The sequence below is a fragment of the Amycolatopsis sp. NPDC006131 genome (assembly GCF_040614175.1).
Classification (GTDB): domain Bacteria; phylum Actinomycetota; class Actinomycetes; order Mycobacteriales; family Pseudonocardiaceae; genus Amycolatopsis_E; species Amycolatopsis_E tucumanensis.
On record NZ_JBEXTX010000032.1, the window covers coordinates 1 to 54,251 of the forward strand.

59 protein-coding genes (1 of these 59 running past the window's edge) are annotated in these 54,251 nt (G+C 72.8%); 32 read left to right on the forward strand and 27 right to left on the reverse strand.

Annotated features, from left to right (window positions below):
- The first annotated feature begins 375 nt into the window (after positions 1–375).
- Genes ABZ215_RS18395 through ABZ215_RS18410 form a run of 4 tightly spaced genes read left to right on the forward strand, consistent with a single transcriptional unit; the run spans position 376 to position 4,017 of the window.
- Complete coding sequence (locus ABZ215_RS18395; protein ID WP_354950386.1) at positions 376–2,181, forward strand: FAD/NAD(P)-binding protein; 1,806 nt, start codon at positions 376–378, stop codon at positions 2,179–2,181.
- Positions 2,178–3,281, forward strand: coding sequence for a glutamate--cysteine ligase (locus tag ABZ215_RS18400; RefSeq protein WP_354950387.1), 1,104 nt, complete (start codon positions 2,178–2,180; stop codon positions 3,279–3,281). Before ABZ215_RS18395 ends, ABZ215_RS18400 begins: the two co-directional genes overlap by 4 nt.
- An 11-nt stretch (positions 3,282–3,292) precedes the next feature.
- Positions 3,293–3,757 (forward strand): hypothetical protein, encoded by a 465-nt coding sequence (locus tag ABZ215_RS18405; protein WP_354950388.1) that lies wholly within the window; start codon positions 3,293–3,295, stop codon positions 3,755–3,757.
- A gap of 56 nt (positions 3,758–3,813) precedes the next feature.
- Positions 3,814–4,017, forward strand: coding sequence for a LuxR C-terminal-related transcriptional regulator (locus tag ABZ215_RS18410; RefSeq protein ID WP_020416646.1), 204 nt, complete (start codon positions 3,814–3,816; stop codon positions 4,015–4,017).
- 321 nt (positions 4,018–4,338) lie between these two features.
- Here ABZ215_RS18410 and ABZ215_RS18415 read toward each other — a convergent pair whose 3' ends face one another.
- The 8 genes from ABZ215_RS18415 to ABZ215_RS18450 all read right to left on the reverse strand — a co-directional run bounded on the left by ABZ215_RS18415 (position 4,339) and on the right by ABZ215_RS18450 (position 14,225).
- Positions 4,339–5,241 carry a sugar phosphate isomerase/epimerase gene (locus ABZ215_RS18415; protein ID WP_020416647.1) on the reverse strand — a complete coding sequence of 301 codons (903 nt, stop codon included), beginning with the start codon at positions 5,239–5,241 and terminating at the stop codon, positions 4,339–4,341.
- Between the two features lie 20 nt (positions 5,242–5,261).
- The gene (locus ABZ215_RS18420) at positions 5,262–6,182 is read right to left on the reverse strand and encodes a multicopper oxidase domain-containing protein (RefSeq protein ID WP_020416648.1); all 921 of its coding nucleotides are present in this window, start codon (positions 6,180–6,182) and stop codon (positions 5,262–5,264) included.
- Positions 6,183–6,207: 25 nt separating this feature from the next.
- On the reverse strand, positions 6,208–7,803 hold the full coding sequence (locus ABZ215_RS18425; protein ID WP_354950389.1) for a chitobiase/beta-hexosaminidase C-terminal domain-containing protein: 1,596 nt from the start codon (positions 7,801–7,803) through the stop codon (positions 6,208–6,210).
- 64 nt (positions 7,804–7,867) lie between these two features.
- Complete coding sequence (locus ABZ215_RS18430; RefSeq protein ID WP_354950390.1) at positions 7,868–11,428, reverse strand: ThuA domain-containing protein; 3,561 nt, start codon at positions 11,426–11,428, stop codon at positions 7,868–7,870.
- A 42-nt stretch (positions 11,429–11,470) separates the two neighbouring features.
- Complete coding sequence (locus ABZ215_RS18435; protein ID WP_017981277.1) at positions 11,471–11,689, reverse strand: helix-turn-helix transcriptional regulator; 219 nt, start codon at positions 11,687–11,689, stop codon at positions 11,471–11,473.
- A 711-nt stretch (positions 11,690–12,400) separates the two neighbouring features.
- Positions 12,401–13,093 (reverse strand): hypothetical protein, encoded by a 693-nt coding sequence (locus ABZ215_RS18440; protein WP_354950391.1) that lies wholly within the window; start codon positions 13,091–13,093, stop codon positions 12,401–12,403.
- On the reverse strand, positions 13,090–13,890 hold the full coding sequence (locus tag ABZ215_RS18445; RefSeq protein ID WP_354950392.1) for an ATP-binding cassette domain-containing protein: 801 nt from the start codon (positions 13,888–13,890) through the stop codon (positions 13,090–13,092). Before ABZ215_RS18445 ends, ABZ215_RS18440 begins: the two co-directional genes overlap by 4 nt.
- Positions 13,887–14,225 (reverse strand): PadR family transcriptional regulator, encoded by a 339-nt coding sequence (locus tag ABZ215_RS18450; protein ID WP_027931529.1) that lies wholly within the window; start codon positions 14,223–14,225, stop codon positions 13,887–13,889. Before ABZ215_RS18450 ends, ABZ215_RS18445 begins: the two co-directional genes overlap by 4 nt.
- A 75-nt stretch (positions 14,226–14,300) precedes the next feature.
- Here ABZ215_RS18450 and ABZ215_RS18455 point away from each other — a divergent pair, with 75 nt between their 5' ends.
- Positions 14,301–15,803, forward strand: a complete 1,503-nt coding sequence (locus tag ABZ215_RS18455) for a PAS domain-containing protein (protein WP_354950393.1) — start codon at positions 14,301–14,303, stop codon at positions 15,801–15,803.
- A gap of 5 nt (positions 15,804–15,808) precedes the next feature.
- The gene (locus ABZ215_RS18460) at positions 15,809–16,429 is read left to right on the forward strand and encodes a hypothetical protein (protein WP_354950394.1); all 621 of its coding nucleotides are present in this window, start codon (positions 15,809–15,811) and stop codon (positions 16,427–16,429) included.
- Here the strand turns inward: ABZ215_RS18460 and ABZ215_RS18465 are convergent.
- Genes ABZ215_RS18465 through ABZ215_RS18480 form a run of 4 tightly spaced genes read right to left on the reverse strand, consistent with a single transcriptional unit; the run spans position 16,416 to position 20,077 of the window.
- Entirely contained in the window at positions 16,416–17,015 is a 600-nt protein-coding gene (locus ABZ215_RS18465) for an MSMEG_1061 family FMN-dependent PPOX-type flavoprotein (protein ID WP_354950395.1), read from the reverse strand. The genes ABZ215_RS18460 and ABZ215_RS18465 overlap by 14 nt on opposite strands.
- A complete protein-coding gene (locus ABZ215_RS18470; protein ID WP_020416657.1) occupies positions 17,012–18,034 on the reverse strand; it encodes an iron chelate uptake ABC transporter family permease subunit in 1,023 nt (340 codons plus the stop codon). The genes ABZ215_RS18465 and ABZ215_RS18470 overlap by 4 nt, the downstream gene beginning before the upstream one ends.
- Complete coding sequence (locus tag ABZ215_RS18475; protein WP_354950396.1) at positions 18,031–19,062, reverse strand: iron chelate uptake ABC transporter family permease subunit; 1,032 nt, start codon at positions 19,060–19,062, stop codon at positions 18,031–18,033. The genes ABZ215_RS18470 and ABZ215_RS18475 overlap by 4 nt, the downstream gene beginning before the upstream one ends.
- 4 nt (positions 19,063–19,066) lie before the next feature.
- Positions 19,067–20,077 carry an iron-siderophore ABC transporter substrate-binding protein gene (locus ABZ215_RS18480; RefSeq protein WP_354708607.1) on the reverse strand — a complete coding sequence of 337 codons (1,011 nt, stop codon included), beginning with the start codon at positions 20,075–20,077 and terminating at the stop codon, positions 19,067–19,069.
- Positions 20,078–20,269: 192 nt separating this feature from the next.
- On the opposite strand from ABZ215_RS18480, the gene ABZ215_RS18485 reads away from it, so the two are divergent.
- Positions 20,270–20,677, forward strand: coding sequence for an ATP-binding protein (locus tag ABZ215_RS18485; protein WP_020416660.1), 408 nt, complete (start codon positions 20,270–20,272; stop codon positions 20,675–20,677).
- Here the strand turns inward: ABZ215_RS18485 and ABZ215_RS18490 are convergent.
- Positions 20,602–21,597 carry a LysR family transcriptional regulator gene (locus tag ABZ215_RS18490; protein ID WP_354708604.1) on the reverse strand — a complete coding sequence of 332 codons (996 nt, stop codon included), beginning with the start codon at positions 21,595–21,597 and terminating at the stop codon, positions 20,602–20,604. The genes ABZ215_RS18485 and ABZ215_RS18490 overlap by 76 nt on opposite strands.
- A gap of 80 nt (positions 21,598–21,677) precedes the next feature.
- Here ABZ215_RS18490 and ABZ215_RS18495 point away from each other — a divergent pair, with 80 nt between their 5' ends.
- The 4 genes from ABZ215_RS18495 to ABZ215_RS18510 are packed head-to-tail and all read left to right on the forward strand — an operon-like array spanning position 21,678 to position 24,267.
- Positions 21,678–22,883 carry an MFS transporter gene (locus ABZ215_RS18495; protein ID WP_354950397.1) on the forward strand — a complete coding sequence of 402 codons (1,206 nt, stop codon included), beginning with the start codon at positions 21,678–21,680 and terminating at the stop codon, positions 22,881–22,883.
- 10 nt (positions 22,884–22,893) lie between these two features.
- Complete coding sequence (locus ABZ215_RS18500) at positions 22,894–23,496, forward strand: hypothetical protein (protein ID WP_354950398.1); 603 nt, start codon at positions 22,894–22,896, stop codon at positions 23,494–23,496.
- A 21-nt stretch (positions 23,497–23,517) separates the two neighbouring features.
- Entirely contained in the window at positions 23,518–23,841 is a 324-nt protein-coding gene (locus tag ABZ215_RS18505; protein ID WP_354950399.1) for a roadblock/LC7 domain-containing protein, read from the forward strand.
- 33 nt (positions 23,842–23,874) lie between these two features.
- A complete protein-coding gene (locus tag ABZ215_RS18510; protein ID WP_354950400.1) occupies positions 23,875–24,267 on the forward strand; it encodes a hypothetical protein in 393 nt (130 codons plus the stop codon).
- On the opposite strand, the gene ABZ215_RS18515 is transcribed toward ABZ215_RS18510, so the two are convergent.
- A complete protein-coding gene (locus ABZ215_RS18515; protein WP_354950401.1) occupies positions 24,264–25,466 on the reverse strand; it encodes an FAD-binding protein in 1,203 nt (400 codons plus the stop codon). The genes ABZ215_RS18510 and ABZ215_RS18515 overlap by 4 nt on opposite strands.
- Positions 25,466–27,511 carry a DUF6351 family protein gene (locus ABZ215_RS18520; RefSeq protein ID WP_354950402.1) on the reverse strand — a complete coding sequence of 682 codons (2,046 nt, stop codon included), beginning with the start codon at positions 27,509–27,511 and terminating at the stop codon, positions 25,466–25,468. Before ABZ215_RS18520 ends, ABZ215_RS18515 begins: the two co-directional genes overlap by 1 nt.
- 220 nt (positions 27,512–27,731) lie before the next feature.
- On the opposite strand from ABZ215_RS18520, the gene ABZ215_RS18525 reads away from it, so the two are divergent.
- The 7 genes from ABZ215_RS18525 to ABZ215_RS18555 all read left to right on the forward strand — a co-directional run bounded on the left by ABZ215_RS18525 (position 27,732) and on the right by ABZ215_RS18555 (position 33,855).
- Positions 27,732–28,511, forward strand: coding sequence for an ABC transporter ATP-binding protein (locus ABZ215_RS18525; protein ID WP_354950403.1), 780 nt, complete (start codon positions 27,732–27,734; stop codon positions 28,509–28,511).
- The gene (locus tag ABZ215_RS18530; protein ID WP_354950404.1) at positions 28,504–29,211 is read left to right on the forward strand and encodes an ABC transporter ATP-binding protein; all 708 of its coding nucleotides are present in this window, start codon (positions 28,504–28,506) and stop codon (positions 29,209–29,211) included. Before ABZ215_RS18525 ends, ABZ215_RS18530 begins: the two co-directional genes overlap by 8 nt.
- Positions 29,211–30,089: a branched-chain amino acid ABC transporter permease gene (locus ABZ215_RS18535; RefSeq protein ID WP_020416670.1), complete on the forward strand. Its 879-nt coding sequence runs from the start codon at positions 29,211–29,213 to the stop codon at positions 30,087–30,089. Before ABZ215_RS18530 ends, ABZ215_RS18535 begins: the two co-directional genes overlap by 1 nt.
- 2 nt (positions 30,090–30,091) lie before the next feature.
- Positions 30,092–31,144, forward strand: a complete 1,053-nt coding sequence (locus ABZ215_RS18540; RefSeq protein WP_164470590.1) for a branched-chain amino acid ABC transporter permease — start codon at positions 30,092–30,094, stop codon at positions 31,142–31,144.
- Between the two features lie 118 nt (positions 31,145–31,262).
- Entirely contained in the window at positions 31,263–32,459 is a 1,197-nt protein-coding gene (locus ABZ215_RS18545; protein ID WP_354950405.1) for an ABC transporter substrate-binding protein, read from the forward strand.
- Between the two features lie 76 nt (positions 32,460–32,535).
- Complete coding sequence (locus ABZ215_RS18550) at positions 32,536–33,129, forward strand: TetR/AcrR family transcriptional regulator (protein ID WP_017981298.1); 594 nt, start codon at positions 32,536–32,538, stop codon at positions 33,127–33,129.
- Between the two features lie 321 nt (positions 33,130–33,450).
- Positions 33,451–33,855, forward strand: a complete 405-nt coding sequence (locus ABZ215_RS18555) for a hypothetical protein (RefSeq protein WP_148085687.1) — start codon at positions 33,451–33,453, stop codon at positions 33,853–33,855.
- 73 nt (positions 33,856–33,928) lie between these two features.
- On the opposite strand, the gene ABZ215_RS18560 is transcribed toward ABZ215_RS18555, so the two are convergent.
- Positions 33,929–34,489, reverse strand: coding sequence for a hypothetical protein (locus ABZ215_RS18560; protein WP_354950406.1), 561 nt, complete (start codon positions 34,487–34,489; stop codon positions 33,929–33,931).
- Positions 34,490–34,574: 85 nt separating this feature from the next.
- Here ABZ215_RS18560 and ABZ215_RS18565 point away from each other — a divergent pair, with 85 nt between their 5' ends.
- Positions 34,575–34,997, forward strand: coding sequence for a PPOX class F420-dependent oxidoreductase (locus ABZ215_RS18565; protein ID WP_354950407.1), 423 nt, complete (start codon positions 34,575–34,577; stop codon positions 34,995–34,997).
- A gap of 227 nt (positions 34,998–35,224) precedes the next feature.
- Here the strand turns inward: ABZ215_RS18565 and ABZ215_RS18570 are convergent, their stop codons facing one another.
- Complete coding sequence (locus tag ABZ215_RS18570) at positions 35,225–36,145, reverse strand: MBL fold metallo-hydrolase (protein ID WP_354950408.1); 921 nt, start codon at positions 36,143–36,145, stop codon at positions 35,225–35,227.
- Positions 36,146–36,237: 92 nt separating this feature from the next.
- The gene (locus ABZ215_RS18575) at positions 36,238–36,423 is read right to left on the reverse strand and encodes an antitoxin (protein WP_237338297.1); all 186 of its coding nucleotides are present in this window, start codon (positions 36,421–36,423) and stop codon (positions 36,238–36,240) included.
- 177 nt (positions 36,424–36,600) lie between these two features.
- On the opposite strand from ABZ215_RS18575, the gene ABZ215_RS18580 reads away from it, so the two are divergent.
- Both ABZ215_RS18580 and ABZ215_RS18585 read left to right on the forward strand, forming a co-directional pair.
- A complete protein-coding gene (locus ABZ215_RS18580; protein WP_354950409.1) occupies positions 36,601–37,416 on the forward strand; it encodes a glycoside hydrolase family 16 protein in 816 nt (271 codons plus the stop codon).
- Positions 37,417–37,513: 97 nt separating this feature from the next.
- Positions 37,514–38,134, forward strand: coding sequence for an SDR family NAD(P)-dependent oxidoreductase (locus ABZ215_RS18585; RefSeq protein ID WP_354950410.1), 621 nt, complete (start codon positions 37,514–37,516; stop codon positions 38,132–38,134).
- Positions 38,135–38,143: 9 nt separating this feature from the next.
- On the opposite strand, the gene ABZ215_RS18590 is transcribed toward ABZ215_RS18585, so the two are convergent.
- Entirely contained in the window at positions 38,144–38,755 is a 612-nt protein-coding gene (locus ABZ215_RS18590; protein ID WP_354950411.1) for a pentapeptide repeat-containing protein, read from the reverse strand.
- Between the two features lie 64 nt (positions 38,756–38,819).
- Between ABZ215_RS18590 and ABZ215_RS18595 the strand changes: the two genes are divergently transcribed.
- Entirely contained in the window at positions 38,820–39,911 is a 1,092-nt protein-coding gene (locus ABZ215_RS18595; RefSeq protein WP_354950412.1) for a Tat pathway signal protein, read from the forward strand.
- A gap of 1 nt (position 39,912) precedes the next feature.
- Here the strand turns inward: ABZ215_RS18595 and ABZ215_RS18600 are convergent, their stop codons facing one another.
- Positions 39,913–40,461, reverse strand: coding sequence for a PH domain-containing protein (locus tag ABZ215_RS18600; protein WP_354950413.1), 549 nt, complete (start codon positions 40,459–40,461; stop codon positions 39,913–39,915).
- 43 nt (positions 40,462–40,504) lie between these two features.
- On the opposite strand from ABZ215_RS18600, the gene ABZ215_RS18605 reads away from it, so the two are divergent.
- Positions 40,505–41,140, forward strand: coding sequence for a GNAT family N-acetyltransferase (locus ABZ215_RS18605; protein WP_354950414.1), 636 nt, complete (start codon positions 40,505–40,507; stop codon positions 41,138–41,140).
- Positions 41,141–41,146: 6 nt separating this feature from the next.
- Here ABZ215_RS18605 and ABZ215_RS18610 read toward each other — a convergent pair whose 3' ends face one another.
- The gene (locus ABZ215_RS18610) at positions 41,147–41,725 is read right to left on the reverse strand and encodes a TetR/AcrR family transcriptional regulator (protein WP_020416683.1); all 579 of its coding nucleotides are present in this window, start codon (positions 41,723–41,725) and stop codon (positions 41,147–41,149) included.
- Between the two features lie 91 nt (positions 41,726–41,816).
- On the opposite strand from ABZ215_RS18610, the gene ABZ215_RS18615 reads away from it, so the two are divergent.
- Genes ABZ215_RS18615 through ABZ215_RS18640 form a run of 6 tightly spaced genes read left to right on the forward strand, consistent with a single transcriptional unit; the run spans position 41,817 to position 45,287 of the window.
- The gene (locus tag ABZ215_RS18615) at positions 41,817–42,263 is read left to right on the forward strand and encodes a DUF1772 domain-containing protein (RefSeq protein WP_020416684.1); all 447 of its coding nucleotides are present in this window, start codon (positions 41,817–41,819) and stop codon (positions 42,261–42,263) included.
- A 25-nt stretch (positions 42,264–42,288) separates the two neighbouring features.
- Positions 42,289–42,669 (forward strand): DoxX-like family protein, encoded by a 381-nt coding sequence (locus ABZ215_RS18620; RefSeq protein ID WP_237338290.1) that lies wholly within the window; start codon positions 42,289–42,291, stop codon positions 42,667–42,669.
- Complete coding sequence (locus ABZ215_RS18625) at positions 42,666–43,472, forward strand: hypothetical protein (RefSeq protein ID WP_354950415.1); 807 nt, start codon at positions 42,666–42,668, stop codon at positions 43,470–43,472. Before ABZ215_RS18620 ends, ABZ215_RS18625 begins: the two co-directional genes overlap by 4 nt.
- Positions 43,469–44,200 carry a DUF2071 domain-containing protein gene (locus ABZ215_RS18630; RefSeq protein WP_354708575.1) on the forward strand — a complete coding sequence of 244 codons (732 nt, stop codon included), beginning with the start codon at positions 43,469–43,471 and terminating at the stop codon, positions 44,198–44,200. Before ABZ215_RS18625 ends, ABZ215_RS18630 begins: the two co-directional genes overlap by 4 nt.
- Positions 44,200–44,886, forward strand: coding sequence for a methyltransferase domain-containing protein (locus ABZ215_RS18635; protein WP_354708574.1), 687 nt, complete (start codon positions 44,200–44,202; stop codon positions 44,884–44,886). Before ABZ215_RS18630 ends, ABZ215_RS18635 begins: the two co-directional genes overlap by 1 nt.
- The gene (locus ABZ215_RS18640; RefSeq protein WP_237338287.1) at positions 44,886–45,287 is read left to right on the forward strand and encodes a hypothetical protein; all 402 of its coding nucleotides are present in this window, start codon (positions 44,886–44,888) and stop codon (positions 45,285–45,287) included. Before ABZ215_RS18635 ends, ABZ215_RS18640 begins: the two co-directional genes overlap by 1 nt.
- On the opposite strand, the gene ABZ215_RS18645 is transcribed toward ABZ215_RS18640, so the two are convergent.
- A complete protein-coding gene (locus tag ABZ215_RS18645; RefSeq protein WP_354950416.1) occupies positions 45,250–45,936 on the reverse strand; it encodes a response regulator transcription factor in 687 nt (228 codons plus the stop codon). The genes ABZ215_RS18640 and ABZ215_RS18645 overlap by 38 nt on opposite strands.
- Positions 45,929–47,002 carry a sensor histidine kinase gene (locus ABZ215_RS18650; protein ID WP_354950417.1) on the reverse strand — a complete coding sequence of 358 codons (1,074 nt, stop codon included), beginning with the start codon at positions 47,000–47,002 and terminating at the stop codon, positions 45,929–45,931. The genes ABZ215_RS18645 and ABZ215_RS18650 overlap by 8 nt, the downstream gene beginning before the upstream one ends.
- Positions 47,003–47,134: 132 nt before the next feature.
- Between ABZ215_RS18650 and ABZ215_RS18655 the strand changes: the two genes are divergently transcribed.
- Both ABZ215_RS18655 and ABZ215_RS18660 read left to right on the forward strand, forming a co-directional pair.
- Complete coding sequence (locus tag ABZ215_RS18655) at positions 47,135–47,812, forward strand: hypothetical protein (protein WP_354950418.1); 678 nt, start codon at positions 47,135–47,137, stop codon at positions 47,810–47,812.
- A gap of 38 nt (positions 47,813–47,850) precedes the next feature.
- Positions 47,851–48,513: an HAD family hydrolase gene (locus ABZ215_RS18660; protein ID WP_354950419.1), complete on the forward strand. Its 663-nt coding sequence runs from the start codon at positions 47,851–47,853 to the stop codon at positions 48,511–48,513.
- A gap of 107 nt (positions 48,514–48,620) precedes the next feature.
- Here ABZ215_RS18660 and ABZ215_RS18665 read toward each other — a convergent pair whose 3' ends face one another.
- Both ABZ215_RS18665 and ABZ215_RS18670 read right to left on the reverse strand, forming a co-directional pair.
- The gene (locus ABZ215_RS18665; RefSeq protein ID WP_354950420.1) at positions 48,621–49,202 is read right to left on the reverse strand and encodes a hypothetical protein; all 582 of its coding nucleotides are present in this window, start codon (positions 49,200–49,202) and stop codon (positions 48,621–48,623) included.
- Entirely contained in the window at positions 49,199–49,759 is a 561-nt protein-coding gene (locus ABZ215_RS18670; protein ID WP_354950421.1) for a GNAT family N-acetyltransferase, read from the reverse strand. Before ABZ215_RS18670 ends, ABZ215_RS18665 begins: the two co-directional genes overlap by 4 nt.
- Positions 49,760–50,022: 263 nt before the next feature.
- On the opposite strand from ABZ215_RS18670, the gene hisS reads away from it, so the two are divergent.
- On the forward strand, positions 50,023–51,309 hold the full coding sequence (gene hisS, locus ABZ215_RS18675) for a histidine--tRNA ligase (RefSeq protein WP_020416696.1): 1,287 nt from the start codon (positions 50,023–50,025) through the stop codon (positions 51,307–51,309).
- Positions 51,310–52,427: 1,118 nt separating this feature from the next.
- Here the strand turns inward: hisS and ABZ215_RS18680 are convergent.
- A complete protein-coding gene (locus ABZ215_RS18680) occupies positions 52,428–53,564 on the reverse strand; it encodes an epoxide hydrolase family protein (protein WP_354950422.1) in 1,137 nt (378 codons plus the stop codon).
- Between the two features lie 30 nt (positions 53,565–53,594).
- Positions 53,595–54,251 carry the end of a xanthine dehydrogenase family protein molybdopterin-binding subunit gene (locus ABZ215_RS18685; RefSeq protein WP_354950423.1) on the reverse strand. Its footprint extends 1,416 nt past the window's final position, so the window shows 657 of its 2,073 coding nt (coding positions 1,417–2,073); its start codon lies off the right edge, out of view — the gene reads right to left on this strand; its stop codon occupies positions 53,595–53,597.

Below are 54,251 nucleotides of genomic sequence, written 5' to 3' on the forward strand. Positions count from 1 at the left end.
GCGAGCCGAAGGCCACGCAGGCGTAGCGGCTCGTCTGCTGGGTGGCGCGAGGGCTGGGGGCGCCCTGCTGTCACCGGGTCGGGGAGCCGGAGGCCACGCGGGCGTAGCGGGTGGTTGAGGGCCTGGGCGGCGTTCTGTGGTCGCCGGGCCTGGGAGCTGGAGGCTACGCGGGCGTAGCGGCTCGTCTGCTGGGTGGCGCGAGGGCTGGGGGCGCCCTGCTGTCACCGGGTCTGGGATTCGAAGGCTACGCAGGCGTAGCGGCTCGCCCGCCGGGTGAGCTCTGGGCCGACAGCGAGGCCCTCACCCCTCCACCGAGGAGGGGAGGCTCACCCACCGCTCGGGTTTCGCTCCTGATCGTTTTGGTACCCGAGCCGTATGAGATCACGACGGCCCCTGTCCCTGGCGGTCATCGGCGTCGGGCCTCGGGGGTTGTCCGTGCTGGAACGGCTCGTCGTGCGGCTCGCGGCTGCTCCGCGGCCCGTGACGATCTGGGCGGTCGAGCCAGTCGAGCCAGGGCCGGGACGCGTCTGGCGCACCCGGCAGTCCGGGTGGTACGCCACCAACGCCACGGCCGGTGAACTGACCGCGCACTCCCCGGACAGCCCGTTCCCCGGACGGGACTTCGCGGCGTGGTCGGCAGTCGCGCCGCACGAGTATCCCTCCCGCCGTCACTACGGCGCCTACCTGCGCGACACGTTCCACCGCCTGTGTGCCGAAGCGCCGGACGGGGTGAAGATCCGGCCGGTGGCCGCCCACGTGACCGCGCTGACCCGCGCGGCGGGTGGGCTGCGGCTGAGGCTGCCGGACGGGACGATCCTCGCCGACAAAGTCGTTCTGACCACCGGCCACAGCGACCTGGAACCGTCCGAGGAGGACCGGCGGCTCCGGGCGAGCGGCCGGGTCCTCGGGCCGGGCATTGCCGCCGACCTGCCGCTCGACGACATCCTCGCCGGGGAGACCGTCGCGGTTCGCGGGCTCGGCCTCACGTTCTACGACGTCGTCCGGTCGCTGACCCTCGGCCGCGGCGGCCGGTTCACCCGCGCGGAGGGAAAGCTGCGGTACGTGCCGAGCGGCGACGAACCGCTGATCGTCGCCGGGTCGCGCAGCGGTCTGCCCTTCCTGGCGCGCGCCCAGGTGCACCGCCCCGACCTCGCCCCGGACCCGGTGCTGCTCACCACCGCCCGCCTGGACCGGTTGCGCACGGCCGCGCTGGACGCGCGCGGCAGCACCAAACTGGACTTCGCCGCCGAGGTCGAACCGCTGATCTGGGCGGAGGTCGAGCACGCCTACTACCGCCGGATCGTCGGCCTCCGCGACGGCGAGGACGAGGCCGCGCGCTTCACCGCCGCGTTCCCGGACGTCGTGGACAAGCGCGACCGCGTGGACGAGCGCCGCACGGGCAAGGTGCTCGCCGCGTTCGGCCTCACCGACGTGCCGCCCCTGCGACCGGAGGAGCTGGCGCGCCCGTTCGACGGACTGTCCTTTGCGGACCCGGCGGAGTTCCGGGCGCGGCTGCGGGAAGTCCTGGTGCGGGACGTCGCGGAGAGCAGGCGCGGCCCGGAAGGCAGCCCGGTCAAGGCGGCGCTGGAGATGCTGCGCACCCTGCGGCCCGCGCTGCCCGGGATCGTCGACTTCGGCGGGCTGCTGCCCTCGTCGCACCGCGACTTCCTGTCCCGGTTCGTGCCGGCGAACTTCCTGCTGTCCGCCGGGCCGCCGCCGGACCACGTCGAGCAGCTGGTCGCGCTCCTCGACGCCGGTGTGCTGGACGTCGTCGGCCCGGACGCGCGGATCGACGCCGGCTTCACGATCTCCTCGCCGCGGGTGGCCGGATCGCGGCGCAACGCGGGCACCCTGATCGACGCTCGGGCCCCCGGCCCGGACCTGGCGCGGGACCGCAACCCGCTGCTCCGGCAGATGCTCGCCGACGGGCTGATCAGCGAGTTCGTCAACACCGACCCGGCGACGGGGGAGTCCTTCGCCACCGGCGGGCTCGCGGTCACGCCCGCGCCGTTCCGGGTGGTCGACGCGCGCGGCGAGCCGGCCCCGGACATCCACGCGCTGGGCGTGATCACGCAGAACACCCGGTGGTTCACCCAGGTCGGCACCGGACGGCCCGGCCAGGACAGCCCGTTCTGCCGCGACGCCGACGCGATCGCGGCCGCGATGCTGGGGGCGGCATGACCGTCACCGTGGGCGTCGAGGAGGAGTTCCTGCTGATCGACCGTCGCAACCGGCTCGCGGCCGCGGCGCCTGCCGTGCTCGCCGGGTCCGACGACGTGGCCGGGGAGCTGCAGCCGGAAATGGTGAGCTGCCAGGTCGAGTCGGTCACGCCGGTGTGCGAGCAGTCCGACGAGCTGCTCGAGTGCCTGCGGGACCAGCGGGCGCGGCTGCGCGACGGCGCGGCGAGCGCCGGTCTGCGGCTGCTGGCCGCCGGGTCCCCGCCGATGAGCGCCGATCCGGTGCGGCTGAGCCCCGGCCGTCGGTACCGGCGGATCGCCGACCACTTCCGCGGGCTGATGAGCACGGCACACGTGTGCGGGTGCCACATCCACCTCGGCGTCCCGGACTCCGACACCGGCGTGCGGGTGATCAACCACGTGCGGCCGTGGCTGCCGGTGCTGCTGGCGGTCAGCGCCAACTCGCCGTTCGCCGAGGGCGCCGACACCGGGTACGCGAGCTGGCGGTACCTGGCGATGTCCCGCTGGCCCAGCGGCGGCCCGCCGCCCTACGCCGAAACGGCGGGGCAGTACGAGGAGCTCGTCGACGAGATGGCACGGTCGGGCGCGATCATGGACCCGGGGAACCTCTACTGGGACATGCGCCTGTCGCCGCGCCACCCGACGGTGGAGATCCGGGTGTGCGACGTGGCGGCGACGGAACGGGAGGCGGCGCTGCTCGCGGTGCTCGCGCAGGGCCTCGCCGCCACGGCCTTCGCCCGGATCGGGGACGGGGTGGACGCGCCGCGGGTGCCGCAGGAGGTGCTGCGGGCCGACCTGTGGCGCGCGGCGCGGGACGGCCTGGACGGGACCTGCGTCGACCCGGTGGACCGGGTGCTGCGGCCGGTTCCGGTGGTGCTCGCCCGGTTGCTGGACGAGGTCCGGCCGCACCTGGACGGTGGCGCGAAGGAGTTCGCCGAGCAGGCGGTGCCGTCGCTGGTGGCGGCCGGCGGCGGGGCGTCGCGGCAGCGGGCGGCCTTCGAGCGCGGTGGGGTCGGCGCGGTGGTCGAGCTGCTCACCGGTTCCGGGAATTACCCGGAGGTGCCGCGGGGCGGCCCTCGTTAGCCTCGGTGATCGTGTTGTTGCGTACTTTCCAGCCGCTGTCCAGGGTGACCGGCGACCTCGTCGGCGACTGGGACCGCGTGCCGCCCGGGCTCGTGACGCCGTACCGGGCGATGGTGGCGGCGATGGAGCGAGCCGGGGTCGGCACCGGTGGGCGGCCGCCGGTGTGGGCGTGGCACGGGGAGCTGCGGCTGATCGACGCGATGTTGCTGTTCGACGCCGAGCACGAGCTGAGCCGCGGGTTCGCGACGGTCGAGTTCGACGCGCCGGCTGAGCTGGTCGTGGAGTCGGACTACGGGCGGTGGAACGACTTCCTCGCCGCGTCGCTGGAGGGGCGGGAGTGCGCGTGGGAGCTGGGGCCGGTTGTGGGCGAGCCGGTTCAGGTGTGCCTGCCGTACGTGCGGGCTTCGTGGGTGCGGGAGGTGCGGCCCCTGCCGACCGGCGGGTGGGACCGGCTCGACCCGGCCGCCGCGGTGTGACGTCTTGTCTTGTTCTGTCATTGACCCGGCGCGGTCCGGGCGATGACGATCGCGGGGTGGCAGAGGTGACCGACCTGCCCCGCGGTGACCTGGTGCTGCTGGGGCTGCTGGCGGAGGGGCTGTCGCCGGAGGAGGTGGGCGGCCGGGTGGGCCTGTCCGGCCGGACCGTGCGACGCCGCATCAGGGCCGTCTGCGACCGCCTCGGCGTGGCGACGCCCATCGAAGCGGTGGTGTGGGCGGTGCGGCGGGAGATGATCTGAGGCGGCGAGCTTGGTGCGGGATGCGGTGGGGGGCCCGTGCTGGGCTGGCGTGGCCGGATGCGCCGGTGTGGGTGGTGCGGCGGGAGATGATCTGACCGCCGGACGGGGGAGTGGGCCGTGCGGCGGGCGCGGGGGATGCCGTGGGGATCGAACCTCGTGGTGGGGGCCGCGCGGCGCGCGGCTGCCGGCCTTCGTGCCGGCGGCGGCGTGGTCCGGCTCCGGCGGGCCTGCCAAACCCCGCCGGAGCCGGAACCCCCACCGCTGCCGCGGCTATCGCTGCCGCTGCCGCGGCTGCCGCTGCCGCGGCTACCGCTGCCGCGGTTACCGCAGGCGCAGCGCGGCCAGGTAGTCGTGCATGCGGTCGGCCCGCGAATCGGTCAGCGGGTTGCTCTGGTCGTCGTTCTCGATGATGAACTCGCGCATGCCCAGGCGGGTCGCCCCGCTGAGGATCGTGCGGTAGTCGACCACCCCGGTGCCCAGGTCCGCCAGATTGCCGTTGGCGTCCAGGTCCTTCACGTGCGCCAGCAGCATCCGGCCCCGGTTGGCCCGGATCAGCTCGACGTTCTCCTGCGCGCTCAGCCCCGCCGCGGACGACCACCCCATGTCCAGCTCCAGGTACAGCAACTCGGGATCGGAACTGTCCAGCAGGATCTGGTAGAAGGTCCGCCCGTCCGGACCATGACCGGTGAACTCGCTGGTGTGGTTGTGGTACCCCAGCTTCATCCCCGCCCGGCGGATGCGCTCCCCGGCGCGGTTGAACGCGGGCCCGGCCTCGGCGAAACCCTCCGCCGTGTCTGGCACCCCGCCGGGGCACACGATGTAGCGCTGCCCCAGGATCCGCGCCATCTCGATCAGCTCACCGACCCGCGCCTCGTCGAGGAACTCCGCGTACCCGTGGTGGCTGGACACCGCCCGCAGGCCGTACTTGTCCAGCAGCGGCCGGATCTCCCGCGCGTGCGCCGGATCCGTGCCACCGGGGAATCCGGCGAACTCCAGGTTCCGGTACCCGGCCCGCGCGAGCGCCCGCAGCACCGCCTCCGGCTGTGACATGAACGCGTCCCGCACCGAGTACATCTGCAGCCCGATCCGGCTGTTCGGGATCCGCCGCCCCGGCGACGCGGCCGCTACCGGAGCAGCCCCCACCACCGCCACCCCGGCCGCGGTCGCCGCCACGCCCGCCAGGAACTTGCGCCGGTCGAAGACGACCGGAACTCCACCACACATGACGCTCTCCTTCCCAGAAATCAGTGTTCGTGGACACCGGCCGGCATCGTGCCGTCGGCGTTGCGGACCAGGAACATCCCCGCCATCCCCATGTCCGAGTGGTTCTGGACGTGGCAGTGGTACATCCACATCCCCGGCCCGACCCCCTCACCGGCGATCACCTGGAACCCGAACGACACCCCGGGGTTGAGGTCCTTGATGTCGATCAGGGGGCTGGGGTCGTACTCGCTGGTGCGCATGCCGGTCCGGTTGTCCAGCCAGCGGTGCCCGTGCAGGTGGAAGGTGTGGAAGTTGCTGCCGTGCCCGATCGCGATCCACTCCACCCGCTCGCCGAGGTTCGCCTCGAACGTCGGCGCGTCGTGGTGCGCCCGGTTGTTGATCATCATGTCGTTGAACACCACGGTGAACTGCCGCTTCGGCAGCAGATCGCCCTGCCGCCGCACCACCAGCGCCCCGTACAGGCCCTTGAGCACACCCTCGGTGCCGTGCTCGGTGCCCATCGCGTGGTCGTGGTAATGCCAGTAACCCGCCGTGCCCTCCGCCCACGACCCGTCCGCCCGCCGGTAACCCACGTGACTGCGCCAGGTGTAGCGCCGGGTCTGGCCGGGCATCACCGCGGACCCGTTCATCAGGGTGCCGTCGGAGTTCACGTCGTAGTCGACGCCGTGCGGGTGCAGCGACAGCACGCGGTCGGTCGTGTTGACCAGGTCGATCTCGAGGGTGTCGCCCTCCCACATCTCCAGCACCGGCCCGGGCACCGTCGCCCCGCCGGGCGCGAGCCCGTAGCCGTACAGCTCGTCGGAGATCTTCTCGGCGTACATCGTGATCCGCCGGGTCGTGCCCTGCGCCCGCACCGGGGCGGCCGCCGCGACGCCGGGCACCGACGCGGCCAGCCCGGCCGCCGCGGTGCCGAGCACGGCGCGCCGCGTCATCTTGGCCATGGAAAGGTCCTTTCGTGGAGGGGAGTCACACCATGCGTTCGAACGCCGGGTTCGGCTGCCGCTCCTGCTTCGAGGGGCCGCTCGACGACACGACGGTGAACGTGACGCTGCCGATCTCGCTGGTGTTGCCCGCCTCGTCGGTGGCGCGGTAGCGGACCGTGTGGGTGCCGACGCGGTCGACGACGAACGGCTTGTTGTAGCGGGTGAACACGTTGCCGTCCAAGGAGTACTGGATGCGCGCGACGCCGGAGGCCTCGTCGGTCGCGGCCAGGGTGACCGTCACCGGGCCGACGTAGTCCCACGACCAGTTCTGCGGCCCGGCCAGTTGCACGGTGACCACCGGCGGGGTCAGGTCGCCCGCTTCGGCGATGGTGAACGACAGCATCTGCACGGCGCTGGTGTTGCCGGCCCGGTCGGTCGCGCGGTAGTGCAGCATGTGCGTGCCGACCGCGGTGATGGTCACCGGCTGGCCGTAGCGGACGAAACCGGCGCCGTCCAGGTCGTACTCGATGGAGGCGATCCCGGACTCGGTGTCGGTGGCCGCCAGGACGAGGGTGGCCTTGCCGGCGTAGGAGCCCTCGGTGTTCAGCTCACCGTCCAGGTCGGCGGTCACGAACGGCGCCGTGACGTCGCCGAGCGGATCCACCTTGACCGTCAGGGTCTTCGGCTCGCTGGTGTTGCCGGCCTTGTCGGTGGCGCGGTAGGTCAGGGTGTGCGTGCCGGTGCCCAGCACCAGCGGCTGGCTGTAGGTCGCGTACGCGCCGCCGTCCATTGTGTACTCGATCTTCGCCACGCCGGACTCGCCGTCGGTCGCGGTGACCGTCACGGTGGCGCTGCCCGCGTAGTTCCCGGCGTCGTTGCGCTCGCCCGCGACGCTGGCGTTCACCACCGGCGCGGTGGTGTCCTCGTTCGGCTGCACGACGTTGATCACCAGCGTCTTGGGGTCGCTGGCGTTGCCCGCCTTGTCGGTGGCGCGGTAGTGCACGGTGTGCGCGCCCGGCGCGGTGATGGTGACCGGGCCGGTGTAGGGGCGGTAGGTGTCGTCGTCGAGCGTGTACTCGACGGTGCCGACGCCGGAGCTGTCGTCGGTCGCGGTGAGGGTGAGGGTGGCGGTGCCGACGTAGTTGCCGTCGGGGTCGGTGGTGCCGTCGACGGTCGCGGTCACCTCCGGTGGCGTGGTGTCCTGCTCGCCGCTCTCGGTGACGATCAGCTCGCCGCTCATCGTGTGCCCGGGCATCGCGCAGTAGTAGCGGTACTTGCCCGGCGTGAGGGTCACCTGCGCCTGGTGCAGCCCGTGCTCGGCGTCCAGGGGGCTGGCGGTGATGTTGAGGTCGACGTCGTGGTTGTAGCCCGGCGTCGAGGTGTCGAAGGTCAGCGTGTGGGTCATGCCGGTGGTGTTGCCGGTCTCGGTGCTGTTCTCGAACACGATGGTCGCCGCGCCCGCGACCGCCGTGGCAGGCGCGGACGCGTACTCGGTCAGGCTGTCGTCGGCGGTCCAGGTCAGCACCTGTTCCGCCGCCGCGGTGATCGGCACGGGCTCGGCGATCGCGGCGGTGGTCGTGCCGGTGAGCAGGCACAGTCCCGCCGTCGCGGCCACCAGCGCGCCACGCAGAATTCTCATGGGATTCCTCGCAGGGTGGAGCCCGGTGGCGCCGCCGCGGCGGCGCCACCGGGGATCGGGATTGCTAGAGCTGCCGCACCCGGATGTTGCGGAACTCGATCACGTCGCGGTCGCTGTGGTTCTGCAGCCCGATGAACCCGCTGAAGAACTGCCGCAGATCGGTCGGCGGGTCACCGGCGCGCGAGGACTGCTTGCCGGGCGTGTTGTCGAACTCGTTGATCACCACGCCGTTGCGGATGATCGTGTAGTGCTGGCCGGTCACCCGCACCTCGTAGTCGTTCCACACGCCCTTCGGCGTCGGCATCGCCCGGTCCAGCCCCACCTGGGAGAAGTTGTAGACCGAACCGGTCTTCTGCGCATCCCCCGCGGTGTTGTCGTTGATCTGGATCTCCTGTCCACAGTAGATCGCGACCCACGCCTGCGACGTCCGCGCCGAGCCGACCGTGCCGCAGCTGCCCGGCGGGCGTTGCTCCAGCGGGGTCCGCACGTCGGGGAACCGGGTGAACACGCCGCTGTTGGCCCGGTCACCGGCCGGCGCCACGTCGCGGAACTGCAGCCGCACCGAGAAGTCGCCGAACGCCTTGCCGGAGTACCACAGCATGCCCATGCCACCGGCGCTGTGCAGGGTGCCGTCGGGTTGCAGGTCGAACCGGCCGTCCGGCGCCTGGGTCCAGCCGTTCATCGAGGTGCCGTCGAAGAGCCACTCGTAGGCGGTGGACCGGCCCACCTGGGACGCCGAGGCGGCCCGGATCAGCTGGTTGGCCTCCTTGTCGGACAACAGCCCGAAGCCACGCAGCTTCGTGACCACGTCGGTGGCGTACGTGGTGAACGCGTCGTGGCTCGCCCACGGCCGCTCGTCGTCGACCAGGTCGTTGATCGTGCAGCCGAGGCCGATGTTGCGGTTGGGCACCGCGGTTTCGCCGTCCAGGAACCACACCTTCTGCCGGGCGTCCGGCGCCGGGCAGCTGACGGTCACCGGCAGGTTCGCGGTGGCCTTCGTACCGTCGGCGTAGGTGACCTCCAGTGTCGCGTAGTAGGTGCCGCCGCGCAGGTAGGTGTGCTGGGGGTTGGCCTCGGTGGAGGTGGTGCCGTCCCCGAAGTCCCAGCGCCACGCGACCCCGCCGGCCTTGGCGCTGTTGAACGCCATGGTCATCGGGCCGGCCTGGGTGGTGGTCCCGACGGTCGCCGACTCCGGAGCCGGGGTCGCCGCGCCGCCGTGGTAGGTGATGCGCAGCAGCTTCTGGTTCGGGTCGAGGCTGAAGAAGCCACCGGCGTAGTCCAGCAGGTACAGCGCGCCGTCCGGGCCGAACTTGGCGTCCATCCAGCTCTGCAGGCCGCCCTCGCCTCCGCCGCCCTTGATGATCTGCCGCAGGTCCTCGGCGAACGCGGGCGCGCCCTGGGTGGGCACGCGCGCCGGGTCCAGTGTCACCGCGATGCGGTTGTTGCCGTTGGACTCGTCACCGATGAACCACTTGTCCTCCCAGTACGCCGGCCAGGCGACGCCGCTGGCGGTGTTCACCTCGGCGCGGTGGTAGGTCGGGCCGGACATCACGGCCTGCCCGCCGCCCTTGAGGTAGGGCTCGGTGTAGGTCGCCTCGGACTCCACATAGGACGGGATGCCGCTGCCGTCCGCGCGCGCCGGGTAGACCGGCCCGCCGCCCTGCGGCGAGTACCAGATCGCGTTGTCCCGCGCGGGCGGGATGTCCACCAGGCCGGTGTTGCGCGGCGAGGTGTTCTTCAGGTTGTCGCAGTCGTACCAGCCGGTGAGCACGCTGGCGTCGGTGTTGCTGCGGTCGCGGTAGGGCTGCCGGTTGCCCATGCAGTACGGCCAGCCCTGGTTGCCCGCCGAGGTGATGACGGTGGCCGTCTCGTACTTGGCCGGGCCCAGTTCGGGGTTCGGGGCGCCGGCGTCCGGGCCGACCCAGCCCGCGGTGAGCCAGTCGTGCTGCCGGTCGATCGCCAGGCGGGCGATGTTGCGCACGCCCATCACGTAGATCTCCGGCCGGGTCTTGCCGCCGCCCTCCTCGGCGCCGGTGAACAGGTTGCCCTGCGGGATCGTGTAGGTGCCGTCCGGCTCCGGGTGGATGCGCAGGATCTTGCCGTTGAGGTCGTTGGTGTTGCCCGAGGTGCGGCGCGCGTCCTGGAACGAGACGCCCTGGTACTCGGCGGTCCAGTTGTTGCCGGAGTAGCCGTCGGAGCCGCCGGAGGAGTTGTTGTCGCCGACGCCGATGTAGAGGTTGCCCGCGTCGTCGAAGGCCATGCCGCCGCCGGCGTGGCAGCAGCTGTGGATCTGGGCAGGCCAGTGCAGCAGGTCCTTGCGGGTGGCCTGGTCGATGGTCTGCCGCGCGGCGTCGTAGGTGAAGCGGGACACCGTGCGCTGGCCGATCCGCTTCTCCCGGTCGATGGACTCGTGCGGCATCCAGTAGACGTAGAACCAGCCGTTGCGCGCGAAGTCCGGGTCGAGCGTCATGCCGACCAGGCCTTCCTCGTTCTTGACCAGTTCGTCACCGCTGCCGCGGTTGCCCATCACGGGCAGCGTGGTGAGCAGCTTGACCTGCTTGGTCTTCGGGTCCCACTGGTGGATGGTGCCGCAGCCGAGGCCGACGTTCGGGTCGTTCCAGTCCACGATCGGACCGGACGGGCAGGCGGCCTTGCCGATGTAGAACACCTTGCCGTCGGGGGCGATGGTCAGGCCGTGCGGTTCGCCGATCTGGTCGAGCTGGCCGGGCTGGTTCGGCTTGGTGAGCCGCTCCACGGTGTAGTTCGAGGCGATCGTGGCCTTGCAGTCGCCGCGCACCATGCCGGTGGTCCAGCGGATCGCGCCGAGCAGGTGGCCGCGGAAGAGCTGGTCGGTGGTCCAGCTCTCGACGGTGCGGCCCATGCCGGTGTAGAAGGAGCGGCCGCCGTCGTAGTCGCGGCACCAGGACACCGGGTGGAACGCGCCGTTGCTGCCCTGGCCCGGCTGGTACTTCCACTCCTCGACCTGCGCGATCGTGTGCACCTGGCCGACCGGGTTCGGGCTCCAGTTCAGCCACTGGTCGGAGCGGGTCCAGTTCAGCGGGAGGCCGGCGTTGGCGGGGTGCTGCCGGTCGGTCACGTCGACCACGGCCTGCTGCACCGAATCGGGGCTGGTGGCGGGCCGGGTGCCGATCAGGCCGGTGAACCAGTCCGATGTGGACTGCGCGCGGGCGGCGTCGTGGACGCCGACGAACCCGTTGCCCGCCGCGACGAACGCCTTGAGCGCGTCCTCCTGCGCGGCGCTGAGCGTCACGGAGTTGGCGGACAGGAACACGATCCCGCGGTAACGGGCCAGGTTGGCCGGGGTGAAGACGGCGGGGTCGGCGGCCACGTCGGCCTGGAACCCGCCGGTGCGGCCGAGTTCCTGGACGGCCGCGGCGGCCGTGTTCACGGGGTCGGCCTGGCGGTCGGACGGGCCGTGGAAGACCAGGACCCGGATGGGGTCGGGGGCCTGTTGCTGTTGCTGTTGCTGTGGCGCGGGTGCCGGCGCCGCGAGTGCGGGCAGCACTGGCACGGCGGTGAGCAGGACCAGCCCGCACAACTGGGCCAGCACCCGGCGGAACCGGCGTCTGGACCGGTTCGGTTCGTGGACACGTCGGTAGCGCATACCATCCCTCGCTCGGACTGCGCGGGTTTTCCCCGCTCGGGTTCAGATGAGCTTGTGCCGCGCGGCCCAGACCACGGCCTGGATCGGGGCGTGCACGTCCAGCCGGTCGCAGATCCGCCTGATCCGGCGCTGCACCGTGCGTTTGGACAGGTTGAGCCGCCGCGCGACCGCGTCGATCGGCAGGCCGTCGGCGAGCAGGGCGAGGACGGCCAGCTCCTCGCCGGTGAGGACTCTGAGGGGTTGGTCGAGCGTCGCGGTCACTTCACGTCCGCCCGGAGACCGGCCGGCAGCGTGATTCGGGGTCGGATCGACATTGATCTCTGCCCTCCCAGCAGCGGGCTACTGATGCTCTGGGAAACTAACCACTTCTGCGCACGGTAGGAAGATGTCTGTCGCGAACTGGCCACTGGAAGGTCGCGAACAGGAAGAAGTGACTCCGTTCGGACCACAACTTTCGTGGGGCTGAGCGGCGAGGTGGTTCAGTCCTCTCCGCGGACGCCAGTGGCGGAGGGGGAGCGGGCCGGGTGGGGACCAGGGTTCACGGGCGTCGGGCGGGGTGGGCGGGTGGTGGGCAGATTACGGGGCGAACGTCGGCGGTTCCGGCGTCGGGCGGGGTGGGCGGGCGGTGGGCGGATCACGGGGCGAACGTCGGCGGTCCGGGCGTCGCGCGGGGTGGGCGGGGCGCCGAGGGGTTGACCGGCGAGGTGGTCGGGCCACTTCGTGGGCGGGGCCGGGATGAAGGTGAGGAGTGGGCCGGGTGGCCCGGGCGTCGGGCGGGATGAGTGGGCGCGGGCAGGTTGCGCGGCGAACCGTCGGTGGCCCGGGCGGTCCGGGCCCCGGCACCTCCGCTCGCTCGTCGCGGAACCGCACGAGCGCCGTCACCGGCAGGAGCCGGATGGCCTCATCCGCGCTCACCCGGGCGGCCCGGCGTCACGCGGGATGGGCCGGCCACGGTACGCCGGGCCCAGGCCATCAGCGGGGTGCGACGAACTTCAGGTGCGACCGCTGCCGCAGGCGGAGGGATGACGCCACCGCCACCCCGGCCAGCAGCACCACCGCGCACACCACCCCGTGCAGCACCCCGCGCACCAGGTACCCGCTGTCCACGCCGTCGATCGCGTACGTGCCGATCTCCCTGCTGAACCAGAACGGCAGCACCCGAGCCAGTGCGCTGCCCGGGTCGGTCATCATCTGCAGCCCGACCACCACCAGCAGCACCAGCGTCCCCTCGAGTTCGCGGGGCAGGATGGCGCTCAGGGCGAGCCCGAAGGGCGCCGAGACGGCCACCATGATCGCCATCATCAGCGCCACCGGCCCGTGCCGCACGCCGTCCTGGTCCACCAGGATCAACAGGAAGTACGGCACGGCCAGCGCGACCCCGACCGCCCACAGCGCGGCCAGCCGCCCGACGTACAGGTGGTGGCTGCGGTACCCGGACAACCGCAGGCGCGGCTCGATCTCCCGCGCCGCGCTCCCCGCGAACAACGCCGCCGTGCTCAGCGCCCACCCCAGGCCGAGGCACACGAACCGCACGGACTGGCCCAAGTGGTCGCCCCGCCTGCTGAGGTAGAACGCCAGCGGCAGCACCGCCAGGATGACGAGCACCGACCGGCGCCGCAGCATCTCGCGCAGCGCCATCTCCGCCACGGTGGCGAACCTGGTCATCGGTTCCTCCCGGTCAGGTCGAGCACCAGGTCGACCCGGTCGGCCTGGTTGAGCAGGTGCGTGACCACGACGACGGCCTTCCCGGCGTCGCGCCACCGCCACGCCTGCTCCCAGAAGTCGAGGTAGGTCCCGCGGTCGAACCCCTGGTACGGCTCGTCCAGCAGCAGCACGTCCGGATCGCCCAGACCGGCCAGCACCAGGTTCAGCTTCTGCCGCGTCCCGCCGGACAGGTGCCGTGCCTGCGCCGGCTCGGCCTGCCAGTCGAGCACCGCCGCGCGCGAGCGCCCGGACGAGCGCGCCTCCTCCCGCGTCAGGCCGCGGCCCGCGCCGATCAGCACGAAGTGCTCGTCCGGCGTCAGGAAGTCCGCCGTGCCACCGGCCTGCGGGCAGTAGCCCAGCGAGCCGTGCACCCGCACCTCGCCGCCGTCCGCGCCCGCCATGCCCGCGCAGATCCGCAGGAACGTGCTCTTGCCGCAGCCGTTGGCGCCCACCACCGCCGCGATCTGCCCGGACCGCACCGTCAGGTCCACATCGGACAGCACGACCCGCTTGCCGTACTTCTTCGTGATCCCCACGGCTTCCAGCAGCACCCGCCCGCCCCGGCGCGGCGCACGGCCGACGCTGTCCACGACCGCCGCCGCGTAGACCGCGGGCGGGCCGAACACCCGCAGCGGGTGCTCGCCGCTGTCGCGCAGGTGCGTGGCCGCCTCGGCGACCACGTTGCGGCCCACGTCCGGGCTGACACCGTGCCGGTGCAGCTCCCCGGCCAGCGCCGTCAGCCAGTTGTCGACGTTCATCGCGTCGCTCCTTCCCCCAGCACCGCGGCGACGCCGGCGGTGAACTCGCGCCAGTCGGCCCTGGTCAGGCGCAGCTTCTCGGCGCCGGCGGCGGTGATCCGGTAGTACTTGCGCGCGGGACCGGCCGAGCCCTCCCGCCAGCTCGCGGTGAGCAGCCCGGTCCGCTGCAACCGCAGGAGCACCGGGTACAGCGTGCCGCCCTGGATCGGGCCGAGCCCGGCCGCGTCCAGCGCCTGCGCCAGCTCGTACCCGTAGGACTCGCGCCGCTCGACCAGCGCCAGCACGCACGGGTCCAGCACGCCGCGCAACCACTGGGCCCGCCGCTCCTGATCCACGCCGACAAAGTAGCAGAGCCACCTAGGTTGCGCCGCTACCTACCCGCCCGGCGTCGCGTGAGCTGGAATGTGGAGATGTCGGACCGTGTCGATTTCGAGGCGGTGTTCCGCGCGGGAGCGACGCCGAGTGCGTTGCTGTCCAGGGACTTCGTGATCGTCGCGGTCAACGACGCGTACGAGAAGGTGTCCGGGCGCCCGCGCGCCGAGCTCGTGGGCCACGACGTGTTCGAGGCCTTCCCGGACGACCCGGAGGCCGCCCGCGCGCTGCGCGCCTCGCTGGACCGCGTGCTGGCCACCGCCGAGCGGAACGTGATGGCGCTGCTCAAGTTCGACGTGGCCGTGGCCGGCCGTCCGGACGAGGTCGAGCACCGGTTCTGGAGCCCGGTCAACGTGCCGGTCCTGGACGACGACGGCAGCGTCCGGATGATCCTGCACCGCGTCGAGGAGGTCACCGAGGTCCTCCGCGAACTGGGACTGCCGCGGCAGGACGCGGCCGAGATGCAGGCGGGGCAGGCGGAGGTCTACGCCCGCAGCAAGGAACTGGAGCGCACCAACCAGCGCCTGGCCGCCGCCACGGACATCACCACCGCGATGCTCGCCGACGCGCCACCCGAGGTGGTGCTGCGGCTGATCGCGTTGCGGGCCAAGGAGATCGCCGACGCCGCGAGCGGGTGCGTCCTCCTGCGGGAAGGCGACCGGTTCGCCGTCGCCGCGGAGGCCGGGGACGCCGCCGTGGACCCGGCCGCGCTGGCCGAGGAGGTCCGCCGCACCGGGAGGCCCGGCGTGCGGGTGACCGGCGACGGCGTCGCGGTGGCGGTGCCGCTGCGCCACGAGGAGGAGGTCCGTGGCGTCCTGGTCGTCACGAACCCGCCGGGCCGGAGCGGACTGGGCAGCCCGGCCATCGTGCCGCTGGAGCCGTTCGCCACGCAGGCCGAGCTGGCGCTGGAACTGGGCGACCGGCGGCGGGACACCGCTCGCCTGCTGCTGCTGGAGGACCGCGACCGGATCGCCCGCGACCTGCAGGGGTCGGTGGTGAGCCGGTTGTTCCAGCTCGGGCTCGAGCTGAGCTCCGCGGCCGAGCTGATCATCCGGGACGAACCGGCGCGGCGCGTGCGCGGTGTGGTCGTCGCCCTGGACGGCGTGGTGCAGGAGCTGCAGAGCGCGGTGTTCCGCACCGCGGGAGTGCGCCCGGACGGGCGGACCTTCCGCGAGCGGATCCAGGACCTCATCGACCACGCCGCCGAGGCGCAGGGGTTCGCCACCACCTCGCGGCTGGACCCCCGCCTCAACGGCGTGCTCGGCGAACGGGCCGAGCAGCACCTGATCGCGGTCCTGTCCGAAGTGCTGGTCGGCGAGGTGCGGGACCGGACTGCGCAGGTGACGGTGTCGGTGGGCGTCCAGCCGCCCCACGTGGTCGGCGAGCTGACGGTCCGCGGGCTCGTCCTGCCCGCCGGCATCGCCGAACTGGGCCTGACCGCGCTGGCCCGGCGCGCGGACCAGCTCGGCGGGTCGCTGACCCTCGACACCGGAGACGGGGAACGGCGCTACACCTGGCGGATGCCGCTCGGGGGATCATGAGTGAGATGAACGCCGACCACCTCGACGACGCCGTCCAGCTCGCGCTCGGCACGCTGCGCACCGCGATCGACGCCGACTGGGACGTTCCCGCGGGCGATCTCGACTGGAGCTGCTGGGAAACCGCCGAGCACCTCTCCGACGACTTCTTCGGCTACGCGGTCCGGCTCGGGCCGCGCACCCCGCCCCGCCACGGGGAGGTGCCCTACCTGTGGCAGCGGCTGCGGCCGGGCGGCCCGTCGAACGCCGTGCACGCGGACCGCTCCGCGGGCCCGGCCGGGCTGCTGCGCGTCGTGGAGGCGAGCGCGGCGCTGCTGACCGCGATGGTGCGCACCACCCCGGCGCACGTGCGGGCCTGGCACGTCTGGGGCGAGGCTGACCCGGCCGGGTTCGCGGCGATGGGGATCGTGGAGACCCTGGTGCACACCCACGACCTGGCGACCGGGCTCGGCCTGGCCTGGGAGCCGCCGGGGGAGCTGTGCGAGCCCGTGCTGCGACGGCTCTTCCCGCACGTCGCCCCGGACGAGCCGTGGCCGACGCTGCTGTGGGCGACCGGCCGGGGCGAGCTGCCGGGACGAGCTCGACTCAGCGAATGGCGCTGGTACGCCGCGCCGCTCACCAACCCTTGAGCTTCGCCGTCTCCAGCTGGTTCTTCAGCAGCTGACCGCCGGTGGGCAGGTCCGCCTGGTCCGGCCAGGTCGCCGGGTCCCACACGCCGGAGCGGCGGAAGGCGTTGGCGCAGTGCAAAAACAGCTCCTCGACCTCGACCACCACGGCCAGCGCCGGCTTCACCCCGCCCTCGGCCAGCTCGCCGAAGAACGGGGCCGAGCGCACGATCGTCGCGCGACCGTTGACCCGCAGCACGTCCTCCTTGCCGGGCACCACGAACAGCATCCCCACGCGCGGGTGCCGCAGCAGGTTCCGCATCGTGTCCAGCCGCCGGTTGCCGGGCCGGTCGGCGAAGGCCAGCGCGCGGTTGTCGTCGAAGACCAGGACGCTGCCGGCCGGGTCGCCGCGCGGGGACAGGTCGAGGCTGCCGTCCGGCGCGGTCGTCGCGACGAAGTACAGCGTGGCGGCGTCGATGAACTTCCGGCTCAGCCCGTCGATCCCGGCCAGCCCCTTCGCGGCGATCACCGGCGCGGGCGGGCTGACCACCTCGCGCAGTTCCGCCTCGCTGGTGACGACTTCGGCGTCCTCGGGGCGCCAGACGGTCATGAACGTGCTCCTCGGCTCGCGGTGGCCAGCAGGTACAGCAGGTAGGGCGCGCCGACGGCGCCGGTGACGACCCCCACCGGCAGCTGGTGGGCGCCGCTGAGCAGGTGCTGCGCGGCGAAGTCCGCGAGGAGCGTGACCAGCGCGCCGACGAGCGCGGACGGGACCAGCCCGGGACGGCCGGTGCGCAGGACGCGCGTCGCGATCGGCCCCGACAGGAACGCCACGAACGCGATCGGCCCGCCGACCGACGTCGCCACCCCGCACAGCGCGGCCGCCAGCGCCAGCAACGCGAGCCGCACCCGTTCCACCCGCAGGCCCAGCCCCTTGGCGGCGTCGTCGCCGAGCTCCAGCACCGTCAGCGTGCGGCCGAGCAGCAACGCGGCCGGCACGAGCACGACCAGGAACACCGCGGCCATCCGCACCTCGCCCCAGGCGACGCGGTTGAAGCTGCCGGTGATCCACACCAGGGCCTGCGCGGCGATCCGCACGTCCGCGCGGGTCAGCAGGTAGGACATGGCGCTCGCGGCCAGCGCGGCGACCCCGATGCCGACCAGCACGAGCCGGTGCCCGGTGACCCCGCGCCGCCAGGCCAGCGCGTAGATCAGGACCGACGTGGCGAGACCGCCGGTGAGCGCGGCGGCCGGCACGACCAGCCCGGACACGCCGAGGGTGATCAGGCACAGCACCGCGGCCAGCGACGAGCCCGCGGTCACGCCGATGACGTCCGGGCTGGCGAGCGGGTTGCGCAGCAGCCGCTGGAACAGGGCGCCGGACAGGCCGAACGCGAACCCGACCAGCAGGCCGGCGAGCGCGCGCGGCAGGCGCAGCCGCAGCACGATGTAGTCGTCCCGCACGGTGCCGCCGCCGAAGAGCGTGCGCACCACGTCGGGCAGGGCGATCGGGAAGTCCCCGATGGACAGTGCGAGCAGGAAGACCGCGAGCACCGCGACGGCCAGCACGGCGGTGACGGCCGCGGTGCGCCGCGCCGTGCGGCGGTGGACCTCGACGACGCTGGTCATCCACGCACCCGCTTCCGCCGCACCAGCGCGATGAACACCGGCGCGCCGATCGCCGCCGTCACGATGCCGACCTGCAGTTCGCCGGGCTGCGCGAGCACCCGCCCGACGACGTCGGCGGTCAGCAGGACCAGCGGCGCCAGCACCATCGAGTACGGCAGCAACCACCGGTGGTCCGGGCCGGTGATCAGCCGCGCGGCGTGCGGCACCATCAGGCCGACGAAGGCGATCGGGCCTGCCATCGCGGTCGCGGTGCCGCACAGGATCACCACGGCCAGCGCGCACAACGCCCGGCCGGCGTTGACGTGCACCCCGAGCCCGCGGGCCACGTCGTCACCCATCGCCAGCCCGTTGAGGGCGCGCGCGGAGGCCAGCGCCAGCACGAAACCCACGACCAGGAACGGCAGGGCCTGCGTCACGACCGACGAATCGCGGCCGGCCAGCGCGCCCACCTGCCAGAACCGGAACTGCTCGTAGGTGGCGTTGTCGGTGACCAGGATGCCGGTGGTCAGCGACCGGAACGCGGCCTCGCACGCGGCGCCGGTGAGCGCGATCTTCAACGGGGTGGCGCGGTCCCGGCCGAGCGAGCCGATCCCGTAGACCAGGACCGCCGCGAGGCCCGCGCCGAGGAACGCGAACCAGACGTAACCGGTCATCGACTGGATCCCGGCCAGGCTGATGGCGGCCACGATGCACAGCGACGCGCCCGCGTTGACGCCGAGGATCCCGGGATCGGCCAGGGGATTGCGGGTGACGCCCTGGATGATCGCCCCGGCCAGGCCGAGCGCGGCGCCCGCGAGCACCCCGATCAGGGTGCGCGGGATCCGGACCTCCCACACGATCACGTGATCCGGGTTCGCGGGGTCGTGCTGCAGCAGGGCGTCGACGACAGCCGACGGCGGGAGCCCCTTGGCCCCCACCGCCATGCTGGCCACCACGGCCAGCCCCAGCACCACCAGCCCGAGGATCAGGCCGAGGCCGAGCGGGGCCCGGCGGCGCTGGGGGAGCGCGGTCGTGGTTTCGCGGAGCACCGGGTCAGCGTGCCAGCGCTTCGGTGATCATCGGCACCACCTTGTCGATCGCGTAGCTCAGGCCCAGCGGGGTCGCGCTGGCGAAGGCCTGCGAGATCGTCTTGTCCGACAGCACGACCACGTGCCCGGCCTTGACCGAGGGCACCGCCTGGAACAGCGGGTCGCTGTCGATCTGGCTCGCGTCGATGCCGATCGGCGAGATCACGGTCAGGTCGGCGTTGAACAGGTCCATCCGCTCCGGCGAGACGGTGATGTAGAAGTCCTTCCCGGCCAGGGCCTGCACCGCGGGTGACTGGGCGAAGCCGAGCCGCTCCATGAACTCGATGCGCGCGCCGCCGTTGACGTAGGCGCCGTAGGAGGTGGCCATCTTCGCGCCGACCGCGACGGTCTTGCCCTTGAACTCCGGGTGCGCGTCCGCGGCCTGCTGGAACTTGGCGTCCAGGTCGTTGCGCACCTGCGCGGCCTCGGCGGTCCGGCCGAGCGCCTTGCCGATCATGTCGAGCTGCTGCTGCCAGGTGGTCGCGTAGGCCTCGCCGCCTGCCGGGATGCTCAGCACGGGGACGCCGAGGGCGGCCAGCTGGTCGTAGCGGGCCTTGTCGCCGCTCGCGCGGGTGTCCAGGATCAGGTCCGGGTTGAGCGCGGCGACCTGCTCGGCGCTGACCTCCAGCGTGCCGAGCATCGTCGGCGCGGTCGTGTAGTGCTTGTCCTGCGGCATCCACGGCGCGACGCCGTCGCCCCCGATCGGCAGCCAGTCCGCGGCGCCGACCGGCTGCACGCCGAGGGTCAGCGCGACCTCCGCGTCACCCCACCCGAGCGCGACGACCCGCTTGGGCTGCTGCTCGATCGTCACGTCGCCGAACGCGGTCGGGATGGTGACCGGGAACTGACCGCTCGCCGGGGTCGCCGGCTCGGTCGCGCTCTGCTCCGCGGACGAGCCGCAGCCCGCGAGCACGAGGACCGCGCCCAGGAGGAGAGCCAGGAGGGAACCGCGCGCACGCGGCCGGGGGAAACGCATGGGAAGCCTCTCGGATTAGGTAAGCCGATCCTAAATTAGGTAGGCCTGGGTTCGCAGTCCAGATGGCCGTGATCACAACGGGGGCCAGGGCTGGTGTTTCCGGCCCGGAGGGTGTGCCATGGACACGCCGCGGTTCGGCGAGCGGGACAATCGCTCGTGACGCTTTGAGCAGACAGGGCGTGGGTGAGCGGGATGGATGACGCGTCGGTGATGGGCGCATTGGTGCTCGACCTGCCGCACACGGTGCCGCCGCTGGTGCGGGTGCGCCAGTGGGTGGCGGCCGAGCTTTCCGACTTGGGCGACGACCGGGTGGTCGCGGTGCAGCTGATCGCGACCGAATTGATCACCAACGTGTACGACCACGGCGGCGGGACCGGCCGGATCCGGCTGTCCCGGGACGCGAACCGCATCCTGGTGGAAGTCGACGACGGTTCCCCGTCGCCGCCCGTGCTGGGGGACGGGGACCCGAGGGCCGTGCGCGGGCGAGGCCTCGTGCTGGTCGACAAGCTGGCCCTGTCGTGGGGCTACCGGCCGCGGGCGGACGGCGGCAAGACGGTCTGGGCGCTCGTCGACTGCGAGACCCTGAGCTGGACTTCCTGACGGATCCAGGACGGGCGCCACACCGGTTCGGGCAGTGGCGCCAGGTTCGCGAAGTGGGCGAGGACCGGCCGCAGACCCGGGTGCGGGTGCGCCGGGACCAGCAGGGAGAGCGGGTAGGCGAGCACCGGGTTCACGACCGGGATGCGGCGCAGGCCGAACCGGGTGGGCCAGGTGTAGCGGTCGCGCGCGCCGACCAGGGTGGCCACCTCGGCGGATTCGGCGAGCGCTTCGAGCAGCACCTCGTCACCGAAGTGCGGGCCCGCCGCGTCGATGCACAGGCCGAACGCCGTGACCAGCTGGTCGTAGAACTCCGCCCATTCGCTGCGCGGCGCGATGCCGGGCACCCGGATCCGGAGCCCGCGCAGCTCCTCCGGCGTCACCGACGGGGCGTCGGCCAGCGGGTGCCGGGGGCCGGCGAGGAGTTCCAGCGCGGAGTCGAAGACGTGGATCATGCGCACGTCGGCGGGCAGCGCGGCCGGATCGGGGAGGGTGCGGAACGAGGCGTCCACCTCGCCGGACCGCACGGCGGCCGCCGCCACGCGGGGGTCGTCGACGCGCAGCGTCACCACGTCCAGTTCGGTGCCGGGGTGTGATCGCCAGTAGTCGTGCAGGACGACGGCCTGTGCGCTGCGCAGGCCGAGGACGTCGATCCGCAGGGCACGGGAGCCCGGCCGGACGGCGGCGATGCCACGGTCCACGCCCGCGACGACCCCTCGCGCGTGCGGGAGGAACGCCTGGCCGTCCGCGGTCAGCTCGACTCCGCGGGCGGTGCGGGTGAACAGGCGGACGCCCAGCTCGCGCTCCAGGGCGGCGATCCGCTTCGAGACCGCCTGCTGGGTCACGCCCAGCTCGTCGGCCGCGTGCTGCAACTGCCCGAGCTCCGCCGCCCGGACGAACGATCGCACTGCCTCGGTGTCCACCGGGCCAGCCTAAGCAGGGTCAACTCCCGGTTGTGGCTCGCCGGGCGGCGGTTGTTTGATCCGCCTCCGCACTGCCCGCTGTGATCTGCGGCGTGGAAGCCGATCTTCGCCGGCTGTGGTCGGCCTACGCGGTGAGCACGTACGGCACGTGGCTCGCCTTCGGGGCGTTCCCGTTGATCGCGGTGCGGGTGCTGCACGCGCCGGCGTTCGCGGTGTCGTTGCTGGAGGCGGCCGGGCTCGCCGCGGCGGCGGTCTGCGCGCTGCCGCTCGGGTGGTGGGTCGAGCACCGGCCCAAGCGGCCGGTGATGATCGCGATGGACCTGGCCCGGTTCGCCGCGATGGCCAGCGTGCCCGCGGCGTACGCCTTCGATGTGCTGTCCTACGGCCAGTTGCTGGTCGTGTCGGTCGTCGCCGGGACCGCGAACATCGGGTTCACCGCCGCGTCCGGCGCGTACCTGAAGCACCTCGTGCCCCGGGCGCGGCTGCTCGCGGCGAACGGGCGGTTCGAGGGCACGAGCTGGGTGGCGACCGCTGCGGGCCCGCCCGTCGGAGGCGCGCTCGTGGCCCTGCTCGGCCCGGTGGTGACGGTGCTGGCCGACGCGCTGAGCTACCTGCTGTCGGCACTCGCGGTGCTGCGCATCCGCGGCGGTGATGTCGCGGCGCCCCGGGTCGCGCGGTTCCGTCTGGCCGACCTGCTCGCCGGCGCGCGCGTGATCGCACGGGATCCCGTGCTGCGGCGGCTGTTCCTCAATTCGATTCTGGTGAGCGGCCTGATCATGGCCACCACGCCGCTCCTGGCGGTCCTCCTGCTCGGCGAGTACCGGTTTTCCGCGTGGGAGTACGGGCTGGCGTTCGGCGTCCCGGCGCTCGGCGGGTTCGCGGGCGCCCGGCTGTCGGCCCGGTTGGCGCGGCGCTACGGGCGGCACCGGGTGCTGACCGCCTCCGGCTGGCTGCGGTCGATCTTCCCGCTGGGGCTGGCGTTCGTGGGCCCTGGCGTGCCCGGGCTCGTCACGGTGATCGTCGTGGAGGGCTTGCTGATCACCTGCATGGGCGTCTTCAACCCGATCCACGCGACGGAACGGCTGCACCGCACGCCGGCGGACCACGCGGCGCGGGTGCTCAGCACGTGGAGCGTGAGCAGCAAGCTGCTGCAGGCCGGGATGATGGCGGGGTGGGGCGTGCTGGGGACGCTGACGAGCCCGCTGTTCGCGATCACGGTGTCCGGCGTGCTGCTGCTCGGCACGCCACTGCTGTTGCCGCGGCGGGGTTTGGAGTCCGACGAGTAGTGTCGGGATCATGGGGGTAGGGCATTACCTGCGCAACGAGCGCCGTTTGTTCGCGTCCATCGGACTCGCCTTGCGGCGGCGGAAAGCGCTTGCGCCGGGAGCCGTCGCGGCCGGTTATTCGCGGGCGCAGCGGCCGTTGCTCGTCGTGTTCGTCGTGCTGACCGTGGTCGAGGGGCTGCTGTTCGCGCTGGTCGGGTTCGGGATCGTGGTGCACCTCGTCCTGGCGGCGATCGAGCTGTACTCGCTGTTGCTGGTGGTCGGCCTGCTCTGCTCGATCACCGTGTACCCGCACTCGGTGTCGGCGGACGAGGTCCGCGTGCGGTACGGCGCGTTCCTCGACGTGCGGGTCCCGGTGAGCGCGATCGCGGCGGTGCGCGCCCGGACCGAGGACCACTCGGGCAGGCCGGGGTTCGACCTGGATGGCGAGACGTTCACGGTGGCGCTGTCCTGGCAGACGAACGTCGTGCTGGAGCTGAGCCGGCCGGTGCCCTTCACCCGCCCGCTGGGCCGGCCCGGCGAGGCGCGGGTGATCAAGTTCTACGCGGATGATCCGCAGGCCGCGGCTGCCGCGATACACCACGCCATGGTGCGTCCGCGGGAAAGCCCTGCGTGAGGGGGCCAGCACGATCGGCACGTGATCATCGAAGGTCTCGTCCGCGAACTCCCACAGGTGCGGCACGCGGTGCTGCTCTCCGCCGACGGTCTGGTGCTGGACCACTCGGCCGGCCTGGACCCCACCGACGCCGAGTACCTGGCCTCGATGGCCGCGGTGCTGCAGAGCCTGGCGCTGCGGGTGAGCAACGTCCTGGACGGCGGTGCGTCCCGGCAGGTCGTCGTGAGGTGCGACCGGATCGCCCTGGTGGTCCTCCCGTGGAACGCCCACGAGCGGCTCGCGGTGGCCACCGCGGAGGCGGATCTCGATGAGATCATCGCGAAACTCGACCGCGCCGCGGCTTGACCTTCCAGGCGCTCGAAGGTGCATCGTTGAGACATGTCGAGAGAAGAACTCGCCCTGGCGATGACCAAGGAACCCGCCGAGGCGAAGCGCATCCTGTCGCGGCTCTGGGAGGAGGGCTCGGCGGTCGACCGCTGCGCCGCGGCCCACTTCCTCGCCGACCGGCAGGACGAGCCGCGCGACGAGTTGCTCTGGGACCTCCGCGCGCTCGACGTCGCGCAGGCCGCGGATCCCGCCGAGGTGCACGGGTTCTTCCCCTCCCTGCACCTCAACCTCGCGGACGTCTACCGTCGCCTCGGCGACTTCGCCAAGGCCCGCGAGCACCTCGCCGCGGCGGAGGCCGTCATCGACACCCTCCAGGACGACGGCTACGGGCGCATGATCCGCGGCGGCCTCGCGCGGGTGGCGGAAAAACTCGCCGAGAGCTAGAAGATCCCCGGCCCCGGGGTCAGCACGCCGGCCGGGTCGTAACGCGACTTCCACCCGCGCAGCGCGGGCCACCGCGAACCGAAGTGGTGGCGCCAATCCGCCTGCGTGAAGGGGATCGCGCCGACCGGGTAGGTGAACCCACCCAGGTCGCGTGCCTCCTCGTAGAGGCGGCGGTTCTCGGCGACCTGCCCGGCGACCAAATCGGCGTCATCCGGCGGAAAACGCAGGATCGCCACGAGAAAAGCGACCCGCTCGGCAGGCAGGCGGACCAGCGGCGCGTGCACCTCACCGGTGAACACCGGGTAGAACAACACGCAACCGGCCGGCCCGAGGTCCGCGGGCGTCAGCCGCTCCACCAGCGTGGTCAGGAAACCCACGGCGGTGGACGCGGGCAGGAAGCAGTTCCACCACGGGTGCGGGTGAAACCACGCGCCGGTCCCGGTCAGCAGCGCCTCGGCGGCGTCCAGCCGGTGCTGGAACTCCACATAGGACAAATCCCCGCCGGAGTACGCGGCCGTTTCCAGGAACACCCGCCTGCCCGCCTCGCCGAAGCGGACCTGGCCCTGCACGAAGTCGAACCGCCCCTCCTCGACGAACCGAAGCTGGTCCGCCGCCGCGGCCGCCACCGTGTCGTAGTCCACCTCGTGCCGGCTGATCCGCGGCGGCGCGGCGACCAGCCGCAACGTCGCGCGCGTGATGATTCCGCACTGGCCCAGCCCGCCCAGCACCGCGGCGAACAACTCGTCCCCGGGGCCACACGTCCGCACCACCCCGTCACCGGTGACGACCTCCAGCGCGATCACCGTGTCGGTCTGCAGCCCGTGCCGGAAACTCGTCCCGCCGATCCCGCCCACCGACAACGTGCCGCCCACGGACAACCTCAGGTAGTCGGTCAGCACCGGCGGCGTGCGGCCGCGCTCCCACGCCGCCGCGAGCACCGCGTCCCAGCCGGCGCCCGCGTCCACCACGATCCGGTCCTCGGCGACCTCGTGCACCGCGGCCAGCGACGACATGTCGACCACGACACCCTCGGTCAGCGCCTGCCCGTACCCGGAATGGCCCCGTCCCCGCGCCGCGACTGGCACCCCGTCCGCCGCCGCGGTGCGAACGATCTCGCCGACCTCCCCGGCCGAGCGTGGCCGCAGCACCGCGGACGGCCGCCGCCGGACCAGGCGCCCGAAGTCGGCGGACGCGGTCATCAGTACCGCTGCCAGACCCCGGCGGGCTTCCGCGCGCCCACCCCGGGCTTGCTCCAGTCGCACACCCCGTCCGGGAACGCCGCCCGCAACCGCTGCTGCTCCTCCCGGGTGAACGTGACCGGCAGGTAGTCGCGGAAGTCCACCGGCTTCAACCGGCACTTCAGCGCGTCCATCGCGAGCCCGGACCCGGCCACGAGACGCGTGTTCGCCGCGACCGGGAACAGCTCACCGCACCGCCCGCTCGACGGGTAGGTCAGCCGCTCCCGCACGCGCTCGGTCGCCGACACGTAGCACCCGTCCCCCAGGTCGGCGGGCCGGTTCGCGACCACCTTCTGCTGCGCGCCGCGCCCCGACCGGTCGTTCCCGATCGCCGTCAGCCAGCGGTCCATCGCGTCCAGCTCGTAAGCCGCCGCGACCGCGGCGTCCGCCGGCCGGCTCGCGATGATCACCTGGTTGTCCGCCGCCCCGCTGCGCCGCAACCGCTCCCGCATCACGAACGACCACTCCGTGGTGTGGATGTCGGCGCCGAACCCGGCCAGGTCGAGGTCCGTGCGCTGGTCGATGATCGGCGTCGTGCGCAACCCGAGCGACGCCGAGTTGAACAACCCGGACCGGTAGGCCGCCGACAACGCCTTCGGGTCGGCCGCGCTCCGCGCCGGAACCGGGGCGCCCGTGTAGTCGAGCCCGCCGATGGCGGCGTTCAGGTCCACGAACTGCGCCGCCGAGATCTGCCCGGACCGCAGGGCCGACAGGCCGTACTGCACCCCGGTGTTGTCCAGCGTGCTGCGCACGAACCCGGTCCGCGGATCCCGCCTGAGCTGGTTCACCAGCTGCTCGTTGGAGTTGCAGATGACACCGTCCGGATTGGACACCGGATCCCACCGCTCGGACACCGGCAGCAGCGGGGTGCAGCTGCCGGTCGCCGTCGCGCGGTTGGCGAACGTCTGCTCCCATGACACGCACGTGCTGTACGTGTGGAACCCGGCCACCGCGAGCCGCTGCTCCGGCGTGAACGAGCTGCCCGCTCCGGCGAAGTACCGGTTGAGCAGGCGGCAGTCCGTGACCGGCCCGGCGGTGCTCAGCGGGTCCGGGTAGGAGATGCCGGGGATGATGCCGTCCAGGATGCCCGGGTAGTTCTCGGCGATGTCGTACTGCTGGATCGCGCCGCCGGACCCGCCCCAGCCGATCGTGTGCCGCACCGGCCCGTAGGTCTCGGTGAAGTGCTCCTTGACCATCATCGCCGCCTCCGCGGAGATGATCGGGCTGCAGTTGTTGTCCAGCACGTTCAGGCTCGACGAAGCGACCGCGTACCCCTGGGACAGGAACAGGTCGTTCAGCACACCGCCGGTCGACGCGCCCTGGTGGAACCCGGAGTTGCAGCCACCGCCGAAGGTGTAGACGAGCCGCTCGTTCCAGCCGCGCTCCACAGTGAACGGTGACGGCGCGGTCCCGTCGGTGAGCGCGGCGATCTCGTAGACCGCGCGGTCGATCGTGCCGCGTTCCACCCGCACGATGTAGGGCATCCCGTTGACCGACGCGAGATCGGCGGGCCGGGACGCCGGATCGGCCAGCGGCCGGAACTGCCCGCCGGTCGTGCGGTACTGGTAACTCACCTGGGTGGGCGCGCTGCACAGCGGCGGCGTCGCGGCCGGCAGCCCGTAGGCCTGCGTCTCGCAGTAGAACGGCTCCTGCTGCCGTCCGGAGAACACCGGCCCGGTGATCGGGTGGTTGGTCACCCGCAGGCTCGCGCGTCCCCGGCCCGGCGCGCTCGCGACGATCTCGTTCGTCCCGTCCCGCAGGCCGCCGACCAGGCCGAGCAGGGTGTCGCCGGTCTGCTTGAACTCGCCGGTGACGTCGCGGCCGTTGGCCGTCACCCGCACGTCCCGCGCGGCCGGTACCCGCACCAGCACCTGCCCGCCGCTGACCAGGTCGGGGTGCGGGTTGGAGACGGATTCGACGGTCAGCCGCGGCGGCGCCGCGACCGCCGCCGGAACGGTGAGCAGCGACGCCGCACACGCGGCGGTCAGCACCAGTGCACGCAGCAAGGGAGCACCCCCGGGCTCGTGCGCCACCTCGTCGTGGCGCCCGCGTCGGGTATAGCACGCGGTCCGGTCACCGCAAAAGTCCAGAACTGGGTTCTGTTCGATCACGCTTGACCAGATTGTCCGAAGGGGCTGTGCAAGACGCCCCAGGCTGTGTACGGTCCCTCCAAACCGAACCTGATTCTGTTTTTGCACACCTGCGAAGAGGCGGTGGTCGCGAGAAATGGCGCAGCAAGCCCCGTTGCTACGAGTGGACGAGCTGAACGTGTCCTTCGGCGGATTGCGGGTCCTCCAGGCGGTCTCGCTCGAAGTGGCCGAAGGGGAGGTGCTCGGCGTCATCGGTCCCAACGGCGCGGGCAAGACGACCCTGTTCAACACGATCTGCGGGTTCGTCCGCCCGGACTCCGGCGCGCTGTCGTTCGACGGCCGCCGTCTCCTGCCCCGCCCGCACCGGCTCACCCGGCTGGGGATCGCCCGCACCCTGCAGGGCCTCGGGTTGTTCCCCAACCTCAGCGCGCTGGACAACGTCGCCGCCGGCGCGACCCACCGCTCGCGCACCGGCCCGGTCGGCGCGCTGCTGGCCTCGCCGTGGTCCGAGCGGCACGAGCTGCGGCTGCGGGACCAGGCGATGGGCATGCTCGAGCAGTTCGGCATCGCCGACGCCGCGCAGCGGCCGTGCGCGAGCCTGCCCTACGGCATCCGCAAACGGGTCGCGCTGGCCCGCGCGCTGATCAGCGAACCGCGCCTGCTGCTGCTCGACGAGCCCGCGGCGGGCCTGTCCGCCACCGAGATCACCGAGCTCGCCGACATCGTGCGCGGGCTGCGGCAGCGCACCACCGTCATGCTCGTCGAGCACCACATGGAGTTCGTGATGAACCTCTGCGACCGGCTCGTCGTGCTGGACTTCGGCGAGGTGATCGCCACCGGCACGCCCGCCCAGGTGCGGGAGGACCCGGCCGTCCAGCGCGCCTACCTCGGCGAGGCGGTGGCGGCCGATGCTTGAGGTCAGCGGCCTCGTCGCCGAGTACGGGCCGGTGCGCGCGCTGCACGACATCGACCTGACGGTCGAGCGCGGCTCGATCACCGCGGTGCTCGGTGCCAACGGCGCGGGCAAGACGACGCTGCTGCGCTCGCTGTCCGGGCTGCTGCGGCCGAGGTCCGGTTCGGTGCGCCTCGGCGGCCGGGACATCACCCGGCACGGCCCGGAGGACCTGGTCCGGCTGGGCGTGGCGCACGTGCCCGAGGGGCGCGGGGTGATCGTCGAGCTGACGGTCGAGGAGAACCTGCGCCTCGGCGGGCTGTGGCGGCGGGACCGGGCGTGGCTGCGCACCGGCGTGGCGCGCATGTTCGAGCTGTTCCCGCCGCTCGAACAGCGGCGGCACCAGCGCGCGGAGACTCTGTCCGGCGGTGAGCGGCAGATGCTCGCGATCGGGCGCGCCCTGATGAGCCGGCCCGACCTGCTGCTGCTGGACGAGCCGTCGCTGGGCCTCGCGCCGCGCACCGCCGCGCAGATCGTCGCGACGCTGCGCCGCCTGCGCGCCGAAACCGGCCTGACCCTGCTGCTGGTCGAGCAGAACGCGGGCACGGCGCTGTCGGTGGCCGACCGCGCCGTCGTGCTCAACGTCGGCCGCAAGGTCGCCGACGACGAAGCCGCCCGGCTGGCCGCCGACGACCGGGTCCGCCGGGCCTACCTGGAGATGTGATGGGACGGTTCCTCGACTTGACGCTCGCCGGGCTGACCAGCGGCGCGGTGTACGCCGCGGTCGCGCTGGCCCTGGTGCTGATCTGGCGCTCCACGCGAATCGTGAACTTCGCGCAGGGCGGGATGATGATGATCACCACGTTCCTCGGCTACACCGTGGTCAGCCACGGCGGGTCCTACTGGCTGGCGCTGGCCGTCGCGATCGCCGCCGGACTGGTGCTCGGCGCGGTCGTGGAGCGGGTGCTGATCCGGCCGGTCGCGAAGCGGCCGCCGCTGGACGCGGTGGTGGTCACGTTCGGCCTGCTGGTCGGGCTGCAGGGCGTCGCCGGGATGGTGTTCGGCGGCACCCCGCAGTCCTACCCGCCCGCGTTCTCCATCGCCGGGTTCCAGGCCGGCGGGCGACAGATCCTGTTCTCGCCCAACGACTTGTGGATCGTCGGCGTGGTGCTCGCCGTGATGGTGGTGCTGGCGGTGGTGTTCCGCCGGACCTCGGCAGGCCTGCGGATGCGCGCGACGGCGTTCGCGCCGGAGGTGGCCCGCCTGCTGGGGGTGCGGGTCGGCCGGATGCTGACCGTCGGCTGGGCGCTGGCCGCGGTGGTCGGCGCGGTCGCCGGGGTGCTGATCGCGCCGAGCACGTTCGTCAGCCCGACGGCGTTCGACGCGGTTCTGGTGTTCGGGTTCACCGCCGCCGTGATCGGCGGACTGGACAGCCCGCCGGGCGCGGTCGTCGGCGGGGTCGCGCTGGGCCTGGTGCTCAGCTTCGTCTCGGGCTACCTGGGCCCGGACATCGTGACGCTGGGCGCGCTGGTCGTGCTCATCGTGGTGCTGATGGTGCGGCCGCACGGGTTGTTCGGCGCGGGAGCGAGGCGGCGGGTATGACGATGACGGAAACGCAGGCGCCCCAGCGGGAGGCGTCCACGGCGCCGCTGTGGCGACGGTCCACTTTGCTGCGTCACGCGTGCTGGGCGGTGCTGGGGCTGCTCGGGTTCTGGCTGCTGTCGATCGCGCTGGACCCGTTCGCGAACCTGCAGCTGGCCCAGATCGCCTACACGGCCATCGCGGTCGCCGGGCTCACGGTGCTGTCCGGCCTCAGTGGACAGATCTCGCTCGGGCACGGCGCGTTCGTCGCGGTCGGCGCCTACACGGCCGCGCTGCTGCTGGAGAACGCCGAGTGGAGCCTCGCGCCGGTGCTGATCGTCGCGACCGCGGGCACCGCGCTGGTCGGCACGCTGGTCGGCGTGGCCGCGGCTCGGCTGCGCGGGCCGTACCTGGCGGGTGCGACGCTCGCGCTGGCCGTCGGGCTGCCCTCGCTGGCCGACTACCACGGCCTGCGCGACCTGCTGGGCGGCGCGAACGGCCTGATCGTCAGCCCGCCGGTGCCGCCGCTGTCGCTCGGGGAGACCTTCCCGCTGGAGCGGTGGCAGTCCTGGATCTGCGGCATCTGCCTGGTGGTCGTGTTGTTCCTGCTGGCCAACCTCAGCCGCAGCCGCCTCGGCCGCGACATGCGGCTGGTGCGCGAGGACGAGGACGCCGCGGCCCTGTCCGGCGTGCACGTCGCCCGCACCCAGATCCTCGCGTTCTGCGTCAGCGCCGGGTGCGCCGGGCTGGCCGGCGGCCTGTTCGCGATCGTCAACAACCTGGCCGCGCCGGGGGCGTTCACGCTTGCCCTGTCGTTGTCCCTGCTCACCGCCGCGGTGCTGGGCGGGCTCGGCAGCCTCGCCGGTGCGGTGTACGGCGCGGTGATCGTGACGCTGCTGCCGAACTGGTCGACCGACCTCGCGCAGCAGGCCGACCTGCCGCGCGCGGTCTACGCCAACATCCCGCTGGTCCTCTATGGACTGGTGCTGATCCTGGTCATCCTGGCCTTCCCCGGCGGCATCCAGTCCGGGGTGCGCCGGATCGGCCGCCTGCTCCGCCGTAACCGGAAGAACTGAAGGAGACGAGATGGTCCTGTCCAGACGCCCGCGCGCGGCGGTCGCGATCGCCGCGGCGCTCGCGCTCACCTTGACCGCGTGCGGCGGTGGAGGTTCGGGTAGCGGTAGTACGCCCGGCGTGACCGACACCGAAGTGCTGATCGGCAGCACCCTGCCGCTGACCGGCAACGCGGCGCCCGGCTACAGCGAGCAGGGGCCCGCGGCGAAGGCGATGTTCGACTACATCAACGCCAGCGGCGGCATCCACGGCCGCAAGATCAACCTGAAGTACGTCGACGACGCCTACAACCCGGCGAACACGGTCACCCTGACCAAGCAGCTGGTGCTGGAGGACAAGGTGTTCGCGATGGTCGGCGCGCTCGGCACGCCGACGCACACCAAGGTCGTGGACTTCCTGAACAGCTCGCGCGTGCCGGACCTGTTCGTCGCGTCCGGCTGCACCTGCTGGGACCAGCCGGACAAGAACCCCTACACCTACGGCTGGCAGCCCGACTACACCGTCGAGGGCAAGATCCTCGGCGACTACGTCGCGAAGAACTTCGCCGGCAAGAAGGTCGCCTACTTCTACCAGGACGACGACTTCGGCGCCGACGGCATGAAGGGGCTGGACAAGTTCATCGACCAGAGCCTGGTCGTGTCGCGGCAGCCCTACCAGCCGGGCAACACCGACGTCGCGGCCCAGGTGTCGGCGATCGCGCGCAGCGGTGCGGAGGTGGTGGTGCTGGAGACGATCCCGGCCTACACCGCGTTGTTCAAGCTGACCGCGCTGAAGCTGGGCTACAACCCGCAGCTGGTCGCTTCGAGCGTGGGCGCGGACCCGGTGACGGTGGCCGGGCTGCTGGAGAACTTCGCCAAGCAGAGCGGCGCGTCGGTCAAGGGCAGCGACCTGGTCGAGGGGCTGGTCAGCAGCGCCTACCTGCCGGCCAGCAGCAACGCGCAGAACTCGTGGATCCAGCTGTTCAAGAAGGTGCACGACACCTACATCCCGAACCTGCCGTTCGACGGCAACGTCATCTACGCGATGTCGTACGCGTACACGTTCGCGCAGGTGCTGCAGGCCGCGGGCAAGGACCTGACGCGGCAGGGGCTGATCGACGCGCTGAACAAGGGCGGGTTCACCGGGCCCGGGCTGGTGCCGTTCCGGTACGGGCCGGACTCGCACGCCGGCTACACCGGCGGGCAGATCTCGACCATCCGCGGCGGGCAGCAGGTGCTGTCCGGCACGCCGCTGACCACCGACGACGGTGACGGACCGGTGGTGCCGTACACGCAGCCGCAACCGGCGGCGCCGGCCAACGGCGTGCCGGCGGCGTGAGGTGGGCGCCGCGTCCCGGCGGGGCTCACGTCACGCCGGGACCGGCGCGAGCCGTGCGGTCCGGCACAATCGGGGTATGACCGAGGCCACCACCGGGAGCACGCGGGCGCAGATCACGCGCGCCGCCCTGCTCGACGCAGCCCGCGAGGTGTTCGTCGCCTCCGGTTACGAGGACGCCAAGCTCGTCGACATCGCCGACCGGGCGGGCGCCAGCATCGGCAGCCTCTACCACCACTTCACCGCGAAGTCGGACCTGTGGATCACGCTGTACGACGAGTACACGCGGCGGCAGCAGCACCGGTCGGCGCGCGCGTTCCGGACCGCGCTGGCCGCGGGGGAGGAGGACGCGCTGCGGCTGTTCATCGCCGGCACCCGCGCGTACCTCGAGGGGTGCTGGGAGGAGCGGCAGCTGGCGCGGATCTTCCTGTCCGGCAGCGGGCCCGCCGGGTTCGGGCTGCTGACGCGGCAGCGGTTCCGCGAGTGGCTGCACGCGAACTCGACGCTGGTGAACGGCCACACGCGGCCGCTGTCCGACATGCTGGTGCTGTGCCTGACGGCGATGGCCACGGAGGCGGGGCGCGAGGTGGCGGCCGCGTCGTCGAAGGCGAAGGCGCGCCGGATGATCGACGAGGTCCTCGAACTGATGGGACGCCTGTACCCGGCCTCGTAGCGATGGTGCCGAGGCAGCAGGCTGTCGCCGAGTGTGCGCAGGTTGCCCCGGGCTGACCTGCAGCCTGCCCTGGCCGGTGATGGTGCCGAGGGCAGCAGGCCGAACACAGAGCACTTGCTCGCAGCGCAGATAGCCCAGGCTCGCCACACCTGCCGCAGATAGCCCAGGCTTGCCCACACCTGCCCCAGCCCCGATGCCCCAGTCCCGATCCCTTTGCGGCTCGCCCCTGAATTCCCTCAGCAATTGTTGAACGATCCTCTTGTCGTCTCGATCAACGTCGCGCTAGGCTGCGCCATTGCTTCCGGCAGGAGAGGAAATCCGATGAAGTCCCACAGGGGAATTCGCGCCGCGGTGGCTCTGTCGTCCGGTGTACTTGCGGTACTGGCCTTCCAGGGCACGGCTTCGGCGGCCCCGGTGCCGCCCGGTGACGGCTGGGACCACGTCTGGTCCGGCGCGTCCGGCGATTTCAAGGTGTACGTGGAGGAACACGGCGACCTGATCTCCGCCTGCGACACGAAGGCGGACGGCAAAACCCCGACGGTGTGGGTCGGCCCCGGCACCGGGGAGACGACGCGGTACTCGTTCCGGGTGACCGGCGGGAGCGGCAGCTGCGTCTCGAAGAGCGCTTCGCTCGGCGGTGTCTACAACCTGCCCGAGGGGCAGAAGTTCACCGTCACGGCGTGCAGCTACGGCTGCGGCGCCTGGCCGTTCGTGAACGACCACTGACGCCCCGGCAGCGCGCGTCGGCCCTCACTCGGGTGCTCATGACGCTGATCGCAGACGAGACCTGCCAAGGGCGTCAGCGGAGCAGGTCCGGCCGGACTCTGGCGATCTCCTGGGTCAGCTGCCGGACCGTGGCGAAGTTCGGCAGTCTCAGTTGCACGTCCGGACCGGCGTCCGGCAGCGGTTTCACCAGCGCGCTGTGGCGGGTCGCGAAGCGGCCGTCCGCGGGGGTGAACACGAGGGCCGGCAGCACGGGCTTCGAGTTCGGGTTGCCCTTGACCGGCGGGCGCGGTTCCCGTCCGCGCACGGCGCGCAACTCCTCCCACGCGATCAGGTCGGATTTGCGACCGGCTCCCCACCACAGTCCACGTTGATCGACGACGAAGCGGTGCATGCGGGGGACGGAGCCGATCATGATCATCAGGCCGCCCAGCGCGAGCGCGCCGAAGAGGAACGACGCGGCGGTCGGAGTGAGGTTCTTCGACTTCGACGAACCTGAGGCATGCCCGATGTCCGGGAAGAGGGCGACCAACCCGAAGACGACGAACATGGCCAGCCCCCCGATGAACACCCATCGGCCGGACCGGTACTCGACGACGGGCGTCTCGGGATCGGGGGACCACGTCTGTTCGGGCACGGACGGCAGCGTAGCCGAAGGCGGCTCCGGCAGGAGCGGTTGTGCGATTGACCCTCACATCAGTGTGAGGGTGCATGATCGGAGCATGACCTTCGATCCGCACGACCTGCTCGCCGACGCCAGGATCGCCGTACTGGCCACGATCAAGTCCAACGGCCTGCCGCAGCTGTCGCCCGTCACGCCGTACTACGACCGCGACGCCGGGGTGATCTACGTGTCCATGACGGAGGGCCGGGCCAAGACCCGCAACCTCCGCCGCGATCCGCGCGCCGCGCTGGAGGTCACCAGCTCCGACGGCTGGGCGTGGGCGACCGCGGAGGGCCCGGTCACCCTCACCGGTCCCGGCACCGACCCGCATGGCCCCGAGGTCGAGGCGCTGGTCGACTACTACCGCAAGGCCGCGGGCGAGCACCCGGACTGGGCCGAGTACCGCGAGGTCATGGTGTCCGACCGCCGGGTGCTCATGACGCTGAAGGTCGAGCGCGTCTACGGCGAGAAGATCCGCTGACCGCACCCGCCCGAACGCGGAACTCGCGCCCGCGAGGGCGCGACTCGCGGCCGTGAGGCTCGCGCCGCGAGCGTCGGACTCGCACCCGCGGGACTCGCGGGCGTGTGCGCGGAACTCGCGCCCACGAGCGCAGGCCTCGCGCCCACGAGCGCAGGCCTTGCGCCCACGAGTGCGGAACTCGCGCCCGCGACTGCGGAACTCGCGCCCGCGGGCGTGAGGCCCGCGGGTCAGATGTCGAGGCGGATCAGGCCCGTCTCGGTCATCCGCTCCCCGTGGGCGGCGGCGCTGGTGAGCAGGTCCTTGACCCCGGCCGGGAAGTCCAGCTCGGTCCCGTGCGCCTGCGCGTACGCGATCCGCGCGTTGACGCCGTGCCGCTCGCCGGCGCCCCACTCCGGCCAGCGCGCTCTGGCGGCCTCCTCGATCGCCGCGTAGTCCGCCGACGCGGCGACGGCCTCCCGCAGCCACTCGAAGTACTCGCGCACGTCCGCCACCGGGTTCTCGGCCGCCGCGGTCACCGGGCCGTGCCCGGGCACGTACGTGGCCGCGCCGAAGGTTTCCAGCCAGGTCAGCGCTTCCAGCCACCCGGCGATGGACCCGGAGATCGCCAGCGGCGTGACCCCGAGGAACAGCAGGTCGCCGGTGAACAGCGTGCCCGACTCCTCGTGCCACACCACCAGATCGCCGTGCGTGTGCGCGGGCCCGGGCACCGGTACGACCGCCACCGACGTGCCGCCGAGGTCGAGGGTCCGCGGCTCGGTGACGGGGGAGATGTCCGCGGGCGGGTCGATGGCGCCCCAGTCGCAGCTGAAGAGCATGTCGTAGGTGTGCGGGCCGGACAGCACCTCGCCCGCGGCGGGCGGGGTGGCCAGCACCGTCGCGCCTGTCGCGGCCAGGCGGCCGGCTCCGTGGGCGTGGTCGCCGTGCGCGTGGGTCAGCGCGACCGTGCGGGGCGTGCCGGGCGCGAGGTAGGCGTCGATCGCGGTCTCCAGCCGCCGGTTCAGCGGCTCCGTCGCGAACGTGTCGACCTGCAAGGCCGCGTCACGGCCCACGACGAGCCCCGCGTTGCTGACGAACCAGCCGCCGGGCGGCTGGTGGAAGGCGATGACGCCGGGGCGCAGGGCCACCGGGTTCAGGTCGGGTCTGGACACGCGGCCCAGCATCCTCCTCGGCGTGCGATGAGGGGAAGAGCCCTTCGGGACGAAGACCTCGCCCCGAAGGACTCATTCCACTGTGGACTTCCTCACTGCGGCGGCGGCTGCTCCTGCTGCCCGCGTGCGAAGTCCTTGGCCTTCTGCGACGCCTGGTCGATCTTGTCGGCGTGCTCGCCGAAGCGGCCCTTGGCGGCCTCGGCGGCCTTGTCGATCCCTTGGTCCGTCTTGTCCGGGTTCTTGCCCAGAGCGTCCTTGGCCTTGTCGAACATGTTCATGGCTCACCTCCTAGGCGCCCGGCTACCCGGCCCGGAACTGCGGAAACGCCGGATCCCCCGCACGCGGGTCACTCACGCGAGGGGATCCGGGTGGAAAGTTCCCACCCGGACGCCTTGTCGGAATGGTCTAGTCCACGCTACTTTGTTCTTCCCCACAACAAACGGCCGGAAGGCGTGATGTCGATGAAGATGTCGAGCTGGCTCCGTTTCCTCCTCCCCGCACTGGTCGCCGCCGCCACCCTCACCGCGCCGCAGGCGCAGGCGGCCACGGTGACGTTCAACGACGACTTCAACGGCCCCGCGGGCAGCGCGGTCGACCCGGCGAAGTGGCAGCTGGAGACCGGGGACAACGTCAACAACCACGAGCGGCAGTACTACACGGCCGGCGCCGCCAACGCGGCGCTCGACGGCCAGGGCAACCTCGTGATCACCGCCCGTCGCGAGAACCCCGGCGGCTACAACTGCTGGTACGGACCGTGCGAGTACACCTCGGCGCGGCTGAACACCGCGGGCCGGTTCACCCAGACCTACGGCCACTTCGAGGCCCGCATGAAGCTGCCGCGCGGGCAGGGCATGTGGCCGGCGTTCTGGGCGCTGGGCAACGACATCGGCACCAACGGCTGGCCGAACTGCGGCGAGATCGACTTCATGGAGAACGTCGGGTTCGAGCCGAACACCGTGCACGGCACCATCCACGGCCCCGGCTACTCGGGCGCGGAGGGCATCGGCGCCGCCTACTCCGGCCCGAACTTCTCCGACGGCTTCCACACCTTCGCCGTCGACTGGGCGCCGAACCAGATTCGCTGGTACGTCGACGGCGTGCTCTACCAGACCAGGACGCCCGCCGACCTCGGCGGCGACCGGTGGGTGTTCGACCACCCGTTCTTCCTGATCCTCAACCTCGCCGTGGGCGGCTACTGGCCCGGCGACCCGGACGGCGGCACCCAGTTCCCGCAGCAGCTCGTCGTCGACTACGTGCGCGTGACGAACTGACCGCACGGCCCGGACCGGCTCGCGACCGCGTCAGGTCGTGAGCCGGTCCCGGCGCAGCTTGACCTTGTCACCGTGTCAGGCTTCTACCGTCGCCCGCATGAGTGGAGTGGTGATCATCGGGGCGGGCCCGGGCATCGGGCAGGCGGTGGCGCGGCGGTTCGCGCGCGAGGGCCTGCCGATCGCGCTCGTGGCACGCACGGAACGGACCATGCCCGGGGCGCGGAGCTTCGTCGCCGACAGCACGGACGAGGAAGCGCTGCGGGCCGCCCTCGACGCGGCGGCCGCCGAGTTCGGCACGCCGGACGTGCTCGTCTACAACGCGGCGCTCATCCAGCCGGACGCGCCGGGCGAACTCCCGGCGCGGGCGCAGCTGGACGCGTGGGCGGTGAACGTCGTCGGCGCGCTGACCGCCGCGGCGCACGTCGCCCCGGCGATGGCCGACCGGGGCAGCGGCACGATCCTCGTCACCGGCGGGATGCCGGAACCCAAGCCGGAGTACGTGAGCCTGTCCCTGGGCAAGGCCGGGGTCCGCACGCTCGTCGCCCTGCTCGACGCGCGGTACGGGCCGGCCGGGGTGCACGTCGCGTCGGTGACCGTCGCCGGGCCGGTCGCGCCCGGCACCGCGTTCGACCCGGACGACATCGCCGAGCACTACTGGGACCTGCACACGCAGGAGCGGCCGTGGTCGATCGAGGTCGTCCACGACGGCCGTGGGTGAGCGCGGAGGTCAGCGGATCCGCACGCCGAGCGCGCTGGCCAGCACGAGGGCCTGCTCGGGGTCGATCGTCGCGCCGGCGAGCTTGGTCTCCAGCGGGTTCAGCCCGGTGATCTCGCTGCCCCGCAGGTCGCAACCGGACAGATCGGCGGCGTGCAGCCAGGCGCCCGACAGGTCGCACCGGTGCACCGTGCCGCCGATCCGGGCGCCGGTCAGGTCGGCCTCGCGCAGGCGCACACCGCTGAACGACGCGCGCCGCAGGTCGGCACCGGGCAGGCCGGTGAACGACCAGTCGCCGCCCTCGGCGGTCAGCAGGTCGAAGGTGCAGCGGTCGAACATCGAGCCGGTGGTCTTGCAGTCGGTGAAGGTGGCGTCGAAGAACGAGCAGCCGGTGAACGTGCAGTTCAGGAACGCGGCGCCGGTGTGCCGGGAGGCGTTGAACCGGCTGTCGCGGAAGGTGCACTCCGTGAAGACCGCGCCCTCGGTGACCGCCTCGCTCAGGTCGGCCCGGACGAACGCGACGCGCTCGTGCCGTTCGCCGCTGAGGTGTGCGCCTTCCCAGTCCTGACCGGTGACCGTCGAGCCGGTCGCGGGAGCCGGGGTGCCGTGCCTGCGTTCCGCCACCGTGCGAACCTACCCGGGTTTTTCCCGGATGCCGTGCCGCGTGCGGCCGAGCAGCATGATCGGCATGATCCGGAGATCCTTCGTGCTCGCCGTGGCGGTGCTGCTCGCGTCGGTGGTGCCGGCGTCCGCGGCGACGGACCTCGCGGTGCCGCGGCCCACCGGCCCGTACCGGGTGGGGCAGACCGAGTTGCACCTCGTGGACGCGTCGCGGACCGATCCGTGGCGCGGCGGGCCGCGGGAGCTGATGGTCAGCCTCCACTACCCGGCGTTGCCCGGCCCGGGGCGCGCGGCGCCGTACATGCTGCCCGGCGCCGCCGCGCACTTCGACGCCGTCACCGCGAACGGTCTGCTGGGACTGGGCGTGCCGTCGGCGGACTGGGCGGGCGTGCGGACCAACGCGCGGCGCGACGCCGTGCCGCTGCCCGGGCGGCGGCCGGTGGTCGTGTACTCGCCGGGGCTGGGGGAGCCGCGCACGTGGGGCACCGCGACGGCCGAGGACCTGGCGAGCCGCGGGTACGTCGTGATCAGCATCGACCACACGTGGGAGTCGCCGGAGGTGGAGTTCCCGGACGGCTCGGTGCGGACCATGGTCGACCCCGGTGATCCCGACGCGTTCCTGCGCAAGGCGCTCGACGTGCGGGTCGCGGACACGCGGTTCGTGCTGGACGCGCTGGCCGGGCGGCTGGACGTGAGCCGGGTCGGCATGATCGGGCACTCGATGGGCGGGGCGGCCGCGGCGCTGACGATGGCCGCCGACCCGCGCGTGGTGGCCGGGGTGAACCTGGACGGGAACCTGACGTGGTTCGACGGCAGCCTGATGCCGCCGGCCGCGGAGGGGCTGCGGGGGCCGTTCCTGCTGGTCGGCAAGGACGGCGAGACCGACACGGGCCCTGGCTGGAAAGCCTTCCGCGCGGCGACGCACGGCTGGACGGCGCAGCTGCGGTTGCTCGGCTCGGAACACGCGACGTTCACCGATGCCGCGGCGTTGGTGCCGCAGCTGGGTGTTCCGCTGGGCACCCTCGACCCGGCGACCGCGGTGCGCACGCAGCGCGCGTACGTGGCGTCGTTCTTCGACCGGTGGCTGCGCGACCGGAACGACCACCTGCTGGACGGCCCGTCGCCGCGCTACCCGGAGATGGTCTTCGTGGGGGAGTGATCTACTTGACGAGCCAGGCGATCCCCGCGACGGCGAACATGCCCGCGTAGGCCCCGGCCAGGATGGCGAGGTTGCCTGCCCAGACCCGCTTCGTCACCACCTCGGCCGAGGTTTGGTCCAGGGCGCGCTGTCGTGCCGCCTCGATGCGTTCCTGCATCGCGCGTTGCGTGCGGTTGTGGCGGACGGTGGAGGCGAGCGATTCCGCGCCGGTCCCCGGTGCCACGACTTTTCCGTCGGCCAACACGATTCGCAGAGCTGGTTGAGCTTCCAGCCTGCTCACCGCTGCCCACGGGATCGAGTACCGGGTGAAGAAGTTGTGGACGACGAGGCCGCTCTCCTTGACCTCGACCCTGACCTGCAGGTACCTGATCGGCCCCCAGAACCCCCAACCGGTGGCGATCATCAGCTCGGCGACGTTGCCGAAGGCATCGCCGCGGAAGACGCCGTCGGTCACCACCCAGACGAACAGGACTGCGACAGCGAGTGCGGCGATGCCGATGTACCACTGCTCGCCGCCTCGCCGCAGCACCGTGATGGTCTCGCCGCGCATTCGTCTCACCTCGGGTAGTCCTAACCTCTGCCAGGATGGGCCGATGCTGGCCGATCACTTCCCTCTGCTCGCGCTGCGGGTGCGGACCCCGCGGCTCGAACTGCGCCTGCCTGCGCCGGAGGAGCTCGCCGCGCTGGCTGAGCTCGCCTCGGAGGGGGTGCACGAGCCGGGCAGCATGCCGTTCCTCGTTCCGTGGACCGACCAGGAACCGGCGCTCGTGGCGCGGTCGCTCGTGCAGTTCCACTGGCTCCGGCTGGGCCGGTGGAGCCCGGACGACTGGGGCCTCGACCTCGTCGTCTTCCGGGACGGCGAGGTGGTCGGCCAGCAGAGCGTCAGCGCGAAGCGGTTCGCCATCACCCGCGAGGTCCACACCGGCTCGTGGGTGGGCCGCCGGTACCAGGGCCAGGGCATCGGCACGGAGATGCGCCGCGCGGTGCTGCACCTCGCCTTCGCGGGCCTCGGCGCGGAGGAGGCCGCGTCCGGCGCGTTCGAGGACAACGCCGCCTCCCTCGCGGTCTCCCGCAAGCTCGGTTACCGCCCGGACGGCGTCGCGCGGCACGTGGTTCGCGACGCGCTCGCCGTCGAGGACCGGCTGCGCCTCGGCCGCGACGCGTGGCGCGACGACATCCCGGTGACGATCGAGAACCTGCCGCCCTGCCTGCCGCTCTTCGGGATCTGACCGGCGTCAGAACACGGCGAGCCGGTCCACCAGCAGTTCCGTCCGCCGCTCGGCGTCCGCCGGCGGCAGCCGTCCCGCCCGGGTCAGCGTCGCCAGCCCGTGCAGGGCCGCCCAGAACACCTCGGTGAACAGCCCCGGGTGCACGCCGTCGCCGGCGACCTCGCCGAGGTTCTCCAGCAGCGCGGCGAAGCCGTCCTTCAGCGGTTCCGGCGTGTCGTCCCGCGCGAACGCCAGGCCACCGTCGAGCTGGAACATCGCGTCGTAGACCGCCGGGTGGCGGGCCGCGAAGTCGAGGTAGGCGCGGGCGATCGCGGTGACCCGAGCCCGCGGCCCGTCCGCGGCGGCGGCCGCGGCCCGCAACGCCGTGGCCAGCTCGGTGGCGCCTTCCAGCGCGACGGCTCCGATGATCTCGCGTTTGCCGCGGAAGTGGCTGTAGAGAACCGGCTGGCTGTATTCGATGCGCTCGGCGAGCCTGCGGGTGGTGACCGCGTCCCAGCCCTGCTGCTCGGCGAGTTCGCGGGCCGTCGCCAAGATCAGGCGTTCCCGGTTCGCCCGCTCGCGCTCCTTGCGTTCCTGTACCGACACACGTCGATCCTAGCACTGCTAGACAAGCGAGCAATGGTTGCGCTAGCGTTGCCACATCAGCTAGCAACGCTAGATTCTCGGAGGAGTAGTCATGCTCAACGCACTCGAGGTGCTCACCACCGTCGTCGTCGGCGTGATGGTGGGGGTGGAGTTCTCGGTCGCCTTCGTCATCAACCCGATCCTCGCCCGCCTGCCGGACGAGAGCACCCTGCTCGGCCGCGCCCACGGCGGCCGGATGCTCGGCGCCGTGATGCCGGTCTGGTACCTCACCTCGCTCGCGCTCGTCGCGGTCTGGGCGATCGCCGGGTGGAGTCAGGACGGCACCGGCCTCGTCATCACCGCCGGCGCGCTGCTGATCGTCAGCGTGATCATGTCGGTCCTGCTGCTCGTCCCGATCAACAACCAGAGCAAGACGTGGACCCCGGAGAACCGGCCCGCGGACTGGAAGCAGCAGTCGCAGCGCTGGGACCGCTTCCACTACATCCGCGTCGCCGTCATCATCGGCGCCTTCGCCCTGCTGGCCGCCGCACTCGCCTGAGCCGAGCGAGATCTAGAGTCGACCCGTGCGCGTGGGGGAGTGGGCGGCCCGATGGGTGCCGCCGGGGGCGGTGGCCGCCGTGTGGATCTACGAAGGGCTCGTCGCCAAGGTGCTGGGCGCCCGGCCGGACGAGCGGGCGATCGTCGAGTCCGTGCCGGTGCTCGGCGGGGCCGCCGGGGTCGTCCTCCTGCTGATCGGTCTCGCCGAGGTCGCCCTCGGCGGGTGGGTGCTGACCGGCTGGGCGCCACGGACCGCCGCGGCCGTGCAGACCGCGTTGCTCGCCGGGTTCAACGCCGGCGGCCTCGCCTTCGGCGGGGGGCACATCGCCGAACCGCTGAACCTGGTGCTGCACAACGTCGTCCTGCTCGTCCTGGCCTGGCTCGTCGCACTCCGGCGGCACCGGTGAACCCCTGGGCGGGCCGGCGGGGCCTGCTGTTCGGCTGGGGCTACGAGGACCCGGACGTCGAACTCCGCGCCCTGCCCCGCGGGCGCGTCCTCGCGATCGCGGCCGCTGGGGAGACCGTGTCCGCCCTCGCGCGCGCCGGGTACGACGTCACTGCCGTGGACATCAACCCCGCGCAACTGGCCTACTGCCGGGACCGCCTCGCCGGCGCCCCCGCGGCCACCGGCCGGGCGGAACGCCTGCTCGCCGCCGGGCGCGCCGCCCTCCGCGTGCTCGACCCCCGCTGGCGCCACGTCGACGAGGTCCTCCGCGACGGCGATCCCGTCGCGCTCCTGGAATCCCGCCGCCTCCAGGGCCTGCTCGCGACCGGGCTCGCGCCGCTGGGCTTCCTGCTGCCCGCCTTCCGGCACGCGATCCCGCCGCGCCTCGACCGCGTGCTGCTCGCCCGCCTCCGCCGGGGCCTCGCACACGCCCCTGCGGACAACCCGTGGGCGTGGCGGCTGCTCGCCGGACGCGACGAACTCGCCCGCGACACCCGCGCCGCCGCCACGCTCGTCCACGCCGACGTCGCCGAGCACCTCGAACAGGCGCCCCGCGGCTGCTACGACGGCATCTCCCTGTCGAACGTCCTCGACGGCCCCGACGCGCGGTACGCGGCCCGGCTCGCCGCCGCCGTGCGGCACGCCCTGCGGCCAGGGGGCGTGGTGGTGTCCCGCTCGTTCCGCGAACCACGTCCCGGCGAGGATCCCGGCCCGCCCGACCGCGCGATGCTCTGGGGCGTAGTGGAAGTACGGAGGTGTCCATGACCGCGCTGAACCGGCACCCGTTGCCCATGCGCACCAGGTTCGACCACTCGCTCGTCCTCACCTACGCCGTCGATCCCTCGCAGGTCGCGCCGCTGCTGCCGGAACCGCTGACGCTGGACACCTACACTGGCCCGGACGGCGCCGAGCACGCCTTCGTGGCGGTCGCCCTGGTCGCGCTGCGGCACCTGCGGCCGTCGGTCCTGCCCGCGCCGCTCGGGTTCCGTTCGGTGATGACCGGCTACCGGATCCTCGCCAGGCTGCGCACCCCGGGCGGGAGGACGATGCGCGGCTTGCGGATCCTGCGCAGCGACACCGACCGCGCCCTGCTCGCGCTCGGCGGGAACGTCCTCACCGGCTACCACTACCACCGCAGCGCGGCCCGGGTTTCCCGGCAGGACGACACGCTGCGGTTCACCGTGCGGTCGCGGGACGGGCAGGGCGATCTCGACGTCACCGCCGATCTCGGCGAGCGGGAACCGTTGTGGGACAGGGTGTTCGCCACCCCGGCCGACGCGCGGCGGTTCGCCGGGCCGCTGCCGTACACGTTCTCGCCGGACAAGGAGGGCATCGTGGTGGTCAAGGCGTTCCGCGGCGGCTGGCGGCCCGAACCCGTCGGCATCCCGCGGCACGAGGTCGCCTTCCTGGGGCGCTTCGGCGGAGCCGTGCTGGCCAACGCTTTTCACGTGTCCGATGTGGACTACGGCTGGCACCGGGGTGAGCTCCGGTGATGCGCGGGGTCGCGCAGGTCCTGGCGTTCAACTGGCCGAAGGTGCTCGCCGGCGCGGTGGTCGCCGCGGCGCCGCTGCCGAAACCGGCGCGGGCCGGGGCGGCGTGGTTCACGGTCGCGAGCCTGGCGGCGTCCTGGTGGGTCTACGACGTCTCCGGCCTCTACCGGTGGACGTGGCTGCGGCCGGTGCTGCCCGCGCGGGTGCGCCGGCACGTGCTGGTCACCGCCGGGTTCGACGAGGTCTCGCCCACGCTGCCCGCCCTGCTGCCGGAGTCCGCCGGCGTGGTGCTGGACGTGCTCGATCCGCGCGGCCCGGTCGAGGCGTCGATCCGGCGGGCTCGCCGGCGCTACCCGGCGAGGGCGCTGCCGGTGCGGCCGGAGGCGCTCCCGCTGGCGACCGGCGGGGTCGACGTCGTGCTGGCGGTGCTCGCCGCGCACGAGCTGCGCACCCCGGCCGGGCGGGAGGCGTTGTTCCGCGAGGCGCGCCGCGTGCTGCGGCCGGGCGGCCGGCTGGTGCTGGTGGAACACCACCGCGACCTGCCGAACGTGCTGGCCTTCGGGCCGGGCGCGTGGCACTTCTACCCGCGCGCGGAGTGGGAGCGCGTCGCTGCAAGGGCGGGACTCGCGCGCGTCGCGTGGGTGCGGCGGACGCCCCTGGTCACCGCGACGGCGTTCGAGGCGGCGTGATGCTGGAACTGCAGATGCGTGTGGCCGGTGTGGTCGCGATAGTGCTCGGGCTCGCGCACCTCGTGCTGCCGCGGCTGCTCGGGTGGCCCGCCGGTCTCGTCGCGGTCAGCCCGCTGTCCCGGCTCGTCGTCGGCTTGCACACCGGGTTCATCGGGCTGACCTGCGTGGTCCTCGGCGCGCTGCTGTGGCCGGTCGACGAGCTGCTCGCGCCGGGCGCGCTGGCCACGACCGTGCTTGCGGCACAGACCGTGTTCTGGGGTGCGCGGTGGCTGTGCGAGCTGCTGCTGGTGGGCCGCGTGGTGCGGGCCGCGCCGCTCGCCTGGCGGGCCGCGCACGTGGTCGGCCTCGGCGGCTGGGCGTGGCTCACCGCGGTTCCACTGACCGCGCTCCTGACGCGGTGACGAGCCCGGTTTCGTAGGCGATGACCACCAGTTGCGCCCGGTCCCTGGCGTGCAGTTTCGCCAGCAGCCGCCCGATGTAGGTCTTCACCGTCGCCAGGGAGAGGTGCAGGCGCTCGGCGAGTTCGGTGTTCGACAACCCGTGCGCGATCAGCGTCAGCACCTCGGTCTCACGCGGCGTGAGGACGTCGAGGTCGCGGCTCAGGGCCGGGCGGGGCGCGGTGGTCCGGGCGAACTCGGCGATCAGCCGTCGCGTGACGGCGGGCGCCAGCAGCGCTTCACCGGACGCGACCACGCGGATGGCGGCGCACAGGTCCGCGGGCCGGGTGTCCTTCAGCAGGAATCCGGCCGCGCCCGCGCGCAGCGCGTCGAAGACGTGCGAGTCCAGGTCGAACATCGTGAGGATCAGGACCCGCGCGGACGGCACCCGCTCGGTGAGCAGCCGCGTGGCCGCGATGCCGTCCATGCCCGGCATCCGCACGTCCATCAGCACCACGTCCGGCCGCGCCGCCTGCACGACCTCGACCGCCTCCGCGCCGGTCGCCGCCTCGCCGACCACCGCCATGTCCGGTTCGCTGTCCACCAGCAATCGGAAACTGCTGCGCAGCAGTGCCTGGTCGTCGGCGATCACCACCCGCAGCGGCTCAGGCAACGGGCACCTCAGCCGATGCACGCAGCCGCGTCGCGACGCGGAAACCGCCACCCGGCAACGGTTCCGCGGTCACCTCGCCGCCGTACAGCGCGGCGCGCTCGGACATGCCCACGATGCCGTGGCCCGGCCGCACCGGTCCGCGTTGCCGGGCGCCGTCGTCGGTGACCTCGATCCGCACCTCGCCGGCGTGCGCCCGCACGACCACCCGGCACCGCGCGGGTGCGGCGTGCTTCACCACGTTCGTGACCGCCTCCTGCACGATCCGGAACGCCGCCAGCTCCACCGCCCGCGGCAGGTCCGGCGCGTCGACGTTCAGCTCCACCGCGACCCCCGCGGGCGCCGCCCGTTCGGCCAGCCGCGGCAGATCGGCGAGCTCGCCCGGCGGCTCGGTGTCGTCCCGCAGCGCGCTGAGCAACCGCCGCATCTCGCCGAGCGCTTCGCGGCTGGTCTCCTCGATGATCCGGAGCGCTTCGCGGGCTTCGTCCGGCCGGGACTCCGCCACGTGGTTGGCCACGCCCGCCTTCACCGCGATCAGGCCCATTCCGTGGGTGACGACGTCGTGCAGTTCCCGGGCGATGCGCAGGCGCTCGTCGGTGCGGATCTGGTGCTGCCGCTGCAGTTCCAGTCGTTCGGCCTGGGTCCGGTGCGCGTGCGCCGCCCGCCCGGCCGCCCACGCCGCGACCAGCAGCGGCACCCCGAGGACATACCACCAGGCGGCGAAGCCGGCGACCGCGGCGACGGCGCACGCGCCCAGCAGGGGCAGCAGCCGGTCCCGGCCGAGCGCGACGGCGTGCAGCACGAGCGCGGCGCCCGCGAAGGGATCCCAGAGCACGCCGAGGAACGCGGCCGCCGCCGACACGGCCAGCACGAACACCAGCACCGGGACCGGCCACCGCCGCCGGACCAGCATGGCCAGCCCGATCACGACCGCCACGGCCACCGAGCCGCCCAGCCGCCGGCCGGTGTCGTCGCGCAGGAGGTTCCCGCCGACGGCGACGTCCACCGCGATCAGGAGCACGGCCGGCAGCACGGCGGCGGCGCGTGACCGCCATGGCGAGGGGCTCATTCGTCGCACGATATCCGGGTACCGCGCCCGCCGCGTCCGTCCACGGCGGTCATACCAGGGTCTGATGTCCGCGGCCGGAGTGTCCGCCGCGGTCCGATCCGCCGCGGTCCGGGCACTGGCAGGTTCGGCCGCATGACTCGTGAACCGCGCTGGATCGCCGGCCTGGCGATGATCGCCGCACCGCTGCTGTTGCTCACCGGGATGCTGTTGCGCCTCCCGGTCCCGTTCTTCTTCCCGTACCAGCTCACCGCGGCCGCCGACCACCCCGGCCGGATGAGCGCCGCCTACACCTGCGTGCTCGCCGGGACGCTCCTGTTGTGCCCGGCAGTGCTCGCGCTCGCCGCGCGGATCAGGTTCCGGTGGGGTTTCTGGGGCGCGGTTCTCGTCGTGACCGGGCTGTTCGCGCGGGTCTTCCACGCCGGGTTCGACCAGGCCGCCCTCGCGCTGGCCCGCCACCGCGGGGCCGGGTTCGCCACCGCGTTCGTCGGCGACGCCTACGGCGATCCGCACCTGTTCAGCTACCTGTCGTTCACGATCCTGCTCGGCTGGCCGGTGCTCGCGTTCGCCGCTTGGCGGGCGCGCGTGCTGCACGCGGTCCAGGCGGTGGGGCTGGCGGCGATGGCGGCCCTGCCGCTCGGCGTGCTCAAGGGGACGACCGTGCTGTCCCTCGTGGCGGTGGCGGGCGTGGCCGTAGCGCTCGTGCCCGAGGGGGTGCGCCTGATCCGCGTCGCGCCGGGGCCGGACTTCCGGCTGGTGGCCGTCGCGGTGCCGGTGGTGGGGCTGCTCGCCTACGTCAGCACGCTCGGGTGAGCGTTTCCGGGCCGGGCGCGGTGGGCAATCTGCCGGGCATGGCCAAGGTTCTCGTGCTCGATGTGGACGGCACGCTGGTGGACACCAACTACCACCACGCGCTCGCGTGGTTCCGCGCCTTCCGCGGCCACGGCGTGACGGTGCCCGTGTGGCGCCTGCACCGCGCCATCGGCATGGGCGGCGACCAGCTGGTGCCCGAGGTCGCCGGGCGGGAGGTCGAGGACGCCTGCGGCGACGACGTCCGGGCCAAGTGGAAGGAACTGGTCGACGGGATGCTGCCGGAGGTGTGCGCGCTCGACGGCGCCCACGAGCTGCTCCAGGCCGCCGACGACGCCGGCTACCGCGTGGTGCTGGCCAGCTCCGGCAAGCCCGACCACGTCGACCACTACCTCGACCTGATCGACGGCCGCGAGCTGGCGGCCGACTGGACCAGCTCGAAGGACGTCGAGGCCACCAAACCGGAGCCGGACCTGCTGGAGGTCGCGCTGGAGAAGGTGCGGGGCGAGGAGGCCGTGGTGATCGGCGACTCGGTGTGGGACTGCGTCGCCGCCCGGCGCATCGGCCTGCCGTCCGTCGGGCTGCTCACCGGCGGGTTCTCCGCGGCGGAGCTCACCGACGCCGGCGCCGCCCGGACGTTCACCGACCTGCGTGAACTCCGGGCGAGCCTGGGCGAGTTGCCGTTCGGGGCGTCGCCCCGCTGAGGCTTGGTTGCTGCTGGCAACCGCCCCCGCCCGAGCGCGGCGCCGCTGACCAGTCACCCGCGACCCCGCGTGCCCTCGGCCGTCGTGGCCCAGTTGTCCTGGTCGGGTCATTCCGCATCGTGCGGCGGCCGCGGAGAGGCGTCGATCTCCCGTCGTGCCGGGGCGCCGCCCGTGAGCTGCCGTTCGTGGGTGACCGTCCGGTCGAGCTGCTTCGCCAGGTGCGGGATGGTCGTCGACGGCAGGTAGGTCGTGGCGCCGGCGTCGAGCAAGCGCCGGACCGGGCCGTGGTAGCTGACGCCGAGCTCCGCGTCGTCGATCTCGGCCACCACCACCCGCGCCTTCGGGAACGACCGGCGGAGGTTGCCGATCAGCTGCGGGCTCACCGGCGGCACCAGCAGCACGTCCGCCGTGGCCGGCGCCGCGTGCATGTCGATCACGATGTAGTCGGTGCCGAGTTCGGCCGACAGCTTCCCCCGCGCCGATTCCGACAACCGCATCGCCGTGGCGACCACCGTGACGTCGTCGGCGATCTCCGGCCCTGCCGCCCGGGGCGCGCCGCCCGTGCTGGAGATCGTCGCGATCACCTCGCCGTCCCGCGTGACCACGAGGTCCTCACCGGGCGGCAGGGCGTCGATGAGCTCCGCGACCTCCCGCGGCAGCCGCGACACGTCGATTCGGCGGCCGGTCATGACGCCCCGAACGCCCGCAGCGCGGCGACGGCGATCACCTGCCGCGCGCCGTGCTCCTCGAAGGCGCCGGTCTCCGCGAAGCCGAGTCGGTCCGCCAGCCTTCGCGCGCGCTCGTTCGCGGCCTGGGTGACGACCACGACCGGCTGGTCCGGCAGTTCGGCAGCGGCGGCACGCAACACGGCGGCCGCGGCCTCGAACGCCAGCCCTGCTCCCCAGGCGCCACGCCGCAGCACGTAGGACAGCTCCAGCTCCCCGCCCTCCGGGGTGACGTGACCCGGCCGGCCGGCCGCGCGAGGCGCGAGCCCGAGGACGCCGACGAACCGGTCCGTTTGCTTGTCCGCGATGACGTAGGTGCCCGGCTCAGCGGTCGTGGCGGCCGCTCCGGCCTGGTCGAGGAACCGTTCGACGTCCGCACGCGGCCGCGGGCCACCCAGGTGAGCCCTGACCTCGGGATCGGTGAACACCTCCACGAACCCTTCGCGGTCGGCGTCCCGCGCCTTGCGCAGCACCAAGCGGTCCGACTCGATGATCGCGGCGGACAGGGTCGGCGTCGTCATGGAACCCGATCATCCCAGACCGCGCCCGCACCCCGCCGGAGATTTTTTTCCGCATCCGTGGTTTACCGCCCGGCGGCCGGGGTAGTCAGGCGTCGGAGTCGCAAATCCGGTGGACGCGCAGGGGTGCCGTCGGATGGAGCAGGAAGCCTCGGCCCACCTCCCCCTCGGCGGGCCGGGGCTTCCGTCTGTCCAGGGGTAGTGCACACCCGCCCGCACCGGCGCGGGACAATGGCAGGCGCACCCGACCAGCAAAGGACCGATTCATGGCGAAGGCCGCCGAGCCACCTTCAGGTACCCGCGACTTCCTGGCCGACGACGTGCGTCGCCGGAAGGCCGCGTTCGACACCGTCAGCGCGGTCTTCGAGCGCTACGGCTTCGACCCCCTGGAGACCCCGGCCTTCGAACGCCTCGAGGTGTTCGCGGGCAAGCTCGGCGACGACGCGTCCGCCCTGATCTTCAAGATCCTCAAGCGCGGGGTGCACGAGGCCAGCGGCGAGGCCGACCTGGCGCTGCGCTACGACCACACCGTGCCGCTCGCCCGCGTGATCGGCACCTACGGCAGCAAACTGCCCTCGCCCTACAAGCGCTACGCCATCGGCCCGGTGTGGCGCGCCGACCGCCCCGCGCAGGGCAGGTTCCGCGAGTTCGTCCAGTGCGACCTCGACACCGTCGGCTCGTCGTCCCCGCTCGCCGACGCCGAGACGCTGTGGGCGATCAACGACGCGCTGACCGCGCTGGGCGTCGAGGACTTCCGCTTTCTGGTCAACAGCCGCCAGGCGCTGCACGGCCTGCTGGAGGCCTACGGCATCCCCGAGGAGGCGGGCGCGAAGGTGCTCGGCAGCCTCGACAAGCTGGACAAGGCCACCCCGGACGCGGTGATCGCCGAGCTGGCCGACCGCGGCCTGGACACCCAGACCGCGGAGAGCCTGGTCGGGGACGTCGTCGCCACCGACACCGACCGCATCCGCAAGCAGCTCGACACCACCGAGCGCGGCCGCGCCGGCCTCGCCGAGGTCGACAAGCTCGTGGAGCTGACCGCGGGGCTGCCGTCCGGGCGGGTCGTGTTCACGCCGCGGATGGTGCGCGGCCTGGACTACTACACCGGCCCGATCTTCGAGGTCACCGCCGCCGGCTACCCGGGGTCGATCTCCTCCGGCGGCCGCTACGACGGGCTGGTCGCGAAGCTCGGCGGCCCGGACATGCCCGCGTGCGGCGGGTCGATCGGCCTGGAGCGGATCCTCGCCGGGCAGGCCGCGGCCGACGCCGAGGCCGGTGGCCTGGACGTGGCGCTCACCGTGCTCGGCGCCGAGGACGAGGTGCTGCGGCTGGCGAACCGGCTGCGCGCGCAGGGCCTGCGCACGGGCGTCTACCTGGGCACCTCCGGCAAGCTGGCGCGCCAGTTGAAGTGGGCGAACGACCAGCGGGCCCGCACGGTGCTGATCTACGGCCCGGCCGAGCAGGAGGCCGGCGAGGTGACGGTGCGGGACATGACGTCGGGCGAGCAGACCCGCGTCCCGGTCGACGAGGTGCCCGCGCACCTGCAGCGATAACGACTCGCCGGAGTACGCCCTCGCAGTCTCGCCGGGGGCGTTCTCGGCGCCTCAGCGCGGGGACGCCCCGACCGCTCGTCCAGGCTCGCCCGGAGTTCACGCCCGTCGCCGACGCGCCCACGCACCAGCAGCGACCAACCCTCGACGCGACGACGCCGCCAACGGGTGACTCTGTCGTGGCTCGAGGGCTGGGTGTGCGCCCGGTGGGGTTTGCCGGTGGCTGGGCGGCGCGCGCCGGCGGGCGCGGTTGCTGGTTGCCGGGGGTGGCGCTGCCGTGGACTCGGCCGAGTGGCGACCTTTGCCGTGCCGGGAGGGTGGCTCGCGGGCGGCGGTGGGCGTGGCGCTCGACTCCGGTGGGGGCGGTTGCCGGGGTGGGTTGGGCCGGGTGCGCCGGTAGGAGCGGTTGCCGGGTGGTGCCGCGGTGGGTAGGGCCGGGTGCGCGTCAGTGGGGTTTGCCGGTGGCTGTCAGCGCGGCGCGGCGCCCGGCGGGCGCGGTTGCTGGTTGCCGGGGGCGGTGCTGCCGTGGACTCGCCCGAGTGGCGGCCTTCGCCGTGCCGGGAGGGTGGGGCTCGCGGGCGGCTGGTGGGTGTGGTGCTTCGCTCGGGCGGGGGCGGTTGTGGGGTGGTGCCGCGGTAGGTAGGGCCGTTGGGGGCGGTTGCCGGGTGGTGCCGGTGGGTTGGGCCGGGTGCGCGCTGGTGGGGGTTTGCCGGTGGCTGGGCGGCGCGCGCCGGCGGGAGCGGCTGCTGGTTTGCCGGGGGCGGTTGCCGGTGGTGCCGTGCTGGGTTGGGCCGGGTGCGCCGGTGGGGGCGCTTGCCGGTGGTGCCGTGCTGGGTTGGGCCGGGTGCGCCGGTGGGGGCGGCTGCGTGGTGCCGCGGTGGGTTGGTCCGGGTGCGCGTCGGTGGGGTTTGCCGTTGGCTGTCGGCGCAGCGGCGCGCGCCGGTTGGCTGTCGGCGCAGCGGCGCGCGCCGGCGGGAGCGGGTGCCATTAGCCGGGGGCGAGGCCGCCGTGAACGTGGCCAGCGGGGGTGCAGGCCTCCCGGGCTGAGGGCACACCGCCAAGCGACACGCGGCTGGTCAGCGCATCGCCGCGCCGCTTGGAAGCTGGTGGCGGTCTGCCGATCAGCGCACCAGGCGGAAGAAGTTGCGGATCTCCTCCACCCACACCTCCGGCTCTTCGAGTGCCGCGAAGTGGCCGCCGCGCTCGGGTTCGTTCCAGTAGCGGATGTCGGTGTACCGGCGGGCCGCCCAGCGGCGCGACGGGCGCGGCACCTCGCGCGGGAACACCGAGCACCCCGTCGGCACCGGGACCGTGTCCGAAGTGGACTTGCTGAACCACTCGGACACCTGCTTGAAGCTCTCCCAGTACAACCGCGCCGAGGACGCGCCGCTGCGGGTGAACCAGTACACGCTCACGTTGTCGAGCAGCTGGTCGCGCGTCAGGACGCTTCCGGTGTCCACCCACGAGTGGTACTTCTCCACGATCCACGCGCACAACGCCACCGGCGAGTCCACCAACCCGTACCCGACGGTCTGCGGCTTCGTCGACTGCTCCGCCGAGTAGCCCGACTCCCGCGACTCCGCCTCGGCCAGCGCGTCCAGCGCCTCCTGTTCCCGGGGCGACAGGTCGGAGAACGTCGCCGGGTCGGGCGCGGCGATCGGCGGCTGCACGTGGATCCCGGCCAGCACGTCCGGGTGCTGCTGCCCCATCGCGGTGGTGATGCTGTTGCCCCAGTCGCTGCCGTGCGCCCCGTACCTCGAATACCCCAGCGAGGCCATCAGCGAGGCCCACGCGTCCGCGATCCGCTGCACACCCCAGCCCGGCGACGCGGGCTTGTCGCTGAAGCCGTAGCCGGGCAGCGTCGGCAGCACCACGTCAAACGCGTCCGCGGCCGACCCGCCGTGGGCGACCGGGTCGGTCAGCGGCCCGATCACGTCCAGGTACTCCACGATCGACCCCGGCCACCCGTTGGTCAGCACCAGCGGCAACGCGCCGGGGTGCGGCGAGCGCACGTGCGCGAAGTGGATGCCAACCCCGTCGATCGTCGTCCGGTACTGCGGCAGCGCGTTGACCCGCTTCTCGAACGCGCGCCAGTCGTACCCGTCCGCCCAGTACGCGCACAGCGACCGCAGGTACTCCAGCGGCACCCCCTGCGACCAGTCGTCCACCGTCTCGGCGTCCGGCCAGCGCGTGCGCTCCAGGCGGTCCCTCAGGTCCGCCAGTCCACGGTCGTCGACAGCGATCCGAAAATTCTCCACGCGCCGACCATAACGAGACCCACCGACAATTCACGGCAACGCGGGCAGCACCTTGTCGAGCGTGATCGGCAGGTCCCGGATCCGCGCCCCGGTCGCGTGGAACACCGCGTTCGCCACCGCCGCGGCCGTGCCCACGATCCCGATCTCACCGATCCCCTTGACCCCGAGCGGGTTCACGTGCGGGTCGTGCTCGTCGAGCCAGTGCGCCTGGATGTCGTCGACGTCGGCGTTCACCGTGATGTGGTACTCGGCCAGGTCGTGGTTGACCACCTGCCCGAACCGCGGGTCCCACACGCTCTCCTCGTGCAGCGCCATCGACAGCCCCATCGTCATGCCGCCGAGGAACTGCGACCGCGCGGTCCGCGGGTTAACGATCCGCCCGGCGGCGAACACCCCGAGCAGACGTGGCACCCGGATCTCCCCGGTGTCCGCGTGCACCCGCGCCTCGGCGAACTGCGCGCCGAACGCGTACATCGCGTACTCCTTGCGCGCCGGGTTGTCCCCGGTCGTCGCGTCGGCCTCGGCGCCGTCGGCCGGGTCGCGGCCGTACTTGTCGCGGAACGTGCGCGCGGCCTCGAACACCGCCGAACCCCAGGTCGCCGTGCCCGCCGAACCGCCGGCCACCGCCGCCTTCGGGTACGCGGTGTCGCCGAGCCGCATGTCGATCTCCTCGGCCGGCACCTCCAG

Excerpts from the sequence above, each read along its gene's own strand:
- ABZ215_RS18425 (WP_354950389.1), bottom strand. The coding sequence starts at position 7,803 with ATGAGAATTCTGCGTGGCGCGCTGGTGGCCGCGACGGCGGGACTGTGC.
- ABZ215_RS18535 (WP_020416670.1), top strand. The coding sequence starts at position 29,211 with ATGGGACGGTTCCTCGACTTGACGCTCGCCGGGCTGACCAGCGGCGCG.
- ABZ215_RS18400 (WP_354950387.1), top strand. The coding sequence starts at position 2,178 with ATGACCGTCACCGTGGGCGTCGAGGAGGAGTTCCTGCTGATCGACCGT.
- ABZ215_RS18510 (WP_354950400.1), top strand. The coding sequence starts at position 23,875 with ATGTCGAGAGAAGAACTCGCCCTGGCGATGACCAAGGAACCCGCCGAG.
- ABZ215_RS18665 (WP_354950420.1), bottom strand. The coding sequence starts at position 49,202 with ATGACCGGCCGCCGAATCGACGTGTCGCGGCTGCCGCGGGAGGTCGCG.
- ABZ215_RS18500 (WP_354950398.1), top strand. The coding sequence starts at position 22,894 with ATGGGGGTAGGGCATTACCTGCGCAACGAGCGCCGTTTGTTCGCGTCC.
- ABZ215_RS18470 (WP_020416657.1), bottom strand. The coding sequence starts at position 18,034 with ATGACCAGCGTCGTCGAGGTCCACCGCCGCACGGCGCGGCGCACCGCG.
- ABZ215_RS18415 (WP_020416647.1), bottom strand. The coding sequence starts at position 5,241 with ATGTGTGGTGGAGTTCCGGTCGTCTTCGACCGGCGCAAGTTCCTGGCG.
- ABZ215_RS18455 (WP_354950393.1), top strand. The coding sequence starts at position 14,301 with ATGTCGGACCGTGTCGATTTCGAGGCGGTGTTCCGCGCGGGAGCGACG.
- ABZ215_RS18530 (WP_354950404.1), top strand. The coding sequence starts at position 28,504 with ATGCTTGAGGTCAGCGGCCTCGTCGCCGAGTACGGGCCGGTGCGCGCG.
- hisS (WP_020416696.1), top strand. The coding sequence starts at position 50,023 with ATGGCGAAGGCCGCCGAGCCACCTTCAGGTACCCGCGACTTCCTGGCC.
- ABZ215_RS18525 (WP_354950403.1), top strand. The coding sequence starts at position 27,732 with ATGGCGCAGCAAGCCCCGTTGCTACGAGTGGACGAGCTGAACGTGTCC.
- ABZ215_RS18440 (WP_354950391.1), bottom strand. The coding sequence starts at position 13,093 with ATGACCAGGTTCGCCACCGTGGCGGAGATGGCGCTGCGCGAGATGCTG.
- ABZ215_RS18480 (WP_354708607.1), bottom strand. The coding sequence starts at position 20,077 with ATGCGTTTCCCCCGGCCGCGTGCGCGCGGTTCCCTCCTGGCTCTCCTC.
- ABZ215_RS18515 (WP_354950401.1), bottom strand. The coding sequence starts at position 25,466 with ATGACCGCGTCCGCCGACTTCGGGCGCCTGGTCCGGCGGCGGCCGTCC.
- ABZ215_RS18655 (WP_354950418.1), top strand. The coding sequence starts at position 47,135 with ATGACTCGTGAACCGCGCTGGATCGCCGGCCTGGCGATGATCGCCGCA.
- ABZ215_RS18595 (WP_354950412.1), top strand. The coding sequence starts at position 38,820 with ATGATCCGGAGATCCTTCGTGCTCGCCGTGGCGGTGCTGCTCGCGTCG.
- ABZ215_RS18650 (WP_354950417.1), bottom strand. The coding sequence starts at position 47,002 with ATGAGCCCCTCGCCATGGCGGTCACGCGCCGCCGCCGTGCTGCCGGCC.
- ABZ215_RS18565 (WP_354950407.1), top strand. The coding sequence starts at position 34,575 with ATGACCTTCGATCCGCACGACCTGCTCGCCGACGCCAGGATCGCCGTA.
- ABZ215_RS18465 (WP_354950395.1), bottom strand. The coding sequence starts at position 17,015 with ATGACCGTCTGGCGCCCCGAGGACGCCGAAGTCGTCACCAGCGAGGCG.
- ABZ215_RS18555 (WP_148085687.1), top strand. The coding sequence starts at position 33,451 with ATGAAGTCCCACAGGGGAATTCGCGCCGCGGTGGCTCTGTCGTCCGGT.
- ABZ215_RS18485 (WP_020416660.1), top strand. The coding sequence starts at position 20,270 with ATGGATGACGCGTCGGTGATGGGCGCATTGGTGCTCGACCTGCCGCAC.
- ABZ215_RS18430 (WP_354950390.1), bottom strand. The coding sequence starts at position 11,428 with ATGCGCTACCGACGTGTCCACGAACCGAACCGGTCCAGACGCCGGTTC.
- ABZ215_RS18395 (WP_354950386.1), top strand. The coding sequence starts at position 376 with ATGAGATCACGACGGCCCCTGTCCCTGGCGGTCATCGGCGTCGGGCCT.
- ABZ215_RS18660 (WP_354950419.1), top strand. The coding sequence starts at position 47,851 with ATGGCCAAGGTTCTCGTGCTCGATGTGGACGGCACGCTGGTGGACACC.
- ABZ215_RS18605 (WP_354950414.1), top strand. The coding sequence starts at position 40,505 with ATGCTGGCCGATCACTTCCCTCTGCTCGCGCTGCGGGTGCGGACCCCG.
- ABZ215_RS18445 (WP_354950392.1), bottom strand. The coding sequence starts at position 13,890 with ATGAACGTCGACAACTGGCTGACGGCGCTGGCCGGGGAGCTGCACCGG.
- ABZ215_RS18540 (WP_164470590.1), top strand. The coding sequence starts at position 30,092 with ATGACGGAAACGCAGGCGCCCCAGCGGGAGGCGTCCACGGCGCCGCTG.
- ABZ215_RS18420 (WP_020416648.1), bottom strand. The coding sequence starts at position 6,182 with ATGGCCAAGATGACGCGGCGCGCCGTGCTCGGCACCGCGGCGGCCGGG.
- ABZ215_RS18575 (WP_237338297.1), bottom strand. The coding sequence starts at position 36,423 with ATGAACATGTTCGACAAGGCCAAGGACGCTCTGGGCAAGAACCCGGAC.
- ABZ215_RS18600 (WP_354950413.1), bottom strand. The coding sequence starts at position 40,461 with ATGCGCGGCGAGACCATCACGGTGCTGCGGCGAGGCGGCGAGCAGTGG.
- ABZ215_RS18615 (WP_020416684.1), top strand. The coding sequence starts at position 41,817 with ATGCTCAACGCACTCGAGGTGCTCACCACCGTCGTCGTCGGCGTGATG.
- ABZ215_RS18550 (WP_017981298.1), top strand. The coding sequence starts at position 32,536 with ATGACCGAGGCCACCACCGGGAGCACGCGGGCGCAGATCACGCGCGCC.
- ABZ215_RS18630 (WP_354708575.1), top strand. The coding sequence starts at position 43,469 with ATGACCGCGCTGAACCGGCACCCGTTGCCCATGCGCACCAGGTTCGAC.
- ABZ215_RS18585 (WP_354950410.1), top strand. The coding sequence starts at position 37,514 with ATGAGTGGAGTGGTGATCATCGGGGCGGGCCCGGGCATCGGGCAGGCG.
- ABZ215_RS18640 (WP_237338287.1), top strand. The coding sequence starts at position 44,886 with ATGCTGGAACTGCAGATGCGTGTGGCCGGTGTGGTCGCGATAGTGCTC.
- ABZ215_RS18580 (WP_354950409.1), top strand. The coding sequence starts at position 36,601 with ATGTCGATGAAGATGTCGAGCTGGCTCCGTTTCCTCCTCCCCGCACTG.
- ABZ215_RS18670 (WP_354950421.1), bottom strand. The coding sequence starts at position 49,759 with ATGACGACGCCGACCCTGTCCGCCGCGATCATCGAGTCGGACCGCTTG.
- ABZ215_RS18460 (WP_354950394.1), top strand. The coding sequence starts at position 15,809 with ATGAACGCCGACCACCTCGACGACGCCGTCCAGCTCGCGCTCGGCACG.
- ABZ215_RS18635 (WP_354708574.1), top strand. The coding sequence starts at position 44,200 with ATGCGCGGGGTCGCGCAGGTCCTGGCGTTCAACTGGCCGAAGGTGCTC.